The organism is Microbispora corallina, from assembly GCF_016863035.1.
In the GTDB taxonomy this organism is placed as follows: Bacteria; Actinomycetota; Actinomycetes; order Streptosporangiales; family Streptosporangiaceae; genus Microbispora; species Microbispora corallina.
On the sequence record NZ_BOOC01000009.1, the window covers coordinates 1 to 57,671 of the forward strand.

Sequence of the window (57,671 nt, forward strand, 5' to 3'; positions counted from 1 at the left end):
CTCGGCCGGAACGCGGCGGTCGTCCTCGGCCGGAACGCGGCGGTCGTCCTCGGCCGGAACGCGGCGGTCGTCCTCGGCCGGAACGCGGCGGTCGTCAGCCGCCGATCTGGCGGCGGCGGATCCGGCGCAGCCGCGCCCGCTGCGACTCGTCCAGCATGAAGTAGGCGACCACCGGCGCGCCCAGCACGCCGAGCACGATCAGCCAGGTCAGGATCGACGGAAGCGGGAGGATGACGGCGATCACCGCCACAATCGCCGCGCCTACGTAGTACTTGCCGAGTGGCGACATCGTCGGGCCTTTCGTGTCGGAGCTCCCGCGAACCGGGGGCCGTGCGACGCGTCCGCGTGACCCTTTCACGCGATACATCTCAATCATGCGTCGCCTGCCTGGACAACGTGCGGAGGGCGCCGCCGAGTTCCGTCTCCGTCTCCGCCAGGGGAAGGGCCGGGGCCTACCCTGGACAGGTGCGCGCGCCCGGCGCGACGGGCGGGCTCCGGGGAGCCGCGGCGGGGACACGGGGAGAGGGGCCGAGAGGTGGACGGGGACCCGGAAGGCCCGGAAGGCCCGGAAGGCCCGGAAGGGCCCACGGCGGTCGGGCAGGCCCTGGCGATCCTCGGCGACCGGTGGGTGCTGCTGATCCTCCACCGCGCGTTCGTCCTGCGCGTCCGCACGTACGCCGGGTTCCGGGACGCGCTGTCGATCTCCGAGTCCGTGCTGGCGGCCCGGCTCAAGGAGCTCGTCCGCACCGGGATCCTCACCCACGTGCCCGTCCGGGACGGGCGGACGCGCCACGAGTACCGCCTCACCGGGAGCGGCCTCGCCCTGTGGCCGCTGCTCGTCGCGATCTACACGTGGGAGGCGCGGTGGAGCGGACGTGCCCTGCCGCCGCTGGTCCACGACGTGTGCGGGCGGCCCGGCCTTCCGTACCTGTCCTGCGGGACCTGCGGCCGGGCGGTCGCCGCGCGGGACACCGAGACCCTCCCCGCCGCCGCCTTCGCCGGCGCCGGGCCGCCCCGGCGGCACCGCCGTACGGTGCGGGCGGATGCGGGGGCCGACGCGTTCGGCTACCTGCCCGCCTCCATGGAGATCCTCGGCGACCGCTGGAGCACCAACGTGCTGGCCGCCGCCTTCCTGGGGACGCGGCGGTTCGTGGACTTCCAGACCCGGCTCGGCGTCGCGCCGTCCGTCCTGGCCGACCGGCTGCGGCGGTTCGCAGAACAGGACGTCTTCACCGCCGCGGGCGGGGACTACCGGCTCACGGACAAGGGCCTCGGGTTCTTCCCGGTCTTCGCGTTCCTGGTGGACTGGGCCCGGCGGGAGATCGCGGCGCCGCCGGGCTCCGGGCCGGCCATCGTCCACCGGCCCTGCGGCGCCGCGCTCGTCCCCGTGTTGTCGTGCCCGGCCTGCGCCGGGCCGCTGCGGCGGAAGGAGATCCACTACGGGGCGGGCCACCCCCCGTGATCAGCCGCCTTCCCGCCGGTCAGCCGTCCCGCTCCCGTGCGGACGGCCTCAGCTTCCCTCGCCCGACTCGTGCTTGCCCATGGCCTTGCGGATCACGTCACGTGCCCGGTCCATCATCGCGATGGGCGTGCCGATCAGGAGGTTCTTGGTGGCCGACTCGGTGCCGGGGTGCGGGTGCGTGGGGGCCATCGCCTCGGCGGCCTTCACGCCCACGGCCATGGCACGCCGCTCGCCCTCGCTCGTCGCCGCCTTGAGCTCGGAGAACTCGTAGCGCTCCTCGGCGGCGGCGTGCGCGAAGACGGCCGCCCTCAGCCGGTCGAGCTCCCGCATGAACTCGGGCGAGGCCGCGTCCATGTCGTCGAGCCGGCTGAGCATCTCCTTCGCTTCCTCCTCCTCCTGCAGGCGGTTGTCGACGATCGTGTCGCCGCCGACCAGCTTGCGCCGGGCGTACGGGTGGACGATCTCCTCCTCGGCCGTCTCGTGCACGGCCAGCAGACGGACCAGCCGGCTGAAGGCCTCCCTCCGTTCGTCGCCCTCGCAGCGGGCGACCTCGTCGAACAGATCCCTGATGAGCGTGTGCTGCCGCACGAGGAGATCGATGACGTCGTTCTCCTGCATGACTTCCGGAGTCGTCTTACGGTCCATTGTTCGCCTCCTACTGGGTCATATTCGGGCTACCCGGAACCCGGCAGGGAAACCATCGACCTGCGGTTTCGTCGGTTACATGACTCGACGGCCGTTGGCGAACGCCTGTCCGTAACAGGCCTGCGGGAGTGGCGAGGCGGGAGACGGTCAGGCGGTGGCCGCGGCGAGGGCGGGAGACGATGAGGCGGTGGCCGGCGGCGAGGGCGAGGGACGGTTGGTCAGGCGGTGGCCGGCCGCTCGGCCAGCCAGCGCTCATGGGCGGCCGCCAGGCGCTCCCACAGCCCCGCGCGCTCCGGCGGCGGGACGTCGTCGAGCGTGAGCCCGAACACGTCCGCCAGCGCGGCGAAGTAGTCCTCCTGCCGTTCCAGCGTCGTCGAGTCCTCACTGACGGGGCCGGGGGAGGACGCCGGCGGAACGGACCCGACGCGCTTCAGGACGAGGCCGGTCAGCAGGTCGACGCCGGCCGCGTCGCGCCGCTGGACGGCCAGCACCCGGACGAACCCCGAGTCGGGGGAGGTGGACAGGTGTTCGTGCGTGGCCTGGAACGCGGCCATCTCCGACGGCCCGGGGCGGAAGTCCATCCCGGTGAAGCTGCCGCGGGGATCGTGGTCGAACCGCCAGCCGCCAGGCTCGGACTCCGAGGGGCGCAGGCGGTAGCGGAACGGGCCCTGCTCGTAGGCGCCCGCCACGAGCGGCAGAGGCTCGTGGATCCCGTCGCCGAGCCCGGTGTCCACGAACCACACGCCGTCCGGATTGTCCTGCGACGGCAGGCCGCGCACGGTCAGCGCGAGGTGGTTGCCGGTCGCCCCGGCGGGCGCGTCGGGTGTGCCCTGCACTCCCGCGAAGTGCCGCGTCACCCGGTAGCCCAGCCTGCCCAGCAGCAGGGAGAACGCCCCGTTCAGGTGACAGCAGTAGCCTCCGCGTCCGCGCATGATCCGGCGCCAGGAGTCGGCAGGGTCGATCGTCGTCGGGCGGCCCAGCCAGATCTCCAGGTTCTCGTACGGCACGCGCTCGACATGGGCCGCATGGAGCCGGAACAGCCCCTCCACACTGGGGTGCCCGCCGTCCCTCAGGCCCAGCCTCCGCAGGTAGTCGTCCACCCGAAGCCCGCTCACCCCGTCACCGTAGCCCGTCCCGCCGACAAATCCCGGTGCACGAGATCTGCACGAATCGGCCGGGCGGGTCTGCACAGAGGGGTCCTACGCTTCCCTGCATGGCAACCCCCCAGCAGCGGCGGGTCCTCGTGGTGGAGGACGACGAGACGATCGCCAACGCCGTACGGCTCCGGCTGGCGGCCGAGGGCTTCGACGTACGGGTCGCGAGCGACGGAGAGGAGGCGCTCGCGGCCTATGCGAAGGCCGAGCCCGACGTGGTCGTGCTCGACCGCCTGCTGCCCGGGCTCGACGGGCTCGAGGTCTGCCGCAGGATGCAGGCCGCCCGTCCCGTCCCGGTGCTCATGCTGACCGCGCTCGGCGAGGAGACCGACGTGCTCGTCGGCCTGGGCGTGGGGGCCGACGACTACATCACCAAGCCGTTCAGCATGCGCGAGCTCGTCGCGCGCATCCACGCCCTGCTGCGCCGGGTGGAGCGCGCGAGCCTGCTGGCCCACGAGGACACCGTGATCCGCGTCGGCGAGGTCGAGATCAACACGGCGGAGCGCCGCGTGTTCGTGCGAGGGGTCGAGGCGCAGCTCACGCGGACCGAGTTCGACCTGCTGCGGAGGCTGGCCGAGCGCCCCGGCCAGGTGTTCGAGCGGGAACGGCTGCTGTCCGACATCTGGGGATTCTCCGAGGCCGCCGCGACCCGGACGGTCGACAGCCACGTCCGCGCCCTGCGCCGGAAGCTGGGTCCCGAGGTCGTGCGCACCGTCCACGGCGTCGGCTACGCGCTCGTCCGGCCGTGACCGCCGGCTCATCTGCGGGAGGCAGGCGATGAGACCGCTCGATTTCCTCGGCCGGATCAAGGTCAAGCTCGGCATCGTGATCGTGCTCGCCGTGGTGACGGCGTTCGTGGTCAACGAGGTCGGCATCAACGCCGGATGGTCCCGCGACACGCGGATCGCCGTGGCCGCCCTGCTCGCGCTCATCATGGTGCAGCTGCTCGCCTGGGGCATGACGCGGCCGCTGCGCGAGATGGCCGCCGCCGCGCAGACGATCGCCAAGGGCCGCTACGGCCTGCGCGTGACGGCGACGTCGAGAGACGAGGTGGGCGAGCTGGCCCGGGCCTTCAACGCGATGGCGGCCGACCTCGCCGAGGTGGACCGCCAGCGCCGGGAGCTGGTGGCCAACGTCAGCCACGAGCTGCGGACCCCGATCACCGGCCTCCAGGCCGTCCTGGAGAACGTCGTGGACGGCGTCTCGCCTCCCGACCTCGACACGCTTGGCACCGCGCTCGCCCAGACGCAGCGGCTCGGACGGCTCGTCGCCCAGCTGCTCGACCTGTCGCGGCTCGACTCCGGCGCGCGGCTGATCGAGCCGGAGGAGCTCGACCTCGCCGTCCTGTGCCGCCAGGCCGCCTCCGAGGCGGCGCTCGGACGCGACGACGTGACGGTGGTGAGCCGGGTGCCCGACATGGCGCTCTACGCCGATCCCGCCCTCCTCGCGCAGGTCCTCGCCAACCTGCTCGACAACGCCGTACGGCACAGCCCGGCCGGGGGGACCGTGCGGCTGGAGACCCGCACGACGGCGACGGCGGTGGAGATCAGCGTCACCGACAGCGGCCCGGGCATCCCGCCCGACGAGCGGACCCGCATCTTCGAGCGCTTCTCCCGCCTGGACGCCGGCCGGGCCGCCGACGCGGGCGGAGCCGGGCTCGGCCTCGCCATCGCCAAGGAGATCGTCGAGCTGCACGGCGGTTCGATCCGGGTGGCCGACAAGTCCTCCGCTCCCGTACGGCGAGAGGACGGCCGCACGGGGACCGGATGCCGGATGGTCGTCAGCCTCCCCGCCGCGTCGCTGGTGAGCCAGTCGGCGGCCTACGAGGACGGGACGGGCGAAGGAGCGGAGGGCCGCGAGCGGGTGGACGGCGGATCACACGGAGACGCGATGGGCGGGACGTCCCCAGGGACGCCCCCCGGCATGGCATGCGGGCTGGCATCCGGGACAGCAACCGGGGACGGCGCGATCGGCGAGGGGCCGGACGCCGGGGCTTCCGGGCCTTCCGGGCCTCCTGGGCCTCCTGGGTCGCGCGGGCGGGAAGCGTCCGCCGGAGGTCCGGACGGCGGGCCCATCTGGCGCGAGCGGGAGGAGTCGCGTCCCGAGGAGGGGTCCGCGGATGGTTTGGGCACATCGCTCGGGCGGCCCGCGGGTGCCGAGGGGACGTCGGCCGACGACGCGGGCGGTCCGGGCGCGGAATTGGCTGAGCGTGGCCAGGAGCACGGGACCGGTGACGTGACGGCCGTAGACGGGTGGCCCGCCGGGTCGTCCTCGGAGGACGGGCGGGGTGATCGGGATCCGGATGCCGAGGACGTCCCTGAGGGCATCATGCGGGCGCTCGACGCCCTGTCCATCCTGGCGCGGGATGCCCGGGATGCCCGGCCGCACGCCGGGTCCCCCACCGGGCCCCCCACCGGGCCCTCCGCCGGGTTTCCCGACGTGTCCCGCCATGTGCCGGGTGACGACCGCGAGCTCTGGCGACCCGCGCCCTCACGAGGCGAAACGGAGGACCCGGGCGTCACGGGGGAGTACGGCGATGTGCGAATGCGGAGACGTTCGGCGGGCGGGGCGGCGCTGGGGGCGGCGATCGGCATGATCGTCGGAGTCGCCGCCGCTGTGCTCGTGGTGCTGGTGTTCCACCGCGTCCTCGGCGACGCCGTCGTCCTCGCGCTGCCGGCGTTCCCCTTCGCCGGGGCCGTCTGGGGCGCCGCGCTGGGCTCGTCGTCCGGTGCGCGTGCCGCCCGGGCCTCAGCGCCGGTCTGGGCCCAGACCGCTGTATCCCCCGCGTCCCAGATGTCAGTGGCGCGGCGGCCCGGCACCATGACCGACTCGGCGTCCGAGGCATCCGCGGTGTCCGCGGTGTCCGCGGTGTCCGCGGCGTCCGAGGTGTCTGCGGCATGGCGGCCACGGGCCATGACCGCCTCCGCCGTTTCCGCCCGGCCGGACTCCTCCTCTGTCCGCTCCGCCGTCCGCGACGACCCCGCCTCCGCACAAGACGGTGCCGAGGATGGAAGCGCCGCGCAGGGCAGCACTGCCACGGCCCACGCCGCTCAGGGCGGCACGGCCACGGCTCCGGCCCGCGGGGCTCACGGCGGCGTCGCTCCGGGTGGTGCCGCCCGGCCCGACTCCGCGTCCGGTGCCGGCTCGACCGGTGCCTCGCACGACGAGCTGGTCCCCGACGCGGCGCCAGCCGGCTCCGGCCATGGGAAGCCTGCTCAGGCCGGCCGTGCCGTCGCGGACCCGACAGCGCGGACAGCCGCCCACTCGGCCCTTCACACGTCCGCCCGTGCGACCGCGCCTGCGGCCGTTCAGGCGTCCGCCCATGAGGGCCCGGCGGCCGCGCACCCGGCGCCGCATGCGGCTGCCGGGGCGCCGAGAGCCGGCGGGACGACAGTCGGCGGGCCGCCGTACGGGCCTCATGCGCCTCACGGGCCGGGGGGCGGCGGGCACCACCAGGGGCCGCCGGCGTACGTGCCGCCGCCCCTGTTCCCCCGGCCCGAGCTGCCGGAGACGCCGAAGTGGCTGCTGCCGGTCGCCGCGGCCGTGGGACTGGTGGCCGCCGTGGCCCTGCCGTACGCCTCGACGGGGCTCGGGCTGGTGCTGACGGCGGTCGTGATGGGCGCCGCGGTCCTTCCGGCCGTGATCCCGGCGGGACGGAGCAGGCTGACGCCGTGGACGGTGACCCTGGGCCTCCTGGCGTACGCCCTGGTGTCGGTCGCGCTGTTCCGGGACGCCGACTGGCTGGTCGCCCCGGCGCTGCTGCTGGCCTTCGCGATCGCGGCGCTCGCGCTGTCGGGTGGCGGGACAGGCTGGGCGGCGACCCTGCGAGGAGGGGCGTCGGTCCTTCTGGCCGTCCTGCCGCTGCCGTGGTTCCTGTCCCCACCGCTCAGGGGGCTGGTGCGGCGGCGGAACATGATGCCCGCGCTGCTCGGCACCCTGCTCACGGTGGTCCTGCTCGGCGTCTTCGGGGTGCTGTTCAGCTCGGCGGACGCGGTGTTCTCGTCGTTCGCCGGGGAGCTCCTCAAGACCCCCGACTGGGTGGGGACGCTGCCGTTCCGCGTCGTCCTGTTCGGGGTGTTCGCCGTCCTGGTCGCCGCGGCCGTGCTGGTGGCGCTCAAGCCGGTGGCCGAGCCCGCGGCGCCCGACCTGCGGATGCCCCTCGGCCGTGGCGTCTGGGTGATCCCGCTGGCCGGGCTCGACCTGCTGTTCGCGTCGTTCGTGGCCGTCCAGGTGAGCGTGCTGTTCGGCGGCAACCGCCGGGTGCTGTCGACGGCGGGGCTGACCTACGCCCAGTACGCGAGGTCGGGCTTCTTCGAGCTCGTCACGGTCAGCGTCTTCGTGTTGGGGATCGTGGCGGCGGCCGTCATGCTGCTCCGCCTCGACCGGCGGCGCGACCGGTGGCTGCTGGCCGGCCTGCTCGGGCTGCTGTGCGCGTTCACGCTCGTCATCCTCGCCTCCGCGCTGCACCGCCTCGGCCTCTACACCGACGCGTACGGCCTGTCCCGGCTGCGGGCCGCCGTCGAGGCGGCGATCTGGTGGCTGGGCGGCGTCTTCGTGCTGGTCCTCGTCGTGGGCGCGGTCCGTCTCCTGGGCGGCGGGTCGGCCTGGTTCTTCCGCTCGCTCGTGCTGCTCACGGGCGTCACCATGCTCGTGTTCGCCGTCTGGAGCCCGGACGCGCGGGTGGCGGAGAGCCAGGTGTCGCGGGGCGTGGCCCGGCTCGACCACGGCTACCTGGGCGCGCTGGGCGCCGAGGCCGTACCGGTCCTGGACCGGCTGCCGGAACCCGCCCGCAGCTGCGTGCTGCGCGAGATCGTCGCGGTCGACGGCCTCTCGGCCCCGGACGGCTGGAACGGCTGGAACCTCGCCCGCGCGCGGGCCAGGGACGTCCTCGCCGAACGGCCGCTGCTCGGCTCGCCCACCTGTCCCGCCACGTGGTCCCGTGTTCCCGGGCCGGGCGACTGACCCGTCTCGCACAGCGGACGGCCCGGGGGTGGAGCGCGGGCGGCGGTGTTGGTTGAATCGGGCAGGTGACGTTCGATGTCCTGATCCGCGGCGGACACGTGATCGACGGGACCGGCGCGCCCGCCTTCCCGGCCGACGTGGGCGTGAGCGGCGGCCGGATCCGGGCGGTGGGCCGCCTGAAGGAGGCCGAGGCGGCCCTGGTCGTCGAGGCCGCGGGACGGCTGGTGCTGCCGGGGCTGGTCGACTGCCACGCCCACGGCGAGGCCGTCGTCTTCGACCGGGAGATCCAGCGTGCCGCGCTGCGGCAGGGCGTGACGACGTTCGTGCTCGGACAGGACGGGGTGTCCTTCGCGCCCACGACGACGCCGGCGGCCTTCGACCACGTCCGGCGTTACTTCGCCGCCGTCAACGGCTCCCACCCCCACCTCGACGGCCCGGTGGGCGTGGCCGATCTCATGGCCGGCTACGACCGGTCGACCGCGCTCAACACGGTCTACCTGCTGCCCCACGGCACGATCCGGTTCGACGTGATGGGCCCGGCCGACCGCCGGCCCGACGCGGCCGAGCTGCGCGCGATGCGGGAGCGGGTCGAGCGCGGCCTGTCCGAGGGCGCCGCCGGGCTGTCGTCCGGCCTGGAGTACGCCCCCGGCCGGTACGCCGACGCCGCCGAGCTTGCCCACCTCTGCGCCCCGCTGGGCGCCCTGCCGTACGTGACCCACATGCGCGGGTACGGCCTCACGGCCCCGGTGGGGATGGCCGAAGTGGTGGACATCGCCCGTCGCTCCGGGGTGTCCGTGCACGTGTCCCACTACCACGGGCCGGCCGCGACTCTGCTGCCGCTCCTTGAGGACGCTCGCGGGCAGGGGGCCGACCTCAGCTTCGACACCTATCCGTACCTGCGCAGCAGCACCATCCTCGCGATGGTCGCGCTGCCGCCGTGGGTGCCCGCCGCCGACACCGGGCGTGCCCTCGCGCTGCTCGGCTCCGAGCGCGTACGGCTGCTGGGGGAGTGGGAGGCGTTCGACGACGTCTGGCCGCGGATCACACTGTCGCACGCCCCCGGGTTCGAGTGGGCCGAGGGCATGACGCTGCCCGCGGCGGCGGCCAAGCACGGTGTCGAGCCCGCCGAGTTCTGCCGGACGCTTCTGCTGGAGAGCCGCCTCGAGGCGGGGTGCGTGATGGCCCGCCCCGACGAGGGACCGGCCGGGGAGGAGTCGCTGCGGGCGATCATGCGCGACCCGGGGCACACGGGCGGCTCCGACGGCATCTACGTCGGCGGCCACCCGCACCCCCGCGGCTTCGGCGCCTTCGCCCGCTACCTCGGCAGGCACGTCAGGGAGCTGGGCGACCTCACCTGGGAGCAGGCCGCGGTCCACCTGGCCTCGCATCCGGCGCGCCGCTTCGGGCTGCTCGACCGCGGCCTCGTGCGGCGGGACCAGATCGCCGACCTGATCGTCGTGGACCCGGCCGCCGTGGCCGACACCGCGACGTACGACTCCCCCCGATCCGTCGCGGTGGGCGTGGACGACGTGCTGGTCTCGGGGGTGCCGGTGCTGCGGGACGGCAGGCTCACCGGGGCCACCCCCGGCCGCGCGCTCACCCCCGGCTGAGACGGCCCAAGGGACGGCCGGCCGCACCGCCGCGGGGAGCCGGTCGTACCGGCCCTGCGAGGGCCCGCAGGTCGTGCGGGGGGCATCGGGGACCGGCCGGACAGTCCAGTACGATCCCAGCCAGGTGGTCTGTACCGGGCGACGATTGAGGGGGCGACGTGGGTCTCGCGGCTCGCCTGGAGCTGCCCGGCATCCGGGTCGACTGGCGGACGCGCGGCATCCTGCACCCCGGCCCCGCGGTCGACGCCGCGGAGTTCGCCGCCGCCGGCCACTCGCTGTTCGACGGCACCTTCACCTGGCCCCTGATGGTCGTGCGGCGCTCGGCCCTGGAGCACAACGTGGCCGCGCTCGCGGCCTTCGCCGACCGGCACGGCCTGACCCTCGCGCCCCACGGCAAGACGAGCATGTCGCCCGAGCTCTTCCAGGCCCAGCTCGACGCCGGGGCGTGGGGGATCACCGCGGCGACGGCCGCGCAGGTCGTGGTGCTGCGGTCGCTGGGCGTCCCCCGGGTGCTGCTCGCGAGCGAGATCCTCGACGCCGGCGCCCTGCGGTGGCTGGCCGGCGAGCTGGACGGCTTCGAGTTCCTGTGCTTCGCCGATTCCGTGGAGGGCGTGCGGGCGCTCGACGAGGCCGCGGGCGAGACGCCGTTCCGCGTGCTGGTCGAGCTGGGCCACGCGGGCGGACGCACGGGCTGCCGGGGCCGCGAGCGCATGACGGAGGTCGTGGAGGCCGTCCGGACGGCCCGGGGCGTGGAGCTCGCGGGCGTGGCCTGCTACGAGGGCACCCAGCCCGACGCCGGCGGTGTGCGGGCCTTCCTCCGGGAGCTCGCGGCGGCCGCCGAGGCCGTGGCCCCGCACGTCGAGGGCCGGATGGTCGTCTCGGCAGGGGGCAGCGCATGGTTCGACCTGGTGGCGGAGGAGCTGGCCCCCCTCGCCCGTCCCGAGGGCCACGGCGCGCTCGTCCTGCTGCGCAGCGGCGCCTACATCGCCCACGACGAGGGCTTCTACCGGGAGCGCACCCCGTACAACCGGCTGCCGGAGGGCGGGCTGCGGCCGGCGCTGGAGGTGTGGGCCCAGGTGATCTCGGTGCCGGAGCCCGGCCTCGCGCTGGTCGGCATGGGCAAGCGCGACGTGCCGTACGACCTCGACCTGCCCTTCCCCCGGGCCGTACGGCGGGAGGACCGACGGGAACCGCTCGACGGCGTGACCGTGACCCGGGTGCAGGACCAGCACACGTACGTGACGGGGGAGGGCCTGCGGCCCGGCGACCTGGTGGCGTTCGGCATCTCGCATCCCTGCACGGCCTTCGACAAGTGGCGGGTCCTCCCGGTGGTCGACGACGACGATGTCGTGATTGATTTGATCACCACGTGTTTCTGAGCGCGTTTATCGGCACTCTTCTCCAGGAGCGGTGACATATGGGTGGCAAGCAGGAGATCAGGACGTCCGCGGGGGCCCCGCCCGTCGGGGCCTACTCCCAGGGGCTCGTCGTGGGCGACTTCCTCCACACCTCGGGCATGGGCCCGCTCGACCCGGAGACGGGCCAGGTGACCGGCGACGACGTGGCCGCCCAGACGCACCGCACGATGCGCAACCTGGGGGCCGTCCTGGAGGCCCACGGGCTGACGTTCGACGACGTGATCAAGGCGACCGTCCACCTGCAGAACCTGAAGCAGGACTTCGCCGCCTACAACGAGGCGTACAAGTCGTACTTCACCCCGCCGTACCCGGTCCGGACGACCGTGGGCTCGGACCTCATGGACATCCTCGTCGAGATCGACTTCGTGGCGTACAAGGGTCGTTGACGGATGGACAGCGCTCTGTACGTCTTCGTCGAGGACCTTCGCGGCGAGGGCGTGGACAAGCTCCTGGACCGCGCATCGGCGTACGGCGTGAGAGGCGTGTCGGTGGCGGCGTCGTGCCACCAGGCCAGGGACGTGACCCCGCACGGGGCGACCCGGCTGACCCTGCGCCGGGACGGCGTGCACTTCCTCCCTCCGGAGGATCTGTTCGACGGGCTGCGGCTGGTGCCGCCCGTGCAGCCGGGCGCCGGCGAGCGGCCGCTCGCGGAGCTGCGCCGGGCCTGCACCGAGCGCGGCCTGCGCATGCACGGCTGGACCGTGTTCCTGCACAACACCACGCTCGGCCTGGCGAACCTCGACGTGACCGTGCAGAACTGCTTCGGCGACCGCGGCTCGCCGGCCGACCTGTGCCCGTCCCACCCCGACGCGCGGGCGTACGCGGTCGCGCTGGCGCGGGCCGTCGCCCGGGAGGGGGTGGACTCGGTCGTCGCGGAGTCCCTGCACTTCGGGGCGTTGGGGCACGGCTACCACCACGAGCGCTGCCACGTGGCCCTCGGCCCGATGGACGTCTTCCTGTTCGGGCTGTGCTTCTGCCACCACTGCATGGCGCGCGCCGCCGACCTCGGGGTCAACGCCGACGTGGCCCGGGAGGAATGCGCCCGGATCGTGGCCGGTGTGCTCGACGGTGATCCGCCCGCGCAGGGCGAGGTGACGCGGGCGGCGCTGACGGCGTACGCCGGGCCGGAGGTGGTGGCCTACGCGCGGGCGCGGTCCGAGAGCGTGACCTCCCTGGTCGGCGAGGTCTCCGGCGCGGTGGCCGCCGAGGGGTCGAAGCTGACGTTCGTGGACGCCACGGGGGCGTACAAGGGCAACTCTGACGGGCGGCCCTCAGCCGGTCTGGCCGCCCACGACGCGTGGCAGTTCGGGGTGGACCTCGTCGCGCTGGGCGACCTCGTCCCGTCGTTCGCCGTACTGGCCTACGCCCGCGATCCGCTGCGCGTCTCCGACGACGTGGCGGCCTACAAGCGCTCGATCGGCAAGAACCGCGAGCTGCGGGCCGTGCTGCGGCCGGGCGCGCCGGACACCGACTCCGAGGAGCGGCTCGTCGCCAAAGTCAGGGCCGCCCGTACGGCCGGGGCCCAGGCCGCCGACTTCTTCGCGTACGGCCTGGTCCCCTTCGACGCCCTCAACCGCATCCCGGCCGCCCTCGCCTGAACCCGAACCCACGGGGGAACGGCCGCGCCCGGCTCCCCAGGTGGTCGCGCGGTGGGCGGGGGGAGTCCGGGTGCCGGGCGGTGGGCTGGGCGAGTCCGGGCGGCAGGGCCGGGGCACGCCGGGCGGCCGCCGATAATGAAAGGCCGAGCACAGGTCACCCGGAGGAGAGCGGCTCCCTTGTCCCATGCGTACGACGCCCTGGAGGCGGACCGGACCGGGCTCGGCCTGCGGGCCGACTGCGGCGCCTGCTTCGGGCTGTGCTGTGTGGCACTGCCCTTCACGGCCTCGGCCGACTTCGCGATGGACAAGGAGGCCGGGCGGCCCTGCCCCAACCTCTCGGCGGACTTCCGCTGCGGCATCCACGCCGACCTGCGGCAGCGGGGGTTCTCCGGCTGCACCGTCTTCGACTGCTTCGGCGCCGGGCAGAAGGTCTCCCAGGTCACCTTCCATGGCCGGGACTGGCGGCGCGAGCCCGAGTCGGCCGGGCCGATGTTCGCCGCGTTCGGCGTCATGCGGCAGCTTCACGAGATCCTCTGGTACCTGACCGAGGCGCTCGCGCTGCCCGCCGCACGCCCGATCCACGGTGACCTGCGCCGCCGGCGGGACGAGATCGAGCGGCTCACCGAGTCGGACGCCGCCGCGGTCGCCGCGGCCGACGTCGCGGCGCTGCGCCAGGAGGTGGGCGGCCTGCTCCAGCGGGCCAGCGCCCTGGCCCGGGCCGGGCTGCGCGGCAGGGACCGCAGGGGGGCCGACCTGATGGGCGCCCGCCTGCGGGGCGCGAACCTCCGGGGCGCCGACCTGCGCGGTTCCTACCTCATCGCGGCCGACCTGCGGGGCGCCGACCTCCGCTCGGCCGACCTGCTCGGGGCCGACCTCAGGAACGCCGACCTGCGCGGCGCCGACCTCACCGGGTGCCTCTTCCTCACCCAGGCCCAGGTCAACGCCGCCCGGGGCGACGCGGCCACGGTCCTTCCGCCCGGGCTCACCCGTCCCGCCCATTGGTGACACCATCAATAAGGCGCGGGGGGCGGGACGTGCGCGTCAGGCCGACTCGCGGATCACGAGCTCGGTGGGCAGGATCACGGGAGCGGCGGGCCCGCCCTTGAACATGCCGAGCAGCAGCCGGACCATCGCGCTCGCCTGCTCGATGATGGGGTGCCTGATCGTGGTCAGCGGAGGCTCGGTGTACCGCGCGGCCTCGATGTCGTCGAAGCCGACGACGGCGACGTCGTCCGGCACGCGCCTGCCCGACTGCCGCAGGGTCTGCAGCGCGCCGATGGCCATCAGGTCGTTGCCGACGAACACCGCGTCGAGCTGGGGGTCGTCCTCCAGCAGGTGACGCATGGCGATCGCGCCCGACTCGCGGGTGAAGTCGCCCACCGCCACGATCGACCGCCGGTCCGACTCGCGCAGCGCGTTCCGGTACCCGGCCAGCCGGTCCTGTCCGCCGATCATGTCCTGCGGCCCGGCGATCGTCGCGATCCGGCGCCGCCCGCGGTCGAGCAGGTGCCGCACCGCCTTCTCCGCGCCCCCCACGTTGTCGTTGTCCACGAACGGCAGGGGCACCGGCACCGCGGGCCTGCCGTACGAGACGACGGGGACGCCCATCCGCGCGATGGCGGCGGGCAGCGGGTCGGCGCCGTGCATGGAGATCAGCATGACGCCGTCGACGTGACCGCTCGCGATGTAGCGCTCGATCCGCGCGTGGCTGGTGGGAGACCCGGCCAGCATCAGCACGACCTGCTTGTCGGCGGCCTCCAGTTCGAGGCTGGCCGAGCGGATGACCGTGGAGAACATCGGGTCCTCGGAGAAGACCCGGGTGGGCGGCTCCGACACGACCAGGGCGATCGAGTCCGTCCGCTGCGTGACGAGGCTGCGCGCCGCCGAGTTGGGCACGTACCCGAGTTCGTCGACCGCCCGCATCACCGCGTCGCGGATCTGCGGCGTCACTGTGAGCTGTCCGTTGACGACCCGGGAGACGGTGGCGCGGGACACCCCTGCCCGCGCGGCGACCGCCTCCAGAGTGGGTCGTTTCATTCGTCCCCCTGAAGACCGTTGCGCATGATGACACCCCGATACCACACGGCGATCTCCTTGGGAATGCGCCGCCGGGTGCGGAAGCCGATGTTCACGATGCCGAACCCCTTGGTACCTGTGGGCCCGATCGACACTGTCCAGCAGTGACCCTACGAGATAACCACGACCGTGCGCACCTGCGCGATCGCACCGTTCGTCCCGGGACGCCGCGCGCGGGGTTCGGCCGGTCCCGTGCCTGAACCGTTCAGAGAGCGCTCTCGGCGAATCCCCAGACCAGGGCATTAGTCGCAGAAAGCGCTCTCACAAAATCCACAGGAACTCTTGACCGAACTGTGATCGGGAGAGACAGTGTCGGGCAAGTCGGTCCACGACGCGGCGGCCGGGCTCCTCACTGCGGCAGGGGCGCGCCCCCGCGGGAATCTCCACGCGCACGGGAGGCGCCGTCGGCGTCCCCTCCGCGAGGCTGCCCGGAAATCCCCGACCGCCGCGCGCACGAGACCGAGGAGAGAGGTAACCATGCACGTCACCCCCCATGGCGTCCGATGGCGGCGCCCCCTCCTGGCCCTGCTCCTCGCCGCCGTCGCGGTCGTCGCCGTCGCCGTACGGCCGGCCGGCGCCGCCGTGCCCGCCACCCCGTCCGGCTGGTCGCTCGTCTGGGCGGACGACTTCACGGGCTCGGCGGGGTCGCCGCCGTCGTCGGGCAACTGGATCGTCGACACCGGCCACGCCTACCCCGGCGGCCCGGGCAACTGGGGCACCGGCGAGATCCAGAACTACACGGCCGACCCGGCGAACCTCAGCCTGGACGGCTCCGGCAACCTGCGGATCACGCCGATCGGCAGCGGGCAGAACTGGACCTCCGCCCGCATCGAGACCCGCAGGGCCGACTTCAAGCCGGCCGCCGGGCGCGTCCTGCGCATCGAGGGCCGCATCCAGATGCCCAACGTGACGGGCAACGCCGCTCTGGGCTACTGGCCGGCGTTCTGGGCCCTCGGCTCGCCGTACCGTGGCAACTACTGGAACTGGCCCGGAATCGGCGAGCTCGACTTCATGGAGAACGTGAACGGCGTCAACGCCGTGTGGGGCACGCTCCACTGCGGCGTCACCCCCGGAGGACCGTGCAACGAGACCACCGGGCTCGGCGCCAACAGGGCCTGTCCCGGCTCGACCTGCCAGTCGGCCTTCCACACCTACCGGTTCGAGTGGGACACCAGCGTCACGCCCAACCAGCTGCGCTGGTACGTGGACGGCCAGCAGTTCCACAGCCTCAGCCAGAACCAGCTCGACGCCACGACCTGGGCGAACATGACCTCGCACGCCGGCTACTTCCTCCTGCTGAACGTGGCCATGGGCGGCGCCTTCCCCAACGCCCTGGCCGGCTCGACCCCCACCTCGGCGACCGTCTCCGGACGGCCGATGCTGGTCGACTACGTCGCCGTCTGGCAGAGCGGCGCGGCCGGCAGCCCGCCCCCGAGCTCCCCGCCGCCGTCCAGCCCCCCGCCCGGAGGGGTGGACGCGCGCTCGACCATCCAGGCCGAGAGCTACCAGGCCCAGAGCGGCACCATCGTGGAGGCCACCAGTGACACCGGCGGCGGCCAGAACGTCGGCGCGATCGCCAACGGCGACTGGCTCCGGTACGACGGGGTGAACTTCGGCTCCACCGCCGCGACCCAGTTCAAGGCCAGGGTGGCCTCGGGGGCGGCGGGCGGGGTGAGCGGGCTCGTGCAGGTCCGCCTCGACAGCCCCACGGCCGCCCCGATCGGCGACTTCGCCCTCGCCAACACCGGCGGCTGGCAGAGCTGGCGGACCGTGCCCGCCAACATCACGCCCACCACGGGCACGCACACCGTCTATCTGACGTTCGGCAGCGGCCAGCCGGCCGACTTCGTGAACGTCAACTGGTTCACGTTCTCGACCACGTGAGCCCCGCCGGGCCGGCCGGGCCGTACGGACGACTCGGCCGGCCCGCAAGGCTCAGCCGGTGGGCGGCACGGTCTCCGGCGACGACTCAGGGCCGCTGGGAACCGGGGAGCCCTCGGGTCCCGGCGGCGGCGCCGTCGGAGCGGTCGGCTGCCCGCCGGGCCCACCGGGTCCGCCCCCGCCATGGCCTGGCAGCGCCGGCCGCGTGACGTCGACGATGAGCACCGCGCGCGGCGTACCGCCCTCAGCGGTCCCCACGACCCACACCGAGTCGCCGGTGTTGACGCCGGTCAGGCCGCGCGGTCCGGCGACGACCCTGGTGTTGTCGTCGACGGTGTAGGTGCGCGCGGGACCGTTGTCGCCGCTGACCGTGATCGAGGTGTCGCTGACCGCCGACACCGTCCCGGTCTGGCTGGTGAACGTCTGGTAGCCGCCCTGACCGCCGCCCTCGCCCGGCGTGCCGCCGGGCTCGCTCGGCCCGGGCGACGGCTGGGCCGCGGCCACGGCCACCGGCTGTCCGTGCCCGGCGGAGGCGGCGGCCGTGGCCGCCCCGGCGCCGCCGGCCACCAGCAGGGCCGCGGCGACTCCGAGGAGGAACCGGCGGGGTGTCCCGCGCCGTACGCGCGGAAGCTCAGGGGGGCGGTTGTCCGGATCGCTCATCGGATGCTCCCTCCACTCGCCGCGGACGCGGCCGCTCCACGCGGCGGCCGACAGCGGGTGCGCGCGTCGCGCACTCGGGGCCCCGGCCGGGGTGGCACGGGCCGGCGTCAGGACGAGGACACACGTGATCGAAGAGATGAGAAAGAGACGAGACGGCGGGCTCCGCGGCTCCGCCACAAGGGGCCGCCAGGGGCACTCCTGGCCGGCCGGTAGATCCTCAGATGGTCAGCCGCCGCGTCGCGCAGGTCGGCCTGCCGGGGATCCCCTGGCCGCCCTACCCCGTCGGGCACGGCGTTCACCGGCCGATCGGTAAAGTCCTCGTCCAGGGGCGGTCGCCGGACGACTACTCCGACGGTGGGGGAGTCGGCGGCCGATCAGTCGCCGAGATGGGGTGCTGGGCCTCGCGGCCGAGGTGGGCACGAGCGGGGGCGCTACCCGATCAGCAGCCGTACGGCCTCCGGGCGCGGGCCGATCGGTTCGTGGGCCGCTCGGCTCAGCCGGCGCTGCCCTTGGCGAGGTCGCGGACGACCTCGATCAGCTCGGCGGGGTCGAAGGGCTTGGTCAGGTAGGCGTCCACCCCGATGCCGAACGCGCGCCGCCGGTCGTCCTCCTGGGCCCGCGCGGTGATCAGCACGACCTTGATGTGACCCGTGCTCGGGTCGTTCCGCAGCCGGGTCGCCGTCTCCCAGCCGTCCAGACGGGGCATCATGACGTCGAGCGTGATCACGTCGGGATCCACGTCGTGGACGCGGTCGAGGCAGTCCTGCCCGTCGTACGCGGTCTCCACCTCGAACCCCTCAAGGGTCAGGTTGACCGCGATGAGCTGCCGGATGACCTCGTCGTCATCCACCACCAGCACTCGACCCAGAACGTCGCTCACGGCCGCCAAGCTAGCCTGTGGGACGGGCCGGGCGCGCGGTTTTGGCGATGTGCGTGAGAGAGATCGGTCACCCGGCATATCGGTGTGACGAGCGCCCTTCAAGTGCTGGTAACCTTGTCTCCGGTTGAGCCCCCTTAGCTCAGGGGATAGAGCACCGGCCTCCGGAGCCGGGTGCGTAGGTTCGAATCCTACAGGGGGCACCAAATCTTGACCAGCGAATCAAGTCGCTGACCAGGGCGAACAACACGGCAACGGGCGGGTCTCCAGTCTCACGGAGTTCCGCCCGTTCTCATTGGCGCTCGCTGTTCGTGGACCAGTTGTGGACCGGATCTCACGGGGTCAACGCGGCCTCGATGCGGAGGTTGTTCTGCTCCTGGCGGCCGTCGAGGCACTTGGCGTAGCGCTTCAGGAGGTCGGACGGGCGGCCGCCGGTCGATCCGCCGCGAGCCCTGACCGCTCCTCGCCCTCCGGGCACGCGGTGGCGGCGTTCTCGTGCCCGGCGAGCCAGGGCATGCGGGCGACGAGTTGGTCACGCAACCGGGTCAACGTCGCGATGCGCTCGTTGAGCGTGGCTATCCGCCGGGCGCCGACCTCGTAGTCGCCGTCGCAGCGTGGGTGGTAGCCCAGGACCTGGGGGATCTCCCCGTTGAGGTACGGCAGGAACGACCGTACGTCCTCGACCGTGAACCCCGAGGCGAGCAGGTCGCGGATGTTGCGGACCCGGCGCGGCGACTCCGGCCCGTACATGCGGTACCCGGCGTTCGTGCGCTCAGGGGTCAGCAGTCCCTGCTCCTCGTAGAAGCGGAGCGCCCGGGTGGTGGCGCCGGTGAGTCTGGCCAGTTCGCCGATGAGCATGCCGTCCCCTTTCCGAAGGTGGTCAACGCGTCAGGCGGACGACGACCTTCCCGGTGTACGTGCCGCGGACCAGATCGAGGAGCGCCTGAGGGGCGTTCTCCAGGCCGTCGACCACCGTCTCCTCGTACACCAGGGAGCCGTCGGCCAGCCACTGCCGCAGCCGCCGTCCGAACTCGGAGGCGAGGTCGAGGTGGTCGTTCATGGTGAAGCCCCGCAGGGTGAGGCGCTTGCCGATCAGGCGCATCGGGTCGCCGGGGCCGGCGTCGGGCGATCCTCCGGCGCTCTGCCTGGCCAGGGCGCCGCAGAGGGCGATGCGGCCGTGCGCGTTCATGACGTCGATCGCGGCTCTCAACTGCTCGCCGCCCACCGTGTCGAAGTAGACGTCGACGCCGTCGGGGGCGGCCTCGCGCAGCCGGTCCGCGATCGGCCCGTCGTGGTGATCGAACGCGGCGTCGAAGCCGAGCGTGCCGGTCAGGCGGGCGACCTTCTCCGGCGTGCCCGCGCTGCCGACGACGCGTCCGGCGCCGAGCAGGCGCGCGATCTGGCCGGCCATGCTGCCGGTGGCGCCCGCCGCGCTGGAGACGAAGACGGTCTCGCCGGGGCGCAGGCCCGCCACCGCCGTCAGCCCGGCGTAGGCGACCAGGCCGAAGCCGAGGTACGTCGAGAGTGACGGGTACGCATCCGGGTCCACCTGGCGGACCTGGGCGGCGTCGGCCAGCGCGTACTCGCGCCAGCCGTGCCGGTGCAACACCACGTCGCCCTCCTTGAGGGATGGCTCGCCCGAGGCCATGACCTCGCCGACGGCGTCCCCGTACAGGGGTGCGCCGACCTCGTACGGGGGGATCGGGATGTCCGGATAAGCGCCGATCAGCATGAGCATGCCGGGGTCGAGTGACATGTACAGGTTGCGGATGAGCACCTGACCGGGGGCCGGGTCGGGGATCGCGGTCTCGACCAGGTGGAAGGCGTCGAGGCCGGGGAGGCCATGAGGGCGGGCGGCGAGGCGGATCTCTCGTGCGTTCACGGCTGTCGACCGTAGACATTGACGTACGGGTGAAGGTCAAGCCCTGCGGGAGGTGCCTGGGGCCCGGCGAATCCGGCCGGAGGCCGAAGCTCTCCGGCCGTGGCGGTGTCAGCGGCCGTCACGTCTTGTGATCGTGATCAGATGGTGCGCGTAGCCCTCGTTCTTCCAGTTCCGCCTGTGCGTCCGGGTTGGATCGGCCGACAACAACAGGCGCGGCAAGGGTCCCCCTCCCTGTCCCACGCCGAACCAGGGCCGTGACTGCTCGCCGCCTCGCCCGCGACGAGCAACGCCTGCACTTCGCGTTGCTCGCGTGCCATGGGCACCAGGTGGGTGCACGCCACCACTTCACCCATCGACATCGGACTTCCTCATCCCCGCTGGCGATCGAGTACGGCAACGGTGACCGAGTCCAGCACATGACGACGGTCTTCGCCTCTGCTCTCCCAGGGCAAGCCCGCCCGCTCAGCGGTACATCCCCTCCGCATAGGAGGGGCCGTAGTAGCGCTCCAACTCCTCGATCGGGTCCTCCGGTCGCTCCAGCGCCTGGGCGATGCGCGCCCGCGAGGGCAGGGCCTGCGGGTTCCAGCTCTCCGGGCGCCACAGCTCCGAGCGGAGGAACGCCTTGGCGCAGTGGTGGAAGATCTGCTCGATCTCGACCACGATCGCGAGCTGCGGCCGGTGCCCCTTGACCACCATCCGGTCGAAGAAGGGGGCCTCGCGCACCAGGCGCGCCCTGCCGTTGACGCGCAGGGTGTCGCCGCGGCCGGGGACGAAGTAGATCAGGCCGACGTGCGGGTTGCGCAGAATGTTGTGGAATCCGTCCGCCCTGCGATTGCCGGGCCGTTCGGGGATCGCGATCGTCGAGTCGTTAAGGATCAGCGTGAATCCGGGCGGGTCGCCCTTGGGTGAGACGTCGCAGCTGCCGTCGGTGTCCGAGGTCGCGATGAGGCAGAACGGCGAGGCGGCCAGCCAGGCCCGGTCCAGCTCGTGCAGGGTTTTCCGCTCCTTCGCGATCACGGCCGGCTTGGGGGTGCCGAGCAGCTCCCGCAACTCGTCCGCGGAGTTGATCGACTCCCAGTCCTGGGTATCCATGGTCCTCCTTTGATCCAGAAAGCCTGGAAGGCTATTTCATCGACTTCTCATATTTCTCAAGGATGATCAGATGAGACTGTGACATGGGCCAGTTGCGTGCCAGGAAAACTACGGCTTGTGCATCCTGAGCGCGTAGTAGCAGGTCAAGCCCCTTGTGCGGATGAAATCCGTATCCCTCTCCGGAGCCGGGTACGCAGGTTCGAATCCTGCAGGGGGCACCAATCAGATCCGCGTTACGGGCATCCACCCCATCTTGGGGGGAGGATGCCCGCTTCTGCGTCTGATGGGATGATCGGCCGCGCTGCCATCAAAGGTCGAGCCCATCGGTGCGCCGCGAGGTCGAGCACCGCTTCAGCCCGCATCTGATCAGGGGTGAGAAGGGCTCAGTCGCGTGCGAGCAGCTCCAGCGTGTCGACGACCCGGTTCGAGAAGCCCCACTCGTTGTCGTACCAGGCCACCACCTTGACGTGCCTGCCCTCGACGCGGGTGAGGGCGGCGTCGAAGATCGACGACGCGGGCTGGCCGGTGATGTCGCTGGAGACCAGTGGCTCGTCGGCGTAATCGAGGATGCCCTTGAGCCTGCCGTCGGCGGCGGCCCGGTAGGCCGCGAGCACCTCGTCGCGCGTCACCTCGCGTGAGACGGTGGTGTTCAGCTCCACGATCGACCCCACCGGGACCGGCACGCGGATCGCGTCGCCCGACAGCTTGCCGTCGAGGTTCGGCAGAACCTGGCCGATGGCCTTGGCGGCGCCCGTGGTGGTGGGCACGATGTTCACGCCGGCCGCGCGGGCGCGACGCAGGTCGCGGTGCGGGCCGTCCTGCAGGTTCTGCTCCTGGGTGTAGGCGTGCACCGTGGTCATGAAGCCGTGCTCGATACCGGCCAGGTCGTCGAGCACGGACGCCAGCGGAGCCAGCGCGTTCGTGGTGCACGAGGCGTTCGAGACGATCACGTGCTCGGCGGGGTCGTACGCCTCGGTGTTCACGCCGTAGGCGAGCGTGACGTCCGCGCCGTCGGAGGGGGCGCTCACCAGCACGCGCCTGGCGCCCGCGTCGATGTGCGCGCGGGCGGCACGCGCCGCGGTGAAGCGGCCGGTGGACTCGAGCACGATGCCGACGCCGAGCTCGGCCCAGGGCAGCTTGGCCGGCTCGCGTTCGGCGAGCACCTGGATGCGGCGGCCGCCGACCACGAGCTCGGCGCCGTCGACCTCGACGGAGTGCCCGAGGCGGCCGAGCGCGCTGTCGTACTTGAGCAGGTGCGCGAGGGTCTCCGGGGCGGTGAGGTCGTTGACGGCGACCACTTCGAGGTCGCTGTCACGCTCCAGCAGGGCGCGGAGGGTGTTGCGTCCGATGCGGCCGAATCCGTTCACGGCGATGCGAGTCACGGGCGCTCCTTTCGTTCGCGCTCCATGATCGGCGTCCGGGCGCCGGGCCGACAGTGGCCTGAATGACAGCACACGCAAGGATCAAGCCAGAAGTTTCGCCACCGTTCGCAAGGATCTCGCCACGCCTCCCCGGGACACGGGAGTCGGGAAACTCAGGCCGAGAAGGTGTGGCGGTACTCGGTCGGGGAGGTGCCGAGGATGCGCTGGAAGTGCAGGCGTAGGTTGGCGCCGGTGCCGAGCCCGACCCGGTCGGCGATCTGCTCCACGCCCAGGTCGGTGCGTTCGAGCAGTTCGCGTGCCAGGTCCACGCGTGCCCGGAGCACCCACTGCATCGGCGTGTGGCCGGTGTCCTCCACGAACCGCCGGGAGAAGGTGCGTGCCGACACCCGCGCATGGCGGGCGAGAGTCTCGAGGGTCAGCCGTTCCGACAGGTGCGCCAGGGCCCACTCCCGCGTGTTCGCGAACACGTCGCCGAGCGGCTCGGGGACGCTGCGGGGCACGTACTGCGCCTGACCCCCGCTTCGATAGGGCGCAGCCACCAGCCGTCTCGCCACGTGGTTGGACAGCCCGACGCCGTGGTCGCGCCGCACCAGGTGCAGGCACAGGTCGATGCCGGACGCCGCGCCCGCCGACGTCAGCACGTCGCCCTCGTCCACGAACAGCACGTTCTCGTCCACCCGCACGAGCGGATGCTTGCCGGCGAGGGCTTTCGTGTAGTGCCAGTGGGTCGTCGCCCGCTTGCCGTCGAGCAGGCCCGTCGCCGCCAGCGCGAACGCCCCTGTCGAGATGGCCGCGAGCCGGGTTCCACGCTCGTGGGCGGCCATGAGCGCGCCGAGGACCGCGGCGGGCGGCTCCGTGGTCGCCGGCTCCCGATAACCGGGGATGAATACAGTGTCGGCCTGATCGAGAGCGTCGAGTCCGTCGGCCACGTGGTAGGAGAGGCCGTCGCCGCCGGTCACCAGTCCGGGCGCGGCGCCGCACACCCGCACCTCGTACGGCATGCTCGGCCGGTTGGAGAACACCTGTGCGGGGATGCCGACGTCGAGGGGCTTCGCGCCCTCCAGCACGAGCACGGCGACGCGATGGCTCTTCCGGCTCATCGGCCTCCTCCGGCTCCCCGCGGTCCGGCGCGCGTCCCCTTACACCCTGACCGTCATGACCACTCCCGCAAGCATCTTGCCATCCGTCCGCTCGGGCGCGCGTCACGGGTAGAGGAGGGCCAGGGCCGGTACGGTGTCCGGCAGGGTGGGCCGCGGGCGGTGCGTGTACGACCGCCCGCGGCCCAACAGGAACCTCACATCAGCTGCGCAGGCTCCACTGCTGGTTCGCGCCGCCGTTGCACGACCACAGGATGAGCTTCGTGCCGTTGGCGGTGGCGCCGCCGTTGGCGTCCAGGCACAACCCGGACTGCACACCGGTGATGGTGCCGTTGGAGTTGACGTTCCACTGCTGGTTGGTCTGGCCGTTGCAGTCCCAGATGATCACCTGGGTGCCGTTCGAGGTGCCCTGGTTGTACGCGTCCAGGCACTTGCTGCCGAACACCTGCAGTTGCTTGCCGGACGTGTACGTCCACCGCTGGTTGGTCTGTCCGTTGCAGTCGTACAGCTGGGCCTGGGTGCCGTTGGTCTGGGAGGCGCCGGTCACGTCCACGCATCGGCCCGACTGACCGCCCACGATCGAGCCGCTCTGCTGGCCGCTCCCGCCGCCGTTTCCTTGCCTGACGAGCGAATTCGACTCAGCCGATCGATTCCCCTGGGCGTCCACGACGAAGAGCCGATAGTCGCCGGCCGACGTCGGAACGGCGATGGAGGTCGCGGTTCCGCTTGCCCTGGTCATCGTGTTGCCGGCGGTGAAGGAGGTCGTACCCGAGGGGGCCAGCCAGACCGTCTTGCTCGCGTCGCCGGCGCTGCGGATGGGAACCGATGTCACACCGGCGCCGACGAACGTGCTGGCAGGCAGGACGTAGTCCGGCAGAGAGAGATTGCTCTGGGGGATGATGTTCCTGTACGCGTCCTCGAGTCCGGAGTTCACGGCGATGCCGTATGCCTGCGACGGCCAGACGTAGTCGGAGGATACGAGGATGTCCTGGACCGTGCTGTTCGGCAGGCTCTTGTTGGAGACCTTGTTGATAGGGCCGTATGTCTGCGTGATGCTCAGATCATGCTTACGCCCGAAGTCGTCGGAGTTGATGAGCCACGTGACATTCTTGTCCACGCTCAGGACGTTGTCGCGGAAGGTTATGTACGCTGAGCCTTCGTCCGGGTGGAGTCCGTACTTGTGACCGGCCGGGACGCCCTGCAGATAGTTGTTGGTGATCGTGGTTCCCGGCTGGCTGCCCAGCGTGTAGATGGGAGCCGTATCGCCCAGACGCTGCACCGTGTCGATGATCTGGTTGTAGCTGATGGTGTTGTTCTTCGCCGTGGTGGTCGGCCGGTTGGGCTGGATCGAGCCTGACGATCCGTCGAAGTTCCACCACCCCCAGCCGAGCGTTATACCGGACCACGGGGCTTTCTCGATGCGGTTGTGCTGGATGGTCAACGTGTCGGCGAAGTACGCCGAGATGGGGCTGTGCCCGTTGAACAACACGGCGCTGTCGTAGATGTAGTTGTTCTTGATATCGATGTTCTTGGGCGCTCCTTCGACCCCCACGGGATACTTCTCGTGGTTCGTCGAGGTGTAGTCGCCGATGTAGACATTCTGGGGATGGCCCACGGTGATCGCGGATCCGGCGATGTCGTTCGTGTAGTTGCCGATCAACTGGGTGTTCACCACGTCGTTGACCATGTTGATTCCGTCGACGCCGGTGTGCTGTATCCGGTTGCCCTGCAGGACGAGCCCGTCGGCGTTCTCGATCTGGATGGCGCCGGGCGCCACGTCGACATTGCGGTAGTAATAGGCGTGGAAGTTCTGCTTGGCGTAGGCGATCGCGCCGAGGTTGCCCTGCTGGGCCTGTTTGAACACGGAGCCGGCCACGTTGAACAGGTTCCAGTCGGAGTGCTCGACCGTGAGGCCGGAGAAGGTGATGTTCCGGACGCGACTGCTCGTGGAGGTGCCGGCGACGCGGAGAAGGGTGGACACGTTGTTCGGCGCGAAGACCGTCGCGGTCGACATGTCTTCCGAGCCTGCCTTGTAGTAGTACAAGGTCTTGCTCGACTTGTCGAAGTAGAACTCGCCCGGCGTGTCCAGGAACTCGTAGGCGTTCATGACCTTGTGGGTGCCGCCGACCTGGGCGTTGCCGTTGAAGGCGCCCTGGGCGATGGCCGCCCCCGGCTGCTGGAACTGGGCTATGCGGTTCGAGCCGTCAGAGGTGACCTGCCGGACTCCCACGATGGCCGTGGTCCAGGTCGTCGACGTCTCTATTTCGATGTCGTCCTGATTGGCGGCGATAGCGGGAAAGTCGCTCAGGCTGTACTTCGCCCCCGCGCACTGCGAACCCGATTCCCACGCCCAGGACGCCTGTCCCGCCGTGACGGTGTAGGTTCCGTAGCACCCCAGTGAGTTTATCGTTTTGGAAGCCATGTACGCCCGCTTGTCGTTGACATAGAGCGCGCGGAGCTTGTTGCTGCGATTCAGCGGGGCTTTCCAGATGTTACCGCTGTGCTGCGTCCATCCGGTTACCTGGACGCCTCCATTGAGGATCGGCGTCTCGTTCTGGTACGCGGCGTATATGACCCGGTAACCATTCGTGCCGGAGTCGGCCGGCGTGAAGTCGATTGTGCTGCTGACCGGATAGTTCCCGCCGCGGAGGTACACGTAGACGTCGCCTGTCATGGTGGCGTTCACCGTGCGGACGACGTCCCTCGCGTGCTGCAGGGTTTTGAACGGTGACGTGATCGTCCCAGGGTTGGCGTCGTCGCCGTCGGGGGCGACGTAGTAGGTTGCCTGGGTCGCCGCCGAGGCCGAGGTACTACCTGTGAGGGCCGGCAGGGCCACAGCGGCGACGAACACCGCGAGCGCTGCTAACCCCTTCCCAATGGTGGACCGGGCTGACTTCACGCTCTGTTTCCTTTCGCTGGTTCCGAGCAGGAGATCACCCCGTCGTGGCAGAGCTCATGGGGATGTGCCATTGCGAGGGCGGGGGACTTTTTCGTGCAGGTGTGACATCGATCGATGGGCCACGGCCACGTCTTCGGCGTCACACGGCGACGATCTGCCATTCCTGGTTGGCGCCGCCGTTCTCGGGCCACTGGATGATCCGGGCGCCGTCGGCTGTGGAGCCGGCTTCGACGTCCGCGCACAATCCGTCGCCCACGTTGACGAGCCGGTAGTAGCCGCTCGTGGCCGCGGGGACGAGTTTCCACCGCTGGTTCGTGCCGTTGGTGTCGGTCATCTGGACGAGGGCGGTGCCCTGATTGGCGTTCGGGCTGCTGAGGACCTTGCCGCTGGCGGCACCGGTCAGCCGGAACGAGCCGTCGGAGTTCTGCGACAGCCGCCACTGCTGGTTGGTCCCGCCGTTCCAGGGCCACTGGACGACGGCGGCGCCGTCGGCGGTGGAGCCTCCGTAGACGTCCAGCACCTTGCCGCTGTTGCGGTTGACCAGGCGGACGACGCCGGTGGGCGGGCCGCCGGCGCCCAGCTCGATGGTGATCTGGGTCGTCGTACCCGCGGTCAGTGACACCTGCCGGGCATGGCTGCCCAACGGCGAGGCGGCGACGCTTGCGCTGGTGGTGACGGAGGCGATCCCGCGCCGGCAGATGAGCGTCACGGTCTGGGTGACGTCGGAGACGACGGTGGCGGTGGCGGTCCGGGCGCTGATGTCCCAGGTGAACGACTCGATCCGGATGCGGTTGCGGCCGCGCACACCGGTGATCGTGCCCTTGGCGAGCTGATCGGGCAGCGCGGGCAGCAACTCCAGGATGCCGGGCCTGGTGTAGATCAACGCCTCGGCGAGAATCGCGGGCAGCGAGTTGGCGGCGTCGGCGTTGTAGATCGACAGGTTCGGATTGTGCGAGGTCATCAGCGACCGGAAGATCATGTTGTTGCCCAGGATCTTCCGCAGGTTGCCGTACACGCCGGCGCCGTCCTTGAGCCGGGCTCGGGCGAGGCTGCGGTGGATGGCGCCGTGGGCCTCCCCTCCCTCGTCCCCTCGCAGATCCAAGGCACGGCTCGCGTAACGGATCAGGTCGGGCTTGTCCTCGGGGTTGATCTCGTGCAGCGGCCAGACCGGGTACATGTGCTGTACGTGACGATGGTTGTACCGGTCGGTCAGGCTGGGCCACGACCATTCCGCGAGCGCCCCGTCGCCGTTGATCCGATAGTCGGGCATCCTGGCCAGCAAGGCGGTCCAGCGCTGCACGCCCTGGCCTGGGCCCTGCTCGGTGCCGAGGAAGTCGGCGGCGTCGACGGCGGCCTGCAGCGCGTGCTTGCCTGCGGCGATCTCGCCGGTCGCATTGATCGACAGTTGCCTGCCCGTGTTGCCCGGGCTGTTCTCCATGGAGAAGCACGGCACGAAGACGACCTTGCCGTTGGCGTCGGTGCGGGTGAGGAAGTCCTCGTAGAACGATGCGAGCTCGATCAGGACCGGGGCGAGCTTGGTGCGGTAGAAGGTGGCGTCTCCGGTGACCTGGTAGTACTCGAGCAGCGGGTAGAGCAGCCAGTCGGCGCCGCCGATCCAGGTGTGGCCGGGGAACCCGCCGTCGAAGTGCAGCATCGTGCCGTACTCGCCGTCCGTCCGGGAGGGAGCGAGCAGGCCGCGGGTCCCGTAGAGGTTCCTGGCGTTGGTGCGCCAATCGTTGATCTGGCCGAGGATCAGGGTGAAGTACCCGTCCATGGCTTCGGTGAGGGACAGGATGTTGCCGCCGGCGACCTGGACGTTGACATTGGCGTCGGTGGTGAAGTCGCCGGCCCACGCCGCGTCCCAGGCGCCCGTCCACAGGCCGGTCAGCCGCGGTGGCAGGACGCCGCTGGAACTGAGGAACAGGTAGCGGCCGGAGTCGTACATCCGCTCCAGCAGCGCGACGTCGATGACGTTGCGGTTGGCGTTCTGCCGCGCGATCAGTTCGCTGGTCGACAGTCGCCGGTCCGCGGCGCTGACGTTCAGGTCGATGCGTGACCGGTCGTACAGCGGGGTGTGCAGGGCGGTGTGCCGCGTGAGCAGGGTCGCGTAGTCGGCGCTCAGCGCGGCCAGCGCCGTGTGCAGCGGTTTCGCGTCCCACGCGGTGGACGACTCGTAGCGGTCGAGTTTGGTCAGCAGCACGAGCTTGGTCGCCGCGGCCACGACGAGGGCCGACCCGCTCACCCGTACCGAACCCCCGGTCGCGACCACCCGGGTGACGCCCTCATAGCCGAACGCTCCCTGCCCGGCGGGGTAGGTGCCCCGCAGGTTCAGGTAGCCGTCACCGTTGCCGACCGTGGCCAGGGTGCTGAAGCCGACGGACCCCGGCACGCCGCTCAGGGCCGTGTTGACGCTCAGCGTGGTGTCGATCGTCCGGCCCGGCGCGGGGGTGAGTTCGTGGACGATCACCCGGTCGGCTCGGGAGGCGAAAGCCCGGCGCGTCCACGTGCCATAGCTGTCGGTCCACGTCGAGGTGACCTCACCGGTCCTGAAATCGGTGATCCGGGCGTAGTTGCCGACCGTCGTCATCCCCGGAGTGCTGAGCTGCAGCTCATAGCCCGGATGGAAGGTCTGGGTCCAGCGCAGCGACCAGCCGGAGGTGAAGTCGCCGGTGGCACCGCTGAAGTCGCCGGCGAGCGCCTTGTCCCTGACGCCGGCCAACCGGCCCGACAGCACCGGCGGGGTCAGGTTACGGGTGCCGTTGGGCATCACGAACCGATGATGGGTGAAGACGACCTTCTCCAGGGTGGGCGCGCCGTAGAGCATGGCCCCGTACTCGCCGTTGCCGGTCAGGAAGGCATCAGTCCAACTCGCGGCGGCGGCCGTGTCGTAGATGCCGCGTTGCGGCAGCGTCACCTGCGGCGGCACGGCGGCGGCCGCTCGGTCAGCGAAGGTCGCCGAAGGAAGCGCGGCAGCGCCGAGGGCCGCCGCCGTGGTGGAGATGAAGCGTCGACGGTTCAGCGGCACGCTCATGGAGCTCCTGGTGGCGCGTTGGGGGGTGGCGCTTGTCGGCTGCGCCGCCACGGCTGGTCCGCCGCCGCGGTACGGCCGCCATTCGACGGGACACCCTGATGCAGGGCATGCGGTCAGAGGGGTGCCTCCGAAGGCACGAACACTTGTGGTGTGTGTCTGGAGGACATCCCATGAATGGGCTCGGTTTCGTGCAACGTATGACGTCTGATGTCTTGGGTCAAGAAACAATTGTGAGCGCCGCGTAACCTGGGCGCCGTTCGCAGCGGGCGGCGACTCTTGCTGAAACTTTCATCGGCAGGGAGGTCGCGCGCCGGACGACCGCGTGGGTGTGCGCCTACCGTCTGTGGCTTTCCCATTCGTCCGCAGGCACGACGTGGCTGTGGGAAGTCATCCCACCTTTGGCGTGGTCACGCCGGCGCCGAGGGGTGGGCCGCGTGCTGCGGGCGACCTCCAGAAATCGCGTGACCAGCGGGTTCTGGTCGTCGCGACGCCAGGCCACCGCGACGGTTGTGCGTGCGCTGTTCGGTTCGATCCGGCGGTACGCGACACCGTTGAGGCGGATCCGGCGAATGCTCGCCGGGCCGAGTGACACTCCCAGTTCTGCCTCGACGAGCGCGCAGACCGTCTGCCATTCGACCGCCTGCTGGCCGAGGCGGGGTTCGAAGCCCGCGCTGCGGCACAAGTCGAGGATCCGGTCGTGGAACATCGGTCCGGCACTGCGGGGCAGCAGCACGAACGGCTCGTTCGCGAGTGCTTCGATCGGGAGGACGCGCTGGGCCGCAAGGGGGTGGGCGGCCGGCAGGACTGCGATGAACTCCTCGGACAAGATCGCCTCAGTCGCCAGCCCCGGCTCGTCCGGCGGCTCGCGCAGGAGCCCGACGTCGATCACTTGCTCGTGCAGAGCGGCCACCTGCGGCACCGTGGTCATCTCACGGATCTCCATCTCCACGTGGGGAAACTGATCGCGGTAGGCGCGCAACAGGCCCGGCAGGACGGTCAGCGCAAGCGATGCGGCGAAGCCGATCCGGATCCGACCGGCCTCACCGCTGCCGATGCGCCGGGCCGTGTCCAGGCCGACGGCGATCTCGTCGAGTGCGCGCCGAGCGGCCGGCAGGAGTTGGCCTCCCGCCGCGGTGAGGGCGACCGCGCCGGGCCCTCGCGTGAACAGCGGGTGCCCGACCTTCGCTTCCAGGCGGCGGATCTGCTGGCTGAGCGGCGGTTGCGCGATGCCCAGCCGCTCCGCGGCGCGCCCGAAGTGGAGTTCCTCGGAGAGGACCGCGAAGGCGTGAAGCTGCTGCAGGCTGAGCTCAGGGCGGTCCATACCTTTAGAGATATCAGATGGCCCTCTAAGAGGTATTGGACATATCGCTGCCCTTTGCCTACCTTTCGCCGCATGACAGAACGACGCGTGATTCTGAGTGGATCCACCTTCGAAGAGGAGATCGGCTACGCGCGGGCGGTGATCGACGGCGACTGGGTGCATGTGTCCGGGACGACCGGGTTCGACTACGCGACCATGACGATCTCCGACGACGTGGTCGAGCAGGCCGAGCAGTGCCTGCGCAATATTGAATCGGCGCTGGCCGAGGCGGGCTGCTCGTTTGCCGACGTCGTCCGGGTCAGATACCTGGTGCCCGATCGTGAGGACTTCCAGCCGTGCTGGCCGACCCTGCGCCGCCGCTTCGGCGACATCCGCCCAGCCGCGACGATGCTGGTGTGCGGCCTGGCCGATCCCCGCATGAAGTTCGAGATCGAGGTGTACGCACGACGGCCCGCGGCGCCAAGGCCCGTGCCCGCCGAACCCTAGAGGTCCTGGCGGCGGGTGTGGCGGGCCGAGGCCGGCATCCCGCTGGCGGACCACCGGACACCGCCGGAGTGGGTCGAGGACATGGCCATGCGCTTCAGCGCGATGGGCGTCGACGCCGCGGCCCGCCCGGCTTAGCGCGCCAATGAAGTTCAACAGCTTGTTGACAAACAGGTTGTTGAAAGGACACGCTGGCGACGTGCGTGAAGGATCGGACGACCAGGCGGCGGGCGCCCTCGAACGGTGGGCGCGAGACCGGTTGACCGCCCGCGGCGGCGACGACCTGCCTCGACTGCCCTGGCTGGCCGACGGCCAGCCGCACGACGCGGTCACGCTGATCCGCCAGGCGTTGTGGCGAGCCGGCACCGACCGGGGCGCGCTGGAGCTGCCCGACGATCTGCTGGCGGCGATCGCGCTGCTGGCCGCCGCCCGCGCCGAGCTCGACCAGCTCGAGGCGGGCCTGCTGTTCGTCGCCCGCGCCGAGGGGCTGACCTGGGCCCAGATCGCGCGGCCGCTGGGCCTGCGGACCGCCCAGGCGGCGCAGCAGCGGCACGAGCGCGTGCTGGCCCGGCTCGACGGGGACGACGGTCCGTGAGCGTCGTCCCGCTCATGAACGCGGGCCCCGCGTGCGGCGGCAAGGCCCACGGGCTCGCCGTCCTGCTGCGCGCCGGCCTTCCCGTCCCGGACGGGTTCGTCGTCACCGGCCCGGACGTCGACCGCCGGATGGTCGCGGAGCACCTGCGCCGGCTGCGCGGCCGGGCGGTCGCCGTACGGTCGTCGGGGCTGGCCGAGGACTCGGCGACGGCGTCCTTCGCCGGGCAGTTGCACACCGTCCTCGGCTCCCGGGGCCTGGACGAGGTCATGGCCGCGATCCGGGCCTGCGCCGCCTCGTCGTACACGGACAGGGCGCGCGATTACCGGGCACACCTCGGCCTCGACGACGAGCCCGCCGTGCCGGTGCTCGTGCAGGAGCTCGTCGAGGCCGACCAGGCGGGGGTGCTGTTCACACGCGACCCCCGCACCGGCGCCGACGCCGTGGTGATCAACGCGTCCTGGGGGCTCGGGGAGTCCGTCGTCTCCGGCGTCGTGGTCCCCGACGAGGTCGTCGTGACCCCGCCGGCGGACACGGTCCGGCTCACCGTGGGGTCCAAGCAGACCCGGCTCGACCTGCGCGAGGACGGGCTGGTCCGCTCGCCCGTCCCCGAACCGGACCGCACCCGGGGCTGTCTGACACCCGGGGAGGTACGCCGGCTCGTCGCGCTCGGCCGGCGGTGCGAGGACCTCTTCGGCCGGCCCCAGGACGTCGAGTGGGCGGCGCGCGACGACCGGATCTGGCTGCTGCAGGCGCGCCCGATCACCGCCCTCGGCGTCCCGGCTGACGTGGGCGGCCCGAGTTCGGCTCGTGCGCTGGTCACGGGGGTGCCCAGCAGTCCCGGCCGGGCGCGGGGACCGGCACGCGTCGTGCGCTCGGTCGGCGAGTTCGCCCGCGTCCGGCCCGGCGACGTCCTCGTGTGCCGGACCACCGACCCGGCCTGGACCCCGCTGTTCCGCCTCGCCGCCGCCGTCGTCACCGAGAGCGGCGGCGTCCTCAGCCACGCGGCGATCGTCGCGCGGGAGTTCGGGATCCCCGCCGTCGTCGGCGCCCACGAGGCGATGAGCAGCGTGACCGACGGCGCACCCGTCACCGTCGACGGCACCGTCGGCACCGTCACCGGAGGATGCCCCTGATGGCCCACCCGTCTCCCTCCGACCTGCTGGTGCTCCACGCCGTACGGCTGAAGGGGTTCGCCGACACGGCCGCCGTCGCCGCCCGGTTCGGGCTCGACACCGGTCAGACCCAGGAGCACCTCCTCGACGCCCAGGCGTACGGCTGGGTCGGCAGGTCGTCCTTCGCCGGGACGGCCGGGTGGTCGCTGACCGAGACCGGGTACCGGCACAACGAGGCCCGGCTCCGCGACGAGCTCGACCGCGCCGGCGCCCGCGGGACCGTCGCCGCCGTCCACGAACGGTTCCTTCCTCTCAACGGACGAGCGTCGCAGCTCTTCACCGCGTGGCAGCTGGGGTCCGGCGACTCCACGGACACCTTCGGCGGGCTCGCCGGCCTCGCCGGCGAGCTGCGCGACCTCGAACGGCCCCTGGCAGCGTCCCTCAGCCGGTTCGCCGGCTACCACGACCGGTTCGCCGCCGCGCTGGCCCGGGCGGCCCATGATCCGGCGTGGATCACCGGCGTCGACGTCGACTCGTGTCACCGGGTCTGGTTCGAGCTCCACGAGGACCTGATCGCGACGCTCGGCATCACGCGGTAGCCGCGCCCTCCGCCGGTGCCGCGTCAGCCCAGGTCGCGGGCCCGGCGCAGCAGCGTGGCCAACTCCGTCACGGCCGGGTCCTCGGTCTGCGCGGACAGGTGGGTGGCCTCGTCGGTGAGCTCGGCGAGGCTCCAGGTCCCGTCGCCGCCGCCGGACCAGCGGCCGCGCAGATGCTCGGCGAAGCCGGCGGCCACCGCGTCGACCTGGAGGCGGACCGGAGCGTCCTCCCACAGGGCCGGAGACAGAGCGGACACCTCGACGCTCCTGACGGCCTCGGCCGGCTGCCGGCTGTCGGGGTCCAGCCAGCGCACCGTCGCCGTGGCGAGCCGGCCGCCCGCGTCAGGGCGCAGGCGCACCCGGTAGAGCGCGGTGACCGCGTGACCGGGCCCGATCTCGCCGCCGTCCACCGCGTCGTCGCGGAACGCCTCCGAGGTCAGCGCGCGGTCCTCGTAACCGAGCAGCTCGTACGACTCGACCGCCGAGGGATCGAAGGCGACCTGCGCCTTGGCGTCGCGGGCGCGCACCTCGAGGGTGGTGGTGAGTTTCTCGGAGAAGACCGTGCGCACGTCGTCCTCGGTGGAGACGTACACGGCGGCGCCGTCGCCCTTGTCCGCGAGCTGCTCCATCAGCTGGTCGCCGTACTCGCGGCCGACGCCGACGCACAACAGGGTGATCTTCTTTCCCGCCTGCGCGCTCACGCGGTCGAGGATCGCCTGCCAGCTGGTCTCGCCGGTGTTGGCCAGGCCGTCGGAGAGCAGGATGACGCGGTTGGTGGCGTCCGCTCGGTACGCTCCGGCCGCCTGGCGGTAGCCCGCGTCGAGGCCGTCCGACACGTTGGTCGATCCCTCGGCGCTCAGGTGCTCGATCGCCTCGTGCAGGGCGGCGCGGGAGGTGACCGGGGTCATCTCCGCGATCACCCGGGCCTGCTCGTTGAACGACACGATGGACACCTGGTCGCCGGGCACGAGCTGGTCGACGAGCGTGTGGAGCGCCCTGCGGACGAGGTCGAGCCGGCCTGGCTCGGCCATGGATCCGGAGACGTCCACCACGAAGGTGAGGCTCACCGGGCGTCGCGCCGACGCGTCCTGGGCGCGGGTCTGCAAGCCGACGCGGACCAGCGCCGTCCCCTTGTCCGGCAGCCTCGCCCCGTCGAGGTGGACGGCGAAGCCGTCGTCGTCCGGCTCCTTGTAGTCCTGGCGGAAGGCGTTGACGAACTCCTCCGTGCGGACCTGTCCCGGCTCCGGCCAGCGACCCTCCAGCAGGGCTCGGCGCGCGTAGCCGTAGGAGGCCGTGTCGACGTCCAGCGCGAAGGTCGACGGCTCCTGCGCACCGTGCGGTCCGGTCGACGGGACGGGCGACGGGGCGGCCTGGCCGCCGGTGACGTCGTGCCGGACGGAGCCGGGGGCCTTCCGGGGGAGCTCCGGCGCCTGCGCGCCGCCCGCGGGGGTGCTCTCCTGGCTCCCGCCACAGGCCGTGGCGAACACCAGCGCGATCAGGACCAGGGCCGCGCGGATGGCCGGCTTCGTCATGGGACCTCCCAGGCTTCGTCCACGCTCTTGGACGGTCCCGCGGGCGGCGGTGGCCGCGTCGGTCATCCAAGTGAGGGCGAACCGTGCCCGGCTCGTGATCATCCATGTCCGGTCCGTCACAGCGGTCTCACCTGTCATAGCCGTCGGCAGTGGGAATCCCAAGGCGTGCCGCAGTTGTGATCTTCTAGGGTTTCGACGACGACCGGTGGACGGGGTGACATGGACGATCGGATCGAACGGGCCAGGCTGCTGTACGAGCAGGCCGTATTCGGCGGGGACGCCGGCGCCGTTGACGCGGCCGACCGGGTGCTCGACGAGGTCGAGGCGGATCTCGCGCTCGCCCGGGGGCGGGTCGTGCACGCCCGGTTCCTGCAGAGCGGCCGGGAGGACCCGCGCGCTCTGGCGCTGTTCGAGCGCGCGGCCGAGCTGTACGGCGGCCTGGGGAACGGACGCGGCGAGGCCGAGGCGCTGTTCTGGGTGGGGACCTTCCACCAGGTCGTCCGGGGGGACGATGGGGCCGCGGTCCCGGTGCTCGAACGGTCCCAGAGGGAGGCGGTGCGGGCGGGCGACGACCTGACGGCGTCGTACGCCCTGCGGCACCTCGGGATCGCGGAGCACCGGGCCGGACGCCTCGACGCGGCGCGGGAACGGCTGGAGGAGTCCACCCGCATCCGCCGCGAGCTCGGGTTCCTGCCGGGCGTCGCCGCGAACCTCGTGGGGCTCGCCTACATCACGGCCGGGGAGGGCCGCCGCGACGAGGCGCTGGCCCTGCTGGACGAGGCGCGTTCCGTAGCCGAGGCCGCAGGGGCGCACGGCATCGTCCGGCACGTCGAGGAGGCGCGCGGACGGCTGTAGCGGTCCGCCCCCTCGTCAGCGCCCGGGGGCTCCGGCTCGTCCGATCTCCTGGGGGACGTCCGGACGTCCGTCTGCGGTGTAGCGACGGCGGACGGTGAACGCGTGGGGAGTGGGGCCGTGGCGGCGCAGGTGGCCGAGCCGGGCGACGGCCTCCTCGACGGTGGGGCGGCGCCCCTCCGGGACCCACCAGAGGGCGGTGGCCGGCGGCGCGAGCGGGGCGAACCACTGCGCGCGGCGTCTCAGGTAGTGGCCGTGGCGGCTGCGATAGGTGAAGTCGTGCAGGTCCTGGTAGGTGGCCCAGACGGACAGGTTGAAGATGACCGGCGGGTCGCCGAGCAGGTCGGACGTCGGGAAGTGGCCGTCGGCCGTCTCGTACTGCCAGACGAACCCCGGCGAGCGCTTGGCGAGGGCGGTGATGCGGGCGATGGCGCCGGTGAACTCGTCCAGCCGCGGGTCGTGGGCGGGATGAAGCGGGCGGGCGACGTTGATCTGAGCCAGCTGCGGGCTCGCCCCTTCGGCCATGGGGGCACGCTATCGCCACCCCCACCGCCCCGGCCAGGGCGCCTGGTCAGGGCCTCGGGGCGGCCGGGAGAGGGACGGCGGGGACGGACGCGGCGGGACGCCGTTCCAGCGCGGCGGACAGGACGGCGAGCAGGAGGGCGGAGGCGGCGAGCGCGGCGCCCACCCAGTTCGGGGCGGTGTAGCCAAAGCCGGCCGCGATGACGAGGCCGCCGAGCCAGGCGCTCAGGGCGTTGCCGAGGTTGAAGGCGCCGATGTTGACGGCGGAGGCCAGCGTCGGGGCGCCGTGCGCCTGGTCGAGCACGCGCTTCTGCAGCGGCGGCACGGTGGCGAAGCCGAGCGCGCCGATCAGGGCGACCGTCACCGCGGCGGCGGCCTTCCCGTGCGCGGTCACCGTGAACGCGGCGAGGACCAGGGCCAGGGCGCCCAGTGAGACGAACAGCATCGGCATGAGCGCGCGGTCTGCGAGCCTGCCGCCAACCAGGTTCCCGGCGACCATGCCGAGGCCGAAGAGGACGAGCAGCCAGGTGATCGAGCTCTCGGCGAAGCCGGTGACGCGGGTCAGCATGGGCGCGATGTAGGTGACGGCCGCGAACACCCCGCCGAAGCCGAGCACGGTCATGGCCATCGCCAGCAGCACCTGCGCGTTGCGAAACGCGGCCAGCTCGTGCCGCAGGCGCACCCCCTTGGGCCGGGGCAGCTCGGGGACCAGCAGGGCGATCCCGGCGAGCCCGGCGACGCCCAGCGCCGCGACGATCGCGAACGTCACGCGCCACCCGGCGGTCTGGCCGACCAGGGTGCCGAGCGGGACGCCCACGACGTTGGCGACCGTGAGTCCGGTGAACATGGTCGCGATCGCCCCTGCCTTCTTCTCCGGGGCGACCAGCTCGGCCGCGACGACCGAGCCGATGCCGAAGAACGCGCCGTGGGCGAGCGAGGCGATCACGCGGCCCGCCAGCATCACCTCGAAGGCCGGCGCCGCGGCCGACACCAGGTTGCCGGCGACGAACAGCGCCATGAGCAGCATCAGCATGCGCTTGCGGGACAGCCGGGTGCCCAGCACGGTCATCGGCAGGGCGCCGATCACGACGCCGAGCGCGTACCCCGTCACGAGCAGCCCCGCCGTCGGGACGGAGACGCCGAACTCCGCCGCGACCTGCGGCAACAGGCCCATGATCACGAACTCCGTCGTCCCGATCCCGAAGGCCCCGATGGCGAGGGCCAGAAGCGCGAGAGGCATGTGGACATCCCCGATTGATTGCACGAGCGGTTAGCGAGACTCGACAATAGTTGTGTAAGCATGTAGTTGCAAACGCGGGCTATTGCGCATGTGGCATATCCTGGAGGCAGACGCTCCGGACCGAGGAAGACCGCGATGACAGCCACAGATCCCGCCCTCACCGCCCTGGCCCAGGGCTGGTGCGCGCTCTCCCTGCTGCACGAGAGGATCGAGGCCCACATCGAGCGCGCGCTGCAGAGCAGGCACGGCCTGAGCGTGCGGGAGTACTCGCTGCTCAACACCCTCAGCCGGCAGCACGACGGTCCCGGCGGCCACCTGCAGATGAAGCAGGTCGCCGACGCCGTCGTGCTCAGCCAGAGCGCGACGACCCGGCTGGTGACCAGGCTGGAGGACCGGGGCCTGCTCACCCGCTACCTGTGCCCGACCGACCGCCGCGGCATCTACACGGACGTCAGCCCGGCGGGACTCGCGCTCCTCGAGAAGGCCCGGCCCACCAACGACGCCGCCCTCCGCGAGGCCCTCGACGAGGCCGCGCGCAACCCGGAGCTCGCCCCCCTCGTCAGGGCGGTGGAGTCGCTGCACACGCTCGTCTGAATTCCCTCGGACCACCCTTTCAAGGTCCATCTCCTCCCGAATAGGCTTCTACACCTTGAGCCGAGGGGGGACCGGAATGGCTGCGGGGCGTGGGGCGCGGGTGCCGCTCGTGTTCCGGCGGGCGGCCGGTGAGCCGCTCCTGCTCCTCGGGGCGTTCGGCTCGGTGCTGCTGGCCACCACCGCGCTCGTCGCGCTGATCGCGTACGCCTCCGCGGTGACCGAGGCGGGCGTGCGGCGCGCGATGCGGGTGGCGCCGCTGTCCGCGACCGCGGCCACCGTGACCGCGCCGGTCTCCGCCGGCGACCTCGGGCGCGTCGACGCCGCCGTCCGGGCCCGGCTCAGCCAGGCGTACGGCGGGCGGCCGGCCGAGGTGTCCCTGTCCATCTCCTCCGACTCGTACGCGCTCCCCGGGCAGGAGCGCCGTGAGCGGCCCGACCTGACCAGGTTCGCCACGTACGAGGGCGTCGAGGGGCGGGCCCGGCTGGTCGCGGGCGCCTGGCCCCGGGACGGCGGCGCGCTGGAGGTCGCGCTCTCCCCGCCGGCCGCCCGCGCGATGCGGCTGGAGGTCGGCGACGGCTTCACGGTCGTCGGGCGGCTGAGCCACGAGCCGGTGCGGGCGCGGGTGAGCGGCCTGTTCGAGCTGCGGGAGCCGTACGACGAGCGGTGGGAGGGCGACGAGCTGCTGCGGCGCGGCGTGGAGAGGGGCAACTACACCACCTACGGGCCGCTCGTGGTCACCCCGGACGCCTTCCGGCAGCGCTTCGCGACCGACGTGTCCGCCACCTGGCTGGCCGTGCCCGACCTGCGGAACCTCTCCCGTGACGGGGTGCGGCCGCTCGCCGGCTCGGTCGCGGCGCTCGGCGCGGGGCTGCGGGCCGACTGCGCGGCGTGCGCCGTGTTCACCGCCCTGCCCGACACCCTGAACCGGCTCGACGAGGCCGCGCTGGTCGGGCGCTCCACGATGCTGGTCCCGGTCCTGCAGGTGCTGCTGCTCGCCGCGTACGCGCTGACGCTGACGGCCCGGCTGCTGGCCGACCGCAGGCGGATGGAGGTGGCGCTGCTGCGCTCGCGGGGGGCGGGCGGCGCGAGGCTCGCCCTGCTGGCGGGCTACGAGGCGCTGCTGGTGGCCCTGCCCGCGGCGGTGGTCGCGCCGCTGCTCGCGCCGTGGGCGCTGCGGGCCGTGGACGCGATCCCGTGGCTGCAGGCGTCGGGGGTGCGGCTGGCGCCGGTCCCGGACGCGTCCGCCTTCCTGGTCGCCGCCGCGGTGGCGCTCGGGTGCGCGGTGCTGCTCACGCTGCCCGCGATGCGCGGCGCCCGGCGCACCTACGTCGAGGAGCAGGCCGCGCGCGGCCGGGGCGACAGGCGCGGCGCGATCCAGCGGGCGGGCGGCGACGTGGCGCTGCTCGCGGTGTCGGCGCTCGCCCTCTGGCAGCTCGGCCGGTACGGCGGCCCGGTCACCGCCACCGCCTCGGGCGGGCTGGGGATCGACCCCCTCATCGTGGCGGGCCCGGCGCTCGCGCTGCTGTGCGGCGGCATGCTGGGCCTGCGCCTGGTGCCCGTGGTGTCCGGGACCGCCGAGCGGATCACCTCGCGGCGCCGCGGCCTCGCCCCCGCGCTCGGGGCGTGGCAGGTCAGCCGCAGGCCGCTGCGGTACGCGGGACCGGTGCTGCTGCTCACCATGGCCGTGGCGATCGGGGTGGTGTCGCTGGCCACCTCCGCGACCTGGCGCCGCTCACAGGAGGACCAGGCGCGCCACCAGGCGGGCGCCGACCTTCGGGTCACGGCGCCGGTGGACGCGCCCGGCCTGGGCACGCTCGGCCGGGGCGCGTTGTACGCCGCGCTGCCCGGGGTCACGGCGGCCGTGCCCGTCCAGCGCGAGAACGTGGACGTCGCGGGCACCCGGGTGACCCTGCTGGCCGCGGACGCCCGGCGGCTCGACGGCCTCGTCCTGTGGCGGCCCGACCTGGCGTCCGCCCCACTGGGCCGCCTGGCCGGCGGGCTCGCCGCCGCGAGACCCGCATATACGGGCGTGCCGGTCCCCGGCAGCCCGGGGGCGCTGTCGCTGAAGGTGCGGCTCTCGATGACCGCGAAGGCGGCCGGCGACGCCCGGCTGCGCCTCGTCGTGAGCGACGCCTTCGGCGCGGTCCAGGAACTGGACGGCGGGCCGCTGCGCCCCGGCGCCCACGACGTGCGCTACGACCTGGCCGGGGCCGCGGGGCGTTCGGGAAGGCTCGCCGGGCCCCTCGCCGTACGGGGACTTCTGCTGGACCTGCCGGACGGAGCGGCGGACGCGTCGCTGGTCGTGGACGCGATGCGCACCGACGGCGGGCAGGACGTGCCGCTGCCCGCGGAGTGGACGGCCTGGACGGCGTCGGGGCGGTCTCCGGCCACGTCGGCGGCCCTCACCGTCCACGTGCCCCAGGAGGCCGGCGGCCCCGCCACCGGCGCCCCGCGCCCGGCCCTGCTGCCGGGGGACTCCTCGGTGAAGGCGCTGCCGGTCGTCGTCACCGCGGACCTGGCCGCCCAGGCCGGCCTGCGCCCGGGGGTCACCGCGTCGGTGGCCCTCGCCGGCGTCCCGACGCCCGTGGTGCCCGTCGCCGTCGTCCCCGCCCTGCCGGGGACGTCCGCCGGCCAGCCGGCCGTCCTGGCCGACCTGCCCACGCTGACCGCGCTCGACCTGTCCCGCGGGCGCAGCCCGCGCCCGGTCTCGGAGTGGTGGCTGTCCACGCGCGGCGGCGACACCTCGCGCGCGGTGGCGCAGCTGAGCCACAACCCCGAGTGGGGAAGGACCGCGGCCGACCGGGCGGCGCTCGTCCGCGCGCTGCGCGACGACCCGCTCGCGAGCGGGCTGCAGGGCGCGCTCGTGCTCGGCTTCCTCGCGGCGCTGGTCTTCGCGGTGCTCGGGTTCCTGATCAACGCGGCGGTGTCGGCACGCGAGCGTCGGGCCGAGTTCGCCCTGCTTCGCGCCATCGGCGTCGCGCACCGGCAGCTGTTCGGGCTGCTCGCCGTCGAGCAGGCGTTCATCGCCGGGCTGTCGCTGGCGGGCGGCACCGTGCTCGCCGTCGTCGTGGCCGTGCTGGCCGTGCCGCACCTCGTGCTGACCGGGCAGGCGGGCGCGGTCGCGCCGGCGGTGGTGCTGGACATCCCATGGGCGCCCACCGCCGCCCTGCTCGCCGCCGTCGCCGCCGTGCTGTTCTGCGTCGTGGTGGGGCTCGCGCGCGCCGCTCGCCGGCAGGGCCTCGGCCGCGCGCTGCGCATGGGGGAGGACTGATGCCGTTCACGCTGCTGCGGGCGCACCGGGGGACGGCCGCCGTGCTCGCCGTGCTGGCCTTCAGCGCGGCGCTGCTGCTGGCGGCGCTGCCCCGCGCGTTCGAGCGGGCCTACGACGGCGCCCTCGGCCGCGTGCTCGCCGGAGGCGGCGCCGACCTCACCGACCTGACCGTCGAACTGCGGGCGCACCCGCTCGACCCGCCGCTCACCGACCCCGGCCAGTTCGCCGCGTTCGACGCGCGGGTGCGGAAGGCCCTGCCGCCCGCACTGCGGACCGTGGTGGTGCCGGGCGGGACGGGCCACCACGGCGCCTGGACCTACGGCACGCCCGTCACCGGCCGGGTCGGGGAGCGCATGTGGACGGGCCAGTTCTTCGACCTCGCCTGGCTGACCGGCGCCGACCGCCGGGTCAGGTACGTCGAGGGGGCCGCCCCCGGGCCCGCCGGCCACGTGACCCTCGGCGGCCGGGACGTCGTCAGGTACGACGTCGGGGTGATCCGCGAGGCGGCGTCCATGATGGGCCTGCGGGTCGGCACGACGTTGCTGCTCGGCCCCAAGGGGGCGCTGGCCGCCCGCGTCACCGGCTTCTACGAGCTCACCGACCCGAAGGACCCCTTCTGGGACCACAACCGGGGGGTCACGCACGTCGACGTCCGGCACGTCGGCACCTCCGACCAGTTCTGGGTCACCGCGCTGACCGGCCCGGACGCGCTGAGATTCCTGAAACCCGACCTCGACCTGCGTTACACGTGGGTGCTCGGCGTCGACAGGACGGCGCTGACCGCCGGCACGGCGGGGGACGCGGCGGCCGCCGTCGACCGGTACGACCGGCTCCTCGCGGGCTGGTCCTCCGGGCACAGCAGCTACACGCTGCACACGTCGCTGCCGCTGATGCTCGGCGGTTTCCTCAAGCAGCTGGCGACCGCCGGGACGCTGGTCCTCGTCGTGCTCGGCGGGCTCGTGCTCGTCGCCGTCGGGGTGGTCGCGCTGGCCGCGCGGCTGCTGACCGACCGGATGGCCCCGGCGCTGTCGCTGATGCGCGCCCGCGGCGGCGGCCTCGCGCGCGTCGCCGCCACCGGCGCCGCCGTCGCGGCGCTCGCCGCCGTCCCCGCCGCCCTGCTCGGGTACGCGGCCGCCTTCCTCGTGCCCGGCCCCCTCACGCCGGCCGCGGTCCTCGGCCCGCCGGTGCCCGCGCTGGCCGCGGTCGCCTACCCCGCCGTACGGCTCGCGCTGACCCTGCGGCGGCCGCTGCGGGAGCGGCGCGCCGACGTGGCGGCCCGGCCGTCCCCGCGCCGGGTCGTGGCGGAGGTCACGGTCGTCGTGCTGGCCCTCGCCGGGGCGTACCTGCTGCGGACCCGCGGCCTCGCCGACCCGTCGTCGGGGCGGGCCGACCCGTTCCTCATGGCCGTGCCCGCCGCGCTCACGGTGGCGGCGGCCCTGGTCACGCTGCGCCTGTACCCGTACCCGCTGCGCCTGGCCCTGCGGCTCGCCGGACGCCGCCGGGTCGTGGCCTTCCTCGGGCTCGCCCGCGCGTCCGGGGGCGGGACGGCCGCGCCGCTCCCGGTGCTGGTCCTGCTGCCCGCGCTCGCCGTGGCCGTCTTCGGGTCGGTGGTGTCGGGGGCGATCGGCGAGACGCAGCAGGCGGCCGCCTGGCGGCAGGTCGGGGCGTCCGCCCGCATCGAGGCGGAGACCGACATCCCGCCCGCGGCCGCCGCGCGGGTGCGGGCGCTGCCCGGCGTCGAGGAGGTGCTGCCGGTGGCCGAGGGGGTGACCCACATCGGTCCCGGCTACCGGGCGGTGCGGGTGGTCGCCGTGGACCTGGCCGCCTACCGCCGCATGACGGGCGGCACACCGCTGACGGTCCCGGCGCCCCCGGACGGGACGTCTGGTTCCGCGGTGCCCGCGCTGGTCTCGCCGTCGCTCGCCGGCCTGGGGACGTTCGAGATCGGCTGGCCCGTCCGCAGGACCGTGGTGGCCCGGGGCACGGTCGGCGGCCTGCCGGGGCTCGCCCCCGCCGCCGACGAGATCGTGGTGGTGCCCTACAGCGTGGCCACCCGGACCGGGACCGCGCCGTTCGCGACCATGCTGCTGGTCAGGGGGGACGCCTCCCGGGCGGCCCTCACCGCGGCGGTGGACACGCCGCAGACCCTCGTCGTGACCGTCGCCGACGCGTTCGGATCCATCACCGGCGGCCCGATGACCGGCGTGGTCCTCGCGGCGTTCGCCGTCGTCACCGCCGCGCTCGCCGCCTACGCTCTGGTCGCGGTGGTCCTCGCCCTGGTGGCGGGCGCCGCCGACCGGGCCAGGGCGCTCGCCTACCTGCGCACCCTCGGCCTGTCCCGGCGTCAGGCGCGCGGGCTGACCGTGGTGGAGATCGCCCCGCTGATCGTGCTGGCCTCCCTGGCCGGCCTGCTGCTCGGGCTCGCGCTCCCGGCGGCCGTCGCGCCCGGGGTCGACCTGTCGCCGTACGCCGGGCAGCCGGTGGAGGGGTTCCCGATCACGGTCGGGACGCCGGCGCTGCTCGCCGGGGGACTGGCCGCGGCGGCCGTCCTCGGCGCCCTCGCCTACGCGACGGCCGGACGGGCCGTCACCGGTGTTCTTCGATTGGGGGAGTCCGCATGAGTTCCGGGGAGGCCCCGGTGACCGAGCTGGAGGAGCTGGAGGAGCGGGCCCGGCGCGCCGGACCGGCCTTCGGGGAGGGCGCGCACATCCTGTGCGACAACCTCGTCCGCATCTACAAGACCGGGGGTGTGGAGGTCGTCGCCCTCCAGGGCCTCGACCTGCTCATCGACCGGGGCGAGCTGGTGGCGATCGTCGGCCCGTCGGGCTCGGGCAAATCGACGCTGCTCAACGTGCTGTCCGGGCTCGACCTGCCGACGGCCGGCGTGGCCCGCGTGGCGGGCATGGACCTGCTGGCGATGAGCGCCAAGGACCGGCTGCGCTACCGGCGGTCGATCGTGGGGTTCACCTGGCAGCAGACGGCCCGCAACCTGCTGCCGTACCTGACCGCCCGGGAGAACGTCCTGCTCCCGGTGCGGCTGGCGGGCCGCAGGGAACACCGCGGGCACGCCGACGAGCTGCTGGAACTGCTCGGCGTCGGGGCCTGCGCCGGCAGGACCCCGATGGAGATGTCGGGCGGGCAGCAGCAGCGCGTCGCCATCGCCGTGGCGCTGGCGAACCGGCCGGAGGTGGTCCTCGCCGACGAGCCGACCGGCGAGCTGGACAGCGAGACCTCGGAGGAGGTCTTCGGCGCGCTGCGCGCGGCCAACCGCGAGCTCGGCGTGACGGTGATCGTCGTGACCCACGATCCGCTCGTGGCCACGCAGGTGGACCGCACGGTGGGCATCCGCGACGGGCGCACCTCGAGTGAGACGCTCCGCCGCACCTCGACGGAGGGCGAGGTGATCGCGGAGGAGTACGCCGTGCTCGACCGCGTCGGCCGGCTCCAGCTGCCCCGCGACTTCACCAGCGCGCTGAACATGGAGCGCCGGGTGCGGCTGGAGCTGGAACGCGACCACATCGGGGTCTGGCCCGCCGGTCAGGGGGACGGGGATGAGTGAGCCGCTGGTCGTCGTCGAGGGGCTGCGGAAGGTCTACCCGCGCGGGGTCGAGGCGCTGCGCGGGGTGTCGTTCACCGCGTGGCCGGGCGAGCTGACGGTCGTCCGCGGCCGGTCCGGCTCGGGCAAGACGACGCTGCTCAACCTGGTGGGCGGGCTCGACGCCCCGTCCGAGGGCCGGGTCACGGTCGCCGGCCGGGAGGTGACCGCGCTCGACGAGACGGGCCTGCTGGAGCTGCGCCGCGACGTCATCGGTTTTGTCTTTCAAACGTTCGGGCTCATCCCCGTGCTGTCGGCGGCCGAGAACGTCGGCGTCCCGATGCGCCTGGCCCGCCGGTCCGCCGCGGAGCGGGAGGAGCGGGCCCGGCTGCTGCTCGCCCTCGTCGGCCTCGACGGCCACGCCGCCCAGCGGCCGTACGAGCTGTCGGGTGGCCAGCAGCAGCGGGTGGCGCTCGCACGGGCCCTGGCGAACCGGCCCCGGCTGCTGATCGCCGACGAGCCGACCGGGCAGCTCGACTCGCAGACGGCCGCCCAGATCATGCGGCTGATCCGGGCGCTCGTCCGCAGCGAGGGCGTGGCGGCCCTGGTCGCCACCCACGACCCGGCCATCATCGATCTGGCCGACCGGGTGCTGGAACTGCGCGACGGCGTCGTCGTGGAGACCGTCGCCGGAGAACCCCGGATGACCACTTCGTGAACAGAGTGACCACGGACGACTCCTGACGCTTTTACGGCCCTATGGTGTCCGCCTAGTCGTTTTTGCGTTTTTGGGCGATTCGGGGGACGGCGGGTGCGTGTCGCGCGGACGGGAGCCACGGGTCCGGCGGTGATCCTTCCGGTGGCGATCCTGCTGGTGGCGGGGTGCTCGGACGCCCCCGTCGCCGCCCCGCCGCCGGCCGCCGCGGCCGAGTCCGCCATCCAGGTGTCGCCCAGCCACTGCGGGGAGGGCTGGGCGCACCCGCGCGCGGGGGACCAGACACTCCTGCTGTCCAACACCGGCACCGTCGCCGCCGAGGCCTACCTCGTCGACGTGCCGGGCGGAGCGGTGCACGCCGAGCTTGAGGGGCTCGCCCCCGGCGTCACGCGGGCGATGCGGGTGTCCCTGGGCCCCGGGACGTACGCCGTCCGGTGCCTGGCCGAGGGCGCCGACCCCGTGGTCGGGCCCGCGGTGCGGGTGGCCGGGAGCGCCCCCGGCGGCCCCGCCGTCGCCCCCGTCACCTACAACGACCTGTACGGCCCGGCCGCGGCCTACCAGTCGTACGTCGCCGACGGGCTGAGGGGACTCGTCTCCCGGACGGCCGCGCTGACCCGGGCCGTCGACCGGGGCGACCTGCCCGCCGCCAGGAAGGCCTGGCTGCCCGCCCACCTGGCGTACGAGCGGCTGGGCGCGGCCTACGGCACCTTCGGCGACCTCGGCGACGCGATCGACGGGCTGCCGGCGGGACTGCCCGCAGGTGTGCGCGACAAGGGCTTCACCGGGTTCCACCGCATGGAGTACGGGCTGTGGCACGGCGAGGCGGCGGGATCGCTGAAGCCGGTGGCCCACCGGCTCGACCACGACGTCAAGGCGCTCGAGGCGGGCTTCGCCGACGAGCGGCTGGAGCCGTCCGACCTGCCCCTGCGCGCCCACGAGATCCTGGAGGACACCCTGGAGTTCCAGCTGACCGGCCGGGCGGACCTGGGCAGCGGGACCACGCTCGCCACCGCGTCCGCGAACGTCGAGGGCACCAGGAAGGCGGTCGACGTGCTGCGGCCGCTGCTGCGCCCCCGCTACCCCGGGCTGGCCGAGGCCGACCGGCTGCTCGGCCGCGTCGGGGAGCTGCTCGGAGCGCAGCGGCACGGCGACCGGTGGACGTCCGTGTCCCATCACGCGCCGGCGGACAGGGAGGCCCTCGACGGCGCGGTGGGCGCCCTGCTCGAACGGCTGGCGCCGATCGCCGTCATCGCCTTCCCCAGGCGCACGTCGTGAGCGGACACGACCGCAGGGCGTTCCTGCGCGGCGCGCTCGTGACCGGGATCGCCGGGACGGTGGCCGCCGCCACCCCGTCGGCGGCCCCCGCGCCGCCCTCGCCGCCCGCGGCGCCTCCTGTGCGCCGCGGGTTCCACGGCGCGCACCAGGCGGGCATCGCCGAGCCGCCCCGCCGCCGCACGATCGTCGCGGCCTTCGACGTCGTGGCGGAGAGCCGGGCGGAGCTCGCCGACCTGTTCCACTCGCTCACCGACCGGGCCCGGGCCCTCACCGCCGGCGGCGCGCCGCCCGACCCCGGCATCACCGCGCCGCCCGCCGACTCCGGCATCCTCGGCCCGTCCGCGCCGTCGGGCGACCTCACGGTCACGCTCGGCGTGGGGGCGTCGCTGTTCGACGACCGGTACGGCCTGGCCCCGCGCCGGCCGCCGGCGCTCACGGCCATGCCGGCGTTCCCCGACGACGACCTCGACCCGGCGTGGTGCCACGGCGACCTCAGCCTCCAGTTGTCGGCGGACGACGACGACACGGTCCTGCACGCGCTGCGCGACATCGCGCGGCACACGCGGGGCGGCATGCAGGTGCGCTGGCGGATGAACGGCTTCACCAGCCCGCCCCGGCCGAGCGGCACCCAGCGCAACCTGATGGGCTTCAAGGACGGCATCGCCAACCCCGACACCGGCGACCCGGCCGAGATGGACCGGCTGGTCTGGGTGCGCGACCAGGAGCCCGCGACGGCCTGGACCACCGGGGGCAGCCACCTCGTCGTCCGGCTCATCCGGATGCGCGTGGAGTTCTGGGACCGGGTGTCGCTGTCGGAACAGGAGCAGATGTTCGGCCGGGCCAAGGACACCGGCGCGCCCCTGGACGGCGCGCGCGAGCAGGACGTCCCGCGGTACGAGCTCGACCCCGAGGGCAAGGTCATCCCGCTGACGAGCCACATCCGCAGGGCCAACCCGCGCACGCCGGAGACCGATGGCAGCCGGATCCTGCGGCGGGGGCACAACTACGACCGGGGCATGGACGCGGTGGGCGACCTGGACGTCGGCCTGATCTTCACCTGCTACCAGCGCGATCCCCGGGCGCAGTTCGAGATCGTGCAGCGGCGCCTGGAGGACGAGCCCCTCGTGGACTACATCTCGCCGTTCGGCGGCGGGTACTTCTTCGCGCTCCCCGGCGTGCGCGACGCCACGGATTCTTATGCCCGCTTTATACAGGTTTGATGTTGTTTTCGGCCTGTTCGCCTTCATGTCACTTTTTCGGGAGACAAGCGATCCTCGATGCCGATGTGATGCTCTGTGCATCGAGAGGCGGAAGGTGCCTCCGGTGCGCTCCGGGCCGTACCCCCGGCCCGGCATCTTCTCCGGGAGGCATCGTGGGCGCAGGCCCTATCAGGAAGACACCGCGCTGGGGTGCGATGGCGACCACCGTGGTCGCCGCCGCCGTCCTGGCGGTCACGACGTCGGCGGCCGGCTCCGCGGCGTCCCTGTCCGGCGCGGGGCACGGACAGGACGCGGGGCACGGCCAGGACGCGGGACACGGCCAGGACCCGCGGACGGCGACCCCCATCAAGCACGTCGTCGTCCTCTTCGACGAGAACGTGTCCTTCGACCACTACTTCGGCACGTACCCGAAGGCGGCCAACACCGACGGCACGCCGTTCAAGGCGGCCAAGCACACCCCGTCGGTGGACGGCCTGACCGCCACGCTGCTGACGCACAACCCGAACACCTACAACCCGAAGCGGCTCACCCGCGCGCAGGCCCTCACCTGCAGCCAGGACCACGGGTACGGCCACGAGCAGCTGGCCTACGACGGCGGCAAGATGGACCAGTTCGTCGAGCACACCGAGCACGACACGTGCTCAGGCCAGCCGGTGGTCTTCGGCGAGCCCGGGCTCGTCATGGACTACTACGACGGCAACACCGTCACCGGGCTGTGGAACTACGCCCAGCACTACGCGATGAGCGACAACTCGTACAACACCGGGTTCGGGCCGTCGACGCCGGGCGCGATCAACCTCATCTCCGGCCACACCCACGGCATGTACGCGGTCGACCCGGTCACCCACGCCAAGGTGAGCGACGCCAGCGTGGTCTCCTCGCCGAACGCCGCCGGCGTGGGCACCGTCATCAACGACCCCGACCCGGCGTTCGACGACTGCTCGGACAACAACCACACCTCGAAGAACAACCTCGCGGTGGCCACCAGCAAGAACGTCGGCGACCTGCTCAACGGCAAGGGCGTCACCTGGGGCTGGTTCCAGGGCGGGTTCCGCACCACCGGCACGGCGAACGGGTACGCGGTCTGCGGCGCCACCCACCAGAACGTCGGCGGGAACGCGGTCGTCGACTACAGCCCGCACCACTCGCCGTTCCAGTACTACCAGTCGACGTCGAACCCCAAGCACCTGCCGCCGTCGTCGGTGGCGGCCATCGGGCACACCGACCAGGCCAACCACAACTACGACCTCACCGACTTCGACGCCGCCCTCGCGGCCGGCAACCTCCCGGCGGTGAGCTTCCTCAAGGCCGGCGCCTACCAGGACGGCCACCCGGGCAACTCCGACCCGCTGGACGAGCAGACCTTCCTCGTCAACACGATCAACAAGATCCAGAAGTCGAAGGAGTGGGACTCCACCGCGATCATCATCGCGTACGACGACTCGGACGGCTGGTACGACCACAAGGCCGCCCCGATCGTGAACGGCTCCGCCGACCCGGCCCAGGACAGCGCCGCGCTGTGCGGCAAGGCCCCGGTGACCGGCGGTTACAACGACCGCTGCGGCTACGGCCCGCGCACCCCGCTGCTGGTCGTCTCGCCGTACAGCAAGGTCAACCACGTCGACCACAACCTGACCGACCAGACCTCGATCCTGCGGTTCATCGAGGACAACTGGGGCCTCGGTCGGATCGGCGACGCGTCCTTCGACCAGCGGGCCGGCTCGCTCGGCGGCCTGTTCGACTTCCACAAGGCCAAGGCGGACCGGGTGATCCTCGACCCCGCCTCGGGAGCGGTGGTCTCGGTCTCGCACCACTGATCCCTGCTCGGGGGGCGGGCGGTCTCGTCCGCCCCTGATCCCCTGAGGGGTCCGCGTCCCACCGGGCGCGGGCCCCTCCGGGCGTACGGCGTCCGTCAGACCGGGTGGCAGGGCCGCGTGGCGGGGAGGCGGCCGGAGAAGAAGGCCCCCGGCGGCACGCCCATGAGGCTGTGGAAGTCGGCCGTCATGTGGGACTGGTCGTAGTAGCCGGTCAGCGCGGCCAGCTGGGCGAACCTGCCGTCGCCCGCGTGCGCGAGCACGGTCCGCACGCGCTCGATCCTGGCGAACCGCTTGGGCGACAGGCCCACGCCGTCCGTGAACACCTCGCGCAGGTGGCGCTCGCTGACGGCCAGCCGCCGGGCGACGGCCACGACGGGCTCGGGCCGCCGGTCAGGCCGGGGGGCGAGGGCCCGCGCCGCGGCGCGGAGGAGCCGGTCGCGCCCGGCGTCCGCCGGCGCGCGGGCCGCGATCCGCGGGGCGAGCTCCGCCTCGATGCGCCGCAGGACGCGGTAGGGGTCGGGGCCGGCCCGGCCGAGGTCGCGTTCCAGCCTGTCGCCGGCCGCGCCCCACAGGTCCGCGAGGGGGACGGCGCGGTCGACGAGCGCGCGCGCCGGGACGCCGAGCAGGACCCCGGCGGAGCCGGGGGACAGGCGCAGCCGGACGCAGAACCGCAGCCGCTTGCCCGGGAAGTAGGACGCGCGGGTGCGCGGGCCCACGACGGTGAGCCGGCCGTCCCGCCCGTCCTCGGCAGCGGCGCGGAACACCAGCGCGGTCGCGGCGTCCGGTGGGTGGACCAGGGCCCGCCGCTCGTCGGGGCGGATCACCGAGGCGCCGGCGATCCAGGGCCGCAGGCCGGGGCTCATGGCTGAGGTCACGCCCTCACCCTAGGGCGGGCCCCCGCCGTACGGCCGGGGCGGACGGGCGATCGTGCCGAAATCTCCTATGCCGCGCGGGGACCGTGCCGACAGGGTGAAGCGATGATCCTCGTTACGGGTGCGACGGGCACCGTGGGCAGGCAGGTCGTCCGGCTCCTGGCGGCCAGGGGCGAGCACGTGCGGGCGATGACCCGCGACCCCGCGAGGGCGCGGCTGCCGCCGGGCGTGCCGGCGGTGCGGGGCGACTTCGACGACGGCGAGTCGTTGCGGCGGGCGGCCGACGGCGCGGCGGCCGTGTTCCTCCTGGACGCGCCGGGGCCGTGGATCCCGCGGCACGACGCGGCGATGGTCGCCGCGGCCGTCGCGGCGGGCGTGCCGCGGCTGGTGAAGCTGTCGGCCATCGGCACCGGCGAGCCGGCGGACGGTGAGATCGGCGGCTGGCACGCGGCGGGGGAGTCGGCGGTCGCGTCGAGCGGCGCCCAGTGGACGCTGGTGCGCCCGTCGAGCTTCGCGTCCAACGCCCTGTCCTGGGCGGACGCCATCCGGGCGGGCGAGCCCGTCCCTAACCTGACCGGCCGGGGCGCGCAGGGTGTCGTCGACCCCCGGGACGTGGCCGAGGTCGCGGCCGAGGCCCTGACCTCCCCGGCCCACGACGGGAGGACGTACACGCTGACGGGCCCCGACCTGCTCGGCGTGCACGACCAGGTCCTCCTGCTGGAACGGGTGCTGGGCCGCCGGATCGGCGTCGCCGACGTGCCCCCCGAGGTGGCGCGGGAGCGGATGCTCGCGTCCGGTCTCGACCCCGCCTTCGTGGAGGTGGCGGTGCGCGGCCAGCGGCTCGTGGCGGCGGGGGGAAACGCCCGGCTCACCGGCGACGTGGCCGCGGTTCTCGGGCGCCCGCCCCGGACCTTCGAGGACTGGGCCCGGGACCATCGCGACGCGTTCGCGTGACACGGGCGCCCCGCCCGGACGGTCCGGGCGGGGCGCGGGTGAGGATGCGGGCCGGCGAGGAGAGACTCCCCGCCGGCCCGCGTCGGTCAGGCCGTGTCGGTCAGGCCGTGTCGGTCAGGCCGCGTTGGTCAGCCAGAACTGCTGGTTGCGGGCACCGTTGTAGTACCACTGGTCGATGGTCCCGCCCCACCAGGCGTAGGCGCTCTGGACGTCCACGTACAGGTTGCTCCGCAGGCTGCGGATGTAGTACGTGGTGTTCAGCGAGACGCCGCCCAGGTACCAGAGCTGGTTGTCGCCGCCGAAGCAGGGGTACTGCACCAGGATCTCGCCCGCGGCCGTCGAGTTGTTCCGGATCGACAGGCACTGCCCGCTGTTGCGGTTCACGATCTCGTACCACCCGGACATGCCCGGCCTGCCGACGAACGCCCAATCCTGGTTGTAGCCCCCGTTCCAGCCGTACGTGAGGACGCCGGCGTTGGGCGACTGGGACCCGCCGGAGACGTCGAGCACCAGGATCTGCCCCGACGAGGTGTAGGTCCAGATGTTGTAGTAGCTGTTGTTGAACGGCAGGTGCGACACCACCAGGTCCAGCAGGCCGGAGCCGTACCGCCCGAGCGAGCCGAGCGCGTTGAGGATGTCGTACTCGCTGAAGCCGAGCGACCGCAGGATCTGCTCGACCTGGTCGAGCGACACGCCCTGGTTGACGAAGAACTGCGCGATGGAGGTGGCGGAGTCGACCACGTCACTCCAGTTCAGCGACCCCGGGACGCTCACCCCGAAGGAGACGGTCCCGAACGTCCGGCCGCCCGCCTGGAACGAGCCGTACCCGTAGGCGGCGAAGCTCGCCCCGCTCCCGTCGCCGTTGACCGTGCCGACGAGGGTCCCGTCGACCCGGAGGTACCACGGGACGCCGGCCGTGAGCGTGAGGCGGACGGTCGCGCCATTCGCGGTCGTGCCGAACGCGAGGTCCACTCCCGCCTGGAACGAGTTGCCGTTGTAGGTGACGCCGCCGGTGAAGCCCAGCTTCACCCGGGTGGGTGCCACGCCGAGGACGAAGTGCGTCTGGGACGTCCGGACGGGGCCGAGCGGTAAGGCGCCCACGGACACGTCGGCGTCGATCGACGGGTTCTGCAGGCCGACGGCCGCCTCCACGTTCACGGGCACGCCGTCGACCATGGTGTTGAAGCCCAGCCCGACCCCGGGCGCCACCGTGCGGCCCGCCGCCGTGACGCCGCCGAACGGCGCCAGGTCGAGCGACGCGGTGTAGATCACGAGCGAGTTGATGACGTCCCGGTCGTGCTGGGTGAGCCTGCCGGAGGCGATCTTGTCGGCGTACCCCACGGACAGGGGGGTCAGCGCGATGCCGCCGGCCTGGGCGCCCTTGATCGAGAAGCTGAGCACGGGACGGGCCAGGTCGAGGTTGACGTCGAGGCTCGTTCGGGCCCCGGGCGCCAGCCCGATGACGTTGCCCCACGCGGCCGGGAGCGTGACGTCGTGCGCGGTGAAGCCCACGGTCACGGTCTCGGGCGAGACCCCGATGGTCCCGGCGAGGTCGCCCACCGAGAGGCCGTCAACGCCGAAGGCGGGGTTCCAGTCCGACAGGGCTATGCCCAGCGTCAGCGACGGAGGTGTGGCCGACAGGGAGCCGGAGACGACGAGGGTGGCGTCGGATGCCTTCCCGCCGGGTGCCACCGGCGGCATGTGCAGGACGCCGGATCCCGACACCGTCACGGTGGTGCTGGAGCCGACGGTCAGCGCGAACGTCACGTCGTCGAGGGAGAACGCGGTGCCGTTGGTGCTGAACACCTGCAGGCCGTGCCCGCCCGCCCGGAAGTTCACGTCGAGGGCGACGGAGACACCCGTCGTGGACACGGTGGCCACCGCCAGCAGGCTCGTCGCCGGCACCTGCACCCCCATCCGGCCGAACGCGTCGGTCACGGACGACGGCAGCGTGCCGCTGTACGTGAGGGTCACGCCCGGTTCGAGCCGTACGGCCGCGGGGAAGGCGTCTCCCGGTAGCCCGAGGTCCGCCGGCCGGAACCTGGCGATCTCCCGGCTGGAGATGTAAGCCGTGCCGGTCCCGCTGAGGCCCGACGACAGGGCGTGCAGGTCGCCGACCGTGCCGGCCGCCACGATGCCGTCGGCGCCGAACGAGACGGCGGCCGAGATGCCGGACTGGGTGCCCGACGGCCCCGTCACCTGGAGCGACGCGTGGCCGGTGACGGTAAGGGACAGGCCGCCTCCGGCCGCCGCGCGGCCGGTCGCGGTCAGGCCCGCGCTGGTCAGGCTGAAGGCGGGGTTGCCCTTGAGCAGTTCCCCGGTGGCCGTCGTCCCGATGGTGAAGCTGCGCGCCGTCAGGTTGACGCACCCTTCGGCGTCCAGGGCGAGGCCGGCCGGCGTGTAGTCGAAGGAGCCGTGCAGGTCGGCCCAGACGTCGCCCTCGGCGATGCCCGAGGGGCAGGCCAGGCCGTCGGCCGGTTCCTGGTTCGACACCTGCACCCGGTTCACCCTCAGGGTCGCGCCGTCGCCCGGGCTCCAGGTGAGGAGGGCGCCCGCGTCCGTCGAGCCGGCGGTGAGCGTGAAGCCCACCACGCCGTCCGTGCTCGTCACCGACCCGGTGAAGGACGGGACGACCGACAGCGAGGGCAGCGGCTGCCACACCGGCGCCGAGGCGTCGCTGACCGACAGCGTCCAGTTCCGCAGGTCGTGGAACGCGCCCCCGGCGTGGACGGTGAAGGCGCCGTCGCCGGCCCCCACCTGGGCGGTGCCGTCCAGGGTGAGCCCGGCGCCGGTGGACAGGGTGAGCGTCGTGCCGGGCTGGAGGGTGAACCCCCTGGCGACGGTGAGGCCGGAGGTGAGCGAGCCCTGGAGCGAGGCGCCGAGGGTGCCGCCCGTGTAGGTGAGGGCGCCCTGGAGCGTCACGGTGGAGCCCGCGACGAACGGGACGCCGCCCAGGGTGAGGGTCGCCGTGAGGTCGGTCGCGTCGCCGAGCGTCGAGGTCGCCGCGTGGGCCACGGTCACGTCGAGCGCGGCCGTCACGCCCGAGGTCGCCTCGGCGTGCAGGGTGAGCGTGCCGGTCGCCGTGTCGACGGTGAGCGTCGTCGGCCCGAACGACGGGGCGGGCACACCCGCGGGAAGCGTGACCGGGAGCTTGTTCGGCGGGCCGACGGTGAGCGTGAGAGTCTGGCCCGACACCGTTCCCGAGACGCTGGGCGAGGAGCCCACGGGGATGCCGAGGGTGTCGGCGAGGAAGTGGTACACGTCCCCCGACAGCGTGTAGGTCGTGCCGTCCTGGCCGCCGGCGGCCGCGAGCGGGGCCGGGGACGCGGCGGAGGCGGCGCCGTCACTGGCCGCGGCCTGCGGGGTGACGAGCCGGGAGGCGCCGGAGAGGCCGGAGAGCCCGGCGGGCAGGTCCACCCGGGTGTCGTCGGAGACGGCGAATCCGGAGACGGGCCCCGACGCCCAGAAGACGTCGCTCCGCCCGTCCTGCGCCGGGGCCGGGAGGCCGAGCCGCGCCCGGTCGGCGGGGAAGGCGGCGACCAGCCGGCCCGACCCGGTCAGGTCGACGCGGGCGTCCGAGACGGAGGCCGGGCCCTGCGCGGCGGCCGCCGTGACGACCCCCGATCCGCTGACCGCGCCGGTGACGGCGGCGCCGCCGGCGTCGAGCGTGCCGCGGAAGCCGGTCCGGCCCAGGACCAGCCGGTTCGGTCCCGAGGTCAGGGCGGCGTCGGCCGTCTGGCGCCCGGTGATGACGCCGGCGCCGGTGGCGAGATTGACGGCCACCGTGCCGCTGCCCGCGACGGTTCCGGCGGAGCCGGCGTCGAGGCCGATGCCGCCGGTCACGGCGAGCCACGGGGTCGTGGCCCCGGCGCCCGGCGCCGTCACGGCGTCCCCATGCGGAGGCCGGTCGGCGATCTCGACCGTGGCGCCGCTCACGGACACGCCGGGCAGCGGCCGCCAGGTGCCGGCCGTGCGCCCGTGGACGTCGTAGCCGACCGCGCCGTGGGAGGCGGTCACCGTCCCGGTGACGTCCGGGGCGAGGGCGAGCCCCGGCACGACCGCCGCGGCGGAGGCCACGTGGCTCACCGCGAGCGACCACTCGCGCGGGTCGCGGATCGGGCCGGCCACGTCCACGCGCAGGCGGCGGCCGGTCCCCCCGAGGAGGGCGGACCCCGACACGCTCAGCCCGTCCGCGCCGCCGAGCGTGACGACCGCGCCCTTGGCCAGCACGGCGACGTCCTTCTGCAGGACGACGTCCTGTGCCAGCGCGCCCGAGAGCCGGACGTCCCCGGTCGCGGCGACGTCGCCCGACAGGCCGACGGGGGTGCCCAGGAACGGCAGGGTCACGCTCACCCGGCCGGTGAGGTCTCCGCCCTTGAGCGCGGTCGTGGAGACGTGCGCGACCGTCACCGAGAGCCGGGCGCGCTCCCCGGACGCGGTCACCGTGAGCGTGTCGGCGGCGCCGTCCAGGACGAGCGTCGCGGGCCCGAACGCGGGCGCCTCGACGCCCTTCGGAAGGGTGAGACGCGGTTCGGGCGCGTCGGTCGTGAGCCGCACGTCGTCGCCGTCCCGCAGGCCGGTCACCAGCCGGGATCCGGCGTCGTTCAGGCCGAGACCGGTGGAGAGGAACGCGGCGGCGGCCGGTGAGATCAGCCGGCTCGCCGTCTTCGTCTCCGGTACGGGCTGCCGGGCGGCCGCGCGCCGTACGGCGTCCAGGGCCGAGGTGAGGTCCTCGGCCCGGGCAGCCGGGCCGCCGGCGGAGGCCCCGGGACTCGGGGACGCCGTCGGCGGCGGGGCGGGGGAGGCCGGCGCCGGCGGCGGGGACGCGGGGATCCCCGGCGCCGGCGCGGCCTTGGCGGGGCCGGCGGTCGCGTGCGCGGCGGTGGCGGGCACGATCGCCTGGACGACGAGGACGGCCACGGCGGCGACGAGGGCGACGATGGAACGTGCCAACGCGCGAAGACCGCCGGACGGCCGTGAGAGAGGGACGGGGGGTGCGGACATGCGAGTGCTCCTCGGGTCATGGGGACGGCGAGGAACGCCGCAGTCCTGGCCCACCCCCGTGGAAGTCACACCGCGACGGCCCCGTGTCCCCGTGTCGCTTGACCCTGCCGACGATCCGCTCTTTACCGCCCGGGCCGAATCTGGCGACCGTCTAGACTTTCCGCCCGACTAGGCGTAGATCTTCGTTGTCGGGGCTATACATGGCCGTCGATCGCCTATGCACCCTCTTTATGTCACCGGCCCGACCGGCGGCGGAGCGGAGGAGCGTTGGACGGTTCCGCGGCGCCCGCGCCAGGGAACCTGCCGGCCGCGCTGACCGGCCTCGTCGGCCGCGACGACGAGATCGAGCGCCTCGCGTCCCTCCTGCGGGCGACCCGCCTGCTCACCGTGACGGGGACCGGCGGGTGCGGCAAGACCCGCCTCGCCCTCGCCCTG

General features: G+C 73.1%; 43 protein-coding genes and 2 tRNA genes (1 of these 45 running past the window's edge). 26 read left to right on the plus strand and 19 right to left on the minus strand.

What is annotated here, in order from left to right:
- Nucleotides 1-94: 94 nt before the first annotated feature.
- Entirely contained in the window at nucleotides 95-289 is a 195-nt protein-coding gene (locus tag Mco01_RS12265) for a tail-anchor membrane protein (RefSeq protein ID WP_204057176.1), read from the minus strand.
- A 246-nt stretch (nucleotides 290-535) separates the two neighbouring features.
- On the opposite strand from Mco01_RS12265, the gene Mco01_RS12270 reads away from it, so the two are divergent.
- Entirely contained in the window at nucleotides 536-1,462 is a 927-nt protein-coding gene (locus Mco01_RS12270) for a winged helix-turn-helix transcriptional regulator (RefSeq protein WP_204057022.1), read from the plus strand.
- 48 nt (nucleotides 1,463-1,510) lie between these two features.
- Here Mco01_RS12270 and Mco01_RS12275 read toward each other — a convergent pair whose 3' ends face one another.
- Nucleotides 1,511-2,107, minus strand: coding sequence for a hemerythrin domain-containing protein (locus Mco01_RS12275; protein WP_239103552.1), 597 nt, complete (start codon nucleotides 2,105-2,107; stop codon nucleotides 1,511-1,513).
- Nucleotides 2,108-2,325: 218 nt separating this feature from the next.
- Nucleotides 2,326-3,222: an arylamine N-acetyltransferase family protein gene (locus Mco01_RS12280; protein WP_239103553.1), complete on the minus strand. Its 897-nt coding sequence runs from the start codon at nucleotides 3,220-3,222 to the stop codon at nucleotides 2,326-2,328.
- Between the two features lie 98 nt (nucleotides 3,223-3,320).
- Between Mco01_RS12280 and Mco01_RS12285 the strand changes: the two genes are divergently transcribed.
- The 7 genes from Mco01_RS12285 to Mco01_RS12315 all read left to right on the plus strand — a co-directional run bounded on the left by Mco01_RS12285 (nucleotide 3,321) and on the right by Mco01_RS12315 (nucleotide 13,854).
- Entirely contained in the window at nucleotides 3,321-4,010 is a 690-nt protein-coding gene (locus tag Mco01_RS12285; protein WP_204057023.1) for a response regulator transcription factor, read from the plus strand.
- Nucleotides 4,011-4,038: 28 nt separating this feature from the next.
- Nucleotides 4,039-8,223: a DUF4153 domain-containing protein gene (locus tag Mco01_RS12290; RefSeq protein ID WP_239103554.1), complete on the plus strand. Its 4,185-nt coding sequence runs from the start codon at nucleotides 4,039-4,041 to the stop codon at nucleotides 8,221-8,223.
- Between the two features lie 65 nt (nucleotides 8,224-8,288).
- Complete coding sequence (locus tag Mco01_RS12295) at nucleotides 8,289-9,833, plus strand: N-acyl-D-amino-acid deacylase family protein (protein ID WP_204057024.1); 1,545 nt, start codon at nucleotides 8,289-8,291, stop codon at nucleotides 9,831-9,833.
- 158 nt (nucleotides 9,834-9,991) lie between these two features.
- Nucleotides 9,992-11,212, plus strand: coding sequence for an alanine racemase (locus tag Mco01_RS12300; RefSeq protein ID WP_204057025.1), 1,221 nt, complete (start codon nucleotides 9,992-9,994; stop codon nucleotides 11,210-11,212).
- 38 nt (nucleotides 11,213-11,250) lie between these two features.
- A complete protein-coding gene (locus Mco01_RS12305; protein WP_204057026.1) occupies nucleotides 11,251-11,637 on the plus strand; it encodes a RidA family protein in 387 nt (128 codons plus the stop codon).
- 3 nt (nucleotides 11,638-11,640) lie between these two features.
- Nucleotides 11,641-12,849 (plus strand): hypothetical protein, encoded by a 1,209-nt coding sequence (locus Mco01_RS12310; protein ID WP_204057027.1) that lies wholly within the window; start codon nucleotides 11,641-11,643, stop codon nucleotides 12,847-12,849.
- Between the two features lie 177 nt (nucleotides 12,850-13,026).
- The gene (locus Mco01_RS12315; RefSeq protein WP_239103555.1) at nucleotides 13,027-13,854 is read left to right on the plus strand and encodes a pentapeptide repeat-containing protein; all 828 of its coding nucleotides are present in this window, start codon (nucleotides 13,027-13,029) and stop codon (nucleotides 13,852-13,854) included.
- A 36-nt stretch (nucleotides 13,855-13,890) separates the two neighbouring features.
- Here the strand turns inward: Mco01_RS12315 and Mco01_RS12320 are convergent, their stop codons facing one another.
- Nucleotides 13,891-14,886: a LacI family DNA-binding transcriptional regulator gene (locus Mco01_RS12320; protein ID WP_036327689.1), complete on the minus strand. Its 996-nt coding sequence runs from the start codon at nucleotides 14,884-14,886 to the stop codon at nucleotides 13,891-13,893.
- Between the two features lie 516 nt (nucleotides 14,887-15,402).
- Between Mco01_RS12320 and Mco01_RS12325 the strand changes: the two genes are divergently transcribed.
- Complete coding sequence (locus tag Mco01_RS12325) at nucleotides 15,403-16,809, plus strand: glycoside hydrolase family 16 protein (RefSeq protein WP_204057029.1); 1,407 nt, start codon at nucleotides 15,403-15,405, stop codon at nucleotides 16,807-16,809.
- Between the two features lie 51 nt (nucleotides 16,810-16,860).
- Here Mco01_RS12325 and Mco01_RS12330 read toward each other — a convergent pair whose 3' ends face one another.
- A complete protein-coding gene (locus Mco01_RS12330; protein ID WP_204057030.1) occupies nucleotides 16,861-17,466 on the minus strand; it encodes a hypothetical protein in 606 nt (201 codons plus the stop codon).
- Nucleotides 17,467-17,959: 493 nt separating this feature from the next.
- Entirely contained in the window at nucleotides 17,960-18,346 is a 387-nt protein-coding gene (locus tag Mco01_RS12335) for a response regulator transcription factor (RefSeq protein WP_239103556.1), read from the minus strand.
- Between the two features lie 128 nt (nucleotides 18,347-18,474).
- On the opposite strand from Mco01_RS12335, the gene Mco01_RS12340 reads away from it, so the two are divergent.
- Nucleotides 18,475-18,549: transfer RNA gene (locus tag Mco01_RS12340), tRNA-Arg, on the plus strand.
- A gap of 202 nt (nucleotides 18,550-18,751) precedes the next feature.
- On the opposite strand, the gene Mco01_RS12345 is transcribed toward Mco01_RS12340, so the two are convergent.
- The 3 genes from Mco01_RS12345 to Mco01_RS12355 all read right to left on the minus strand — a co-directional run bounded on the left by Mco01_RS12345 (nucleotide 18,752) and on the right by Mco01_RS12355 (nucleotide 21,317).
- On the minus strand, nucleotides 18,752-19,201 hold the full coding sequence (locus Mco01_RS12345; RefSeq protein ID WP_204057031.1) for a MerR family transcriptional regulator: 450 nt from the start codon (nucleotides 19,199-19,201) through the stop codon (nucleotides 18,752-18,754).
- A 22-nt stretch (nucleotides 19,202-19,223) separates the two neighbouring features.
- Nucleotides 19,224-20,225 (minus strand): NADP-dependent oxidoreductase, encoded by a 1,002-nt coding sequence (locus Mco01_RS12350; RefSeq protein ID WP_204057032.1) that lies wholly within the window; start codon nucleotides 20,223-20,225, stop codon nucleotides 19,224-19,226.
- 462 nt (nucleotides 20,226-20,687) lie between these two features.
- On the minus strand, nucleotides 20,688-21,317 hold the full coding sequence (locus Mco01_RS12355) for a pyridoxamine 5'-phosphate oxidase family protein (protein WP_204057033.1): 630 nt from the start codon (nucleotides 21,315-21,317) through the stop codon (nucleotides 20,688-20,690).
- 147 nt (nucleotides 21,318-21,464) lie between these two features.
- Here Mco01_RS12355 and Mco01_RS12360 point away from each other — a divergent pair.
- Nucleotides 21,465-21,538, plus strand: a tRNA-OTHER gene (locus tag Mco01_RS12360).
- Nucleotides 21,539-21,700: 162 nt separating this feature from the next.
- Here the strand turns inward: Mco01_RS12360 and gap are convergent.
- From gap to Mco01_RS12385, 5 genes are all read right to left on the minus strand, one after another.
- Nucleotides 21,701-22,699 (minus strand): type I glyceraldehyde-3-phosphate dehydrogenase, encoded by a 999-nt coding sequence (gap, locus tag Mco01_RS12365; RefSeq protein WP_204057034.1) that lies wholly within the window; start codon nucleotides 22,697-22,699, stop codon nucleotides 21,701-21,703.
- A 152-nt stretch (nucleotides 22,700-22,851) separates the two neighbouring features.
- Nucleotides 22,852-23,799 (minus strand): GlxA family transcriptional regulator, encoded by a 948-nt coding sequence (locus tag Mco01_RS12370; protein ID WP_204057035.1) that lies wholly within the window; start codon nucleotides 23,797-23,799, stop codon nucleotides 22,852-22,854.
- 199 nt (nucleotides 23,800-23,998) lie between these two features.
- The gene (locus tag Mco01_RS39070) at nucleotides 23,999-26,695 is read right to left on the minus strand and encodes a lectin (RefSeq protein WP_239103557.1); all 2,697 of its coding nucleotides are present in this window, start codon (nucleotides 26,693-26,695) and stop codon (nucleotides 23,999-24,001) included.
- Nucleotides 26,696-26,834: 139 nt separating this feature from the next.
- Nucleotides 26,835-29,726, minus strand: a complete 2,892-nt coding sequence (locus tag Mco01_RS12380; protein WP_204057036.1) for a glycosyl hydrolase family 95 catalytic domain-containing protein — start codon at nucleotides 29,724-29,726, stop codon at nucleotides 26,835-26,837.
- Between the two features lie 334 nt (nucleotides 29,727-30,060).
- Entirely contained in the window at nucleotides 30,061-31,047 is a 987-nt protein-coding gene (locus Mco01_RS12385; RefSeq protein WP_204057037.1) for a LysR family transcriptional regulator, read from the minus strand.
- A 72-nt stretch (nucleotides 31,048-31,119) separates the two neighbouring features.
- On the opposite strand from Mco01_RS12385, the gene Mco01_RS12390 reads away from it, so the two are divergent.
- The 4 genes from Mco01_RS12390 to Mco01_RS12405 all read left to right on the plus strand — a co-directional run bounded on the left by Mco01_RS12390 (nucleotide 31,120) and on the right by Mco01_RS12405 (nucleotide 33,836).
- On the plus strand, nucleotides 31,120-31,533 hold the full coding sequence (locus tag Mco01_RS12390) for a RidA family protein (RefSeq protein WP_204057038.1): 414 nt from the start codon (nucleotides 31,120-31,122) through the stop codon (nucleotides 31,531-31,533).
- Between the two features lie 196 nt (nucleotides 31,534-31,729).
- A complete protein-coding gene (locus Mco01_RS12395) occupies nucleotides 31,730-32,125 on the plus strand; it encodes a DNA-binding protein (protein WP_239103558.1) in 396 nt (131 codons plus the stop codon).
- Entirely contained in the window at nucleotides 32,122-33,258 is a 1,137-nt protein-coding gene (locus Mco01_RS12400; protein WP_239103559.1) for a PEP/pyruvate-binding domain-containing protein, read from the plus strand. The genes Mco01_RS12395 and Mco01_RS12400 overlap by 4 nt, the downstream gene beginning before the upstream one ends.
- Complete coding sequence (locus Mco01_RS12405; protein ID WP_204057040.1) at nucleotides 33,258-33,836, plus strand: transcriptional regulator; 579 nt, start codon at nucleotides 33,258-33,260, stop codon at nucleotides 33,834-33,836. Before Mco01_RS12400 ends, Mco01_RS12405 begins: the two co-directional genes overlap by 1 nt.
- A gap of 23 nt (nucleotides 33,837-33,859) precedes the next feature.
- Here Mco01_RS12405 and Mco01_RS12410 read toward each other — a convergent pair whose 3' ends face one another.
- Nucleotides 33,860-35,365, minus strand: coding sequence for a vWA domain-containing protein (locus Mco01_RS12410; RefSeq protein WP_204057041.1), 1,506 nt, complete (start codon nucleotides 35,363-35,365; stop codon nucleotides 33,860-33,862).
- A gap of 219 nt (nucleotides 35,366-35,584) precedes the next feature.
- Here Mco01_RS12410 and Mco01_RS12415 point away from each other — a divergent pair, with 219 nt between their 5' ends.
- Nucleotides 35,585-36,220, plus strand: coding sequence for a tetratricopeptide repeat protein (locus tag Mco01_RS12415; protein ID WP_204057042.1), 636 nt, complete (start codon nucleotides 35,585-35,587; stop codon nucleotides 36,218-36,220).
- A 15-nt stretch (nucleotides 36,221-36,235) separates the two neighbouring features.
- Here Mco01_RS12415 and Mco01_RS12420 read toward each other — a convergent pair whose 3' ends face one another.
- Both Mco01_RS12420 and Mco01_RS12425 read right to left on the minus strand, forming a co-directional pair.
- On the minus strand, nucleotides 36,236-36,742 hold the full coding sequence (locus Mco01_RS12420) for a DUF3291 domain-containing protein (RefSeq protein ID WP_204057043.1): 507 nt from the start codon (nucleotides 36,740-36,742) through the stop codon (nucleotides 36,236-36,238).
- A 46-nt stretch (nucleotides 36,743-36,788) separates the two neighbouring features.
- Nucleotides 36,789-37,979 (minus strand): MFS transporter, encoded by a 1,191-nt coding sequence (locus tag Mco01_RS12425; RefSeq protein WP_204057044.1) that lies wholly within the window; start codon nucleotides 37,977-37,979, stop codon nucleotides 36,789-36,791.
- 135 nt (nucleotides 37,980-38,114) lie between these two features.
- Here Mco01_RS12425 and Mco01_RS12430 point away from each other — a divergent pair, with 135 nt between their 5' ends.
- The 8 genes from Mco01_RS12430 (at nucleotide 38,115) to Mco01_RS12465 (ending at nucleotide 50,406) form a co-directional block, all read left to right on the plus strand.
- Nucleotides 38,115-38,573: a MarR family winged helix-turn-helix transcriptional regulator gene (locus Mco01_RS12430; protein WP_204057045.1), complete on the plus strand. Its 459-nt coding sequence runs from the start codon at nucleotides 38,115-38,117 to the stop codon at nucleotides 38,571-38,573.
- Between the two features lie 76 nt (nucleotides 38,574-38,649).
- Nucleotides 38,650-41,844, plus strand: coding sequence for an FtsX-like permease family protein (locus Mco01_RS12435; RefSeq protein ID WP_204057046.1), 3,195 nt, complete (start codon nucleotides 38,650-38,652; stop codon nucleotides 41,842-41,844).
- On the plus strand, nucleotides 41,844-44,465 hold the full coding sequence (locus Mco01_RS12440) for an FtsX-like permease family protein (RefSeq protein WP_204057047.1): 2,622 nt from the start codon (nucleotides 41,844-41,846) through the stop codon (nucleotides 44,463-44,465). The genes Mco01_RS12435 and Mco01_RS12440 overlap by 1 nt, the downstream gene beginning before the upstream one ends.
- Nucleotides 44,462-45,403 carry an ABC transporter ATP-binding protein gene (locus tag Mco01_RS12445; RefSeq protein ID WP_204057048.1) on the plus strand — a complete coding sequence of 314 codons (942 nt, stop codon included), beginning with the start codon at nucleotides 44,462-44,464 and terminating at the stop codon, nucleotides 45,401-45,403. Before Mco01_RS12440 ends, Mco01_RS12445 begins: the two co-directional genes overlap by 4 nt.
- Nucleotides 45,396-46,097 carry an ABC transporter ATP-binding protein gene (locus Mco01_RS12450; RefSeq protein WP_239103560.1) on the plus strand — a complete coding sequence of 234 codons (702 nt, stop codon included), beginning with the start codon at nucleotides 45,396-45,398 and terminating at the stop codon, nucleotides 46,095-46,097. Before Mco01_RS12445 ends, Mco01_RS12450 begins: the two co-directional genes overlap by 8 nt.
- Nucleotides 46,098-46,226: 129 nt before the next feature.
- Nucleotides 46,227-47,369: an EfeM/EfeO family lipoprotein gene (locus Mco01_RS12455; RefSeq protein WP_204057049.1), complete on the plus strand. Its 1,143-nt coding sequence runs from the start codon at nucleotides 46,227-46,229 to the stop codon at nucleotides 47,367-47,369.
- Nucleotides 47,366-48,589 carry an iron uptake transporter deferrochelatase/peroxidase subunit gene (efeB, locus tag Mco01_RS12460; protein WP_204057050.1) on the plus strand — a complete coding sequence of 408 codons (1,224 nt, stop codon included), beginning with the start codon at nucleotides 47,366-47,368 and terminating at the stop codon, nucleotides 48,587-48,589. Before Mco01_RS12455 ends, efeB begins: the two co-directional genes overlap by 4 nt.
- A 194-nt stretch (nucleotides 48,590-48,783) precedes the next feature.
- Entirely contained in the window at nucleotides 48,784-50,406 is a 1,623-nt protein-coding gene (locus Mco01_RS12465; protein ID WP_204057051.1) for a phospholipase C, read from the plus strand.
- Nucleotides 50,407-50,501: 95 nt separating this feature from the next.
- On the opposite strand, the gene Mco01_RS12470 is transcribed toward Mco01_RS12465, so the two are convergent.
- Nucleotides 50,502-51,281 (minus strand): AraC family transcriptional regulator, encoded by a 780-nt coding sequence (locus Mco01_RS12470; RefSeq protein ID WP_204057052.1) that lies wholly within the window; start codon nucleotides 51,279-51,281, stop codon nucleotides 50,502-50,504.
- 102 nt (nucleotides 51,282-51,383) lie between these two features.
- On the opposite strand from Mco01_RS12470, the gene Mco01_RS12475 reads away from it, so the two are divergent.
- Nucleotides 51,384-52,232 (plus strand): NAD(P)H-binding protein, encoded by an 849-nt coding sequence (locus Mco01_RS12475; protein ID WP_204057053.1) that lies wholly within the window; start codon nucleotides 51,384-51,386, stop codon nucleotides 52,230-52,232.
- A gap of 114 nt (nucleotides 52,233-52,346) precedes the next feature.
- Here the strand turns inward: Mco01_RS12475 and Mco01_RS12480 are convergent, their stop codons facing one another.
- A complete protein-coding gene (locus tag Mco01_RS12480; protein ID WP_204057054.1) occupies nucleotides 52,347-57,185 on the minus strand; it encodes an RICIN domain-containing protein in 4,839 nt (1,612 codons plus the stop codon).
- A 318-nt stretch (nucleotides 57,186-57,503) separates the two neighbouring features.
- Here Mco01_RS12480 and Mco01_RS12485 point away from each other — a divergent pair, with 318 nt between their 5' ends.
- Nucleotides 57,504-57,671, plus strand: partial view of a helix-turn-helix transcriptional regulator gene (locus Mco01_RS12485; RefSeq protein ID WP_204057055.1) — the 5' end (the start) only. 2,307 nt of this gene lie beyond the right edge of the window; the window shows 168 of its 2,475 coding nt (coding positions 1-168); it begins with the start codon at nucleotides 57,504-57,506; its stop codon lies off the right edge, out of view.

Coding starts and splice junctions, on each gene's coding strand:
- Mco01_RS12265 (WP_204057176.1), bottom strand. CDS start 289: ATGTCGCCACTCGGCAAGTACTACGTAGGCGCGGCGATTGTGGCGGTG.
- Mco01_RS12275 (WP_239103552.1), bottom strand. CDS start 2,107: ATGGACCGTAAGACGACTCCGGAAGTCATGCAGGAGAACGACGTCATC.
- Mco01_RS12285 (WP_204057023.1), top strand. CDS start 3,321: ATGGCAACCCCCCAGCAGCGGCGGGTCCTCGTGGTGGAGGACGACGAG.
- Mco01_RS12290 (WP_239103554.1), top strand. CDS start 4,039: ATGAGACCGCTCGATTTCCTCGGCCGGATCAAGGTCAAGCTCGGCATC.
- Mco01_RS12305 (WP_204057026.1), top strand. CDS start 11,251: ATGGGTGGCAAGCAGGAGATCAGGACGTCCGCGGGGGCCCCGCCCGTC.
- Mco01_RS12310 (WP_204057027.1), top strand. CDS start 11,641: ATGGACAGCGCTCTGTACGTCTTCGTCGAGGACCTTCGCGGCGAGGGC.
- Mco01_RS12320 (WP_036327689.1), bottom strand. CDS start 14,886: ATGAAACGACCCACTCTGGAGGCGGTCGCCGCGCGGGCAGGGGTGTCC.
- Mco01_RS12325 (WP_204057029.1), top strand. CDS start 15,403: ATGCACGTCACCCCCCATGGCGTCCGATGGCGGCGCCCCCTCCTGGCC.
- Mco01_RS12330 (WP_204057030.1), bottom strand. CDS start 17,466: ATGAGCGATCCGGACAACCGCCCCCCTGAGCTTCCGCGCGTACGGCGC.
- Mco01_RS12345 (WP_204057031.1), bottom strand. CDS start 19,201: ATGCTCATCGGCGAACTGGCCAGACTCACCGGCGCCACCACCCGGGCG.
- Mco01_RS12355 (WP_204057033.1), bottom strand. CDS start 21,317: ATGGATACCCAGGACTGGGAGTCGATCAACTCCGCGGACGAGTTGCGG.
- Mco01_RS12370 (WP_204057035.1), bottom strand. CDS start 23,799: ATGAGCCGGAAGAGCCATCGCGTCGCCGTGCTCGTGCTGGAGGGCGCG.
- Mco01_RS12380 (WP_204057036.1), bottom strand. CDS start 29,726: ATGAGCGTGCCGCTGAACCGTCGACGCTTCATCTCCACCACGGCGGCG.
- Mco01_RS12385 (WP_204057037.1), bottom strand. CDS start 31,047: ATGGACCGCCCTGAGCTCAGCCTGCAGCAGCTTCACGCCTTCGCGGTC.
- Mco01_RS12390 (WP_204057038.1), top strand. CDS start 31,120: ATGACAGAACGACGCGTGATTCTGAGTGGATCCACCTTCGAAGAGGAG.
- Mco01_RS12405 (WP_204057040.1), top strand. CDS start 33,258: ATGGCCCACCCGTCTCCCTCCGACCTGCTGGTGCTCCACGCCGTACGG.
- Mco01_RS12410 (WP_204057041.1), bottom strand. CDS start 35,365: ATGACGAAGCCGGCCATCCGCGCGGCCCTGGTCCTGATCGCGCTGGTG.
- Mco01_RS12415 (WP_204057042.1), top strand. CDS start 35,585: ATGGACGATCGGATCGAACGGGCCAGGCTGCTGTACGAGCAGGCCGTA.
- Mco01_RS12420 (WP_204057043.1), bottom strand. CDS start 36,742: ATGGCCGAAGGGGCGAGCCCGCAGCTGGCTCAGATCAACGTCGCCCGC.
- Mco01_RS12425 (WP_204057044.1), bottom strand. CDS start 37,979: ATGCCTCTCGCGCTTCTGGCCCTCGCCATCGGGGCCTTCGGGATCGGG.
- Mco01_RS12430 (WP_204057045.1), top strand. CDS start 38,115: ATGACAGCCACAGATCCCGCCCTCACCGCCCTGGCCCAGGGCTGGTGC.
- Mco01_RS12435 (WP_204057046.1), top strand. CDS start 38,650: ATGGCTGCGGGGCGTGGGGCGCGGGTGCCGCTCGTGTTCCGGCGGGCG.
- Mco01_RS12440 (WP_204057047.1), top strand. CDS start 41,844: ATGCCGTTCACGCTGCTGCGGGCGCACCGGGGGACGGCCGCCGTGCTC.
- Mco01_RS12445 (WP_204057048.1), top strand. CDS start 44,462: ATGAGTTCCGGGGAGGCCCCGGTGACCGAGCTGGAGGAGCTGGAGGAG.
- Mco01_RS12450 (WP_239103560.1), top strand. CDS start 45,396: ATGAGTGAGCCGCTGGTCGTCGTCGAGGGGCTGCGGAAGGTCTACCCG.
- Mco01_RS12465 (WP_204057051.1), top strand. CDS start 48,784: ATGGCGACCACCGTGGTCGCCGCCGCCGTCCTGGCGGTCACGACGTCG.
- Mco01_RS12475 (WP_204057053.1), top strand. CDS start 51,384: ATGATCCTCGTTACGGGTGCGACGGGCACCGTGGGCAGGCAGGTCGTC.